Annotated in this window: 57 protein-coding genes (1 of these 57 running past the window's edge); 32 read left to right on the top strand and 25 right to left on the bottom strand. The window is 65.5% G+C overall.

What is annotated here, in order from left to right; all coding sequences use genetic code 11:
- On the top strand, window positions 1–439 hold the 3' portion of the coding sequence (locus tag ACNI3R_RS17830) for an aspartate carbamoyltransferase catalytic subunit (protein WP_426185824.1). The gene continues 512 nt to the left of window position 1, outside the view; the window shows 439 of its 951 coding nt (coding positions 513–951); its start codon lies beyond the left edge, outside the window; it ends in the stop codon at window positions 437–439.
- A complete protein-coding gene (locus ACNI3R_RS17825) occupies window positions 436–1,665 on the top strand; it encodes a dihydroorotase (RefSeq protein ID WP_426185822.1) in 1,230 nt (409 codons plus the stop codon). The genes ACNI3R_RS17830 and ACNI3R_RS17825 overlap by 4 nt, the downstream gene beginning before the upstream one ends.
- On the opposite strand, the gene ACNI3R_RS17820 is transcribed toward ACNI3R_RS17825, so the two are convergent.
- Window positions 1,657–2,760, bottom strand: coding sequence for a tetratricopeptide repeat protein (locus ACNI3R_RS17820; protein ID WP_426185820.1), 1,104 nt, complete (start codon window positions 2,758–2,760; stop codon window positions 1,657–1,659). The two genes, ACNI3R_RS17825 and ACNI3R_RS17820, sit on opposite strands and share 9 nt — an antisense overlap.
- A gap of 173 nt (window positions 2,761–2,933) precedes the next feature.
- On the opposite strand from ACNI3R_RS17820, the gene ACNI3R_RS17815 reads away from it, so the two are divergent.
- Entirely contained in the window at window positions 2,934–4,019 is a 1,086-nt protein-coding gene (locus tag ACNI3R_RS17815; RefSeq protein WP_426185818.1) for an SPOR domain-containing protein, read from the top strand.
- A gap of 10 nt (window positions 4,020–4,029) precedes the next feature.
- Here ACNI3R_RS17815 and serB read toward each other — a convergent pair whose 3' ends face one another.
- The gene (gene serB / locus ACNI3R_RS17810; RefSeq protein ID WP_426185816.1) at window positions 4,030–4,908 is read right to left on the bottom strand and encodes a phosphoserine phosphatase SerB; all 879 of its coding nucleotides are present in this window, start codon (window positions 4,906–4,908) and stop codon (window positions 4,030–4,032) included.
- Between serB and miaA the strand changes: the two genes are divergently transcribed.
- From miaA to ACNI3R_RS17780, 6 genes are all read left to right on the top strand, one after another.
- The gene (gene miaA, locus ACNI3R_RS17805; protein WP_426185814.1) at window positions 4,901–5,848 is read left to right on the top strand and encodes a tRNA (adenosine(37)-N6)-dimethylallyltransferase MiaA; all 948 of its coding nucleotides are present in this window, start codon (window positions 4,901–4,903) and stop codon (window positions 5,846–5,848) included. The genes serB and miaA overlap by 8 nt on opposite strands.
- Window positions 5,849–5,909: 61 nt before the next feature.
- A complete protein-coding gene (locus ACNI3R_RS17800; RefSeq protein WP_426185812.1) occupies window positions 5,910–7,664 on the top strand; it encodes an acetolactate synthase 3 large subunit in 1,755 nt (584 codons plus the stop codon).
- A 33-nt stretch (window positions 7,665–7,697) separates the two neighbouring features.
- A complete protein-coding gene (gene ilvN, locus ACNI3R_RS17795; protein WP_296625023.1) occupies window positions 7,698–8,213 on the top strand; it encodes an acetolactate synthase small subunit in 516 nt (171 codons plus the stop codon).
- Window positions 8,214–8,333: 120 nt separating this feature from the next.
- Window positions 8,334–9,353 (top strand): ketol-acid reductoisomerase, encoded by a 1,020-nt coding sequence (ilvC, locus tag ACNI3R_RS17790; RefSeq protein ID WP_426185810.1) that lies wholly within the window; start codon window positions 8,334–8,336, stop codon window positions 9,351–9,353.
- Between the two features lie 95 nt (window positions 9,354–9,448).
- Entirely contained in the window at window positions 9,449–10,066 is a 618-nt protein-coding gene (locus ACNI3R_RS17785; protein ID WP_426185808.1) for a YceI family protein, read from the top strand.
- A 55-nt stretch (window positions 10,067–10,121) separates the two neighbouring features.
- Window positions 10,122–11,153 (top strand): hypothetical protein, encoded by a 1,032-nt coding sequence (locus ACNI3R_RS17780; protein WP_426185806.1) that lies wholly within the window; start codon window positions 10,122–10,124, stop codon window positions 11,151–11,153.
- Here the strand turns inward: ACNI3R_RS17780 and ACNI3R_RS17775 are convergent.
- Window positions 11,150–11,557: a (deoxy)nucleoside triphosphate pyrophosphohydrolase gene (locus ACNI3R_RS17775; RefSeq protein ID WP_426185804.1), complete on the bottom strand. Its 408-nt coding sequence runs from the start codon at window positions 11,555–11,557 to the stop codon at window positions 11,150–11,152. The genes ACNI3R_RS17780 and ACNI3R_RS17775 overlap by 4 nt on opposite strands.
- 94 nt (window positions 11,558–11,651) lie before the next feature.
- Here ACNI3R_RS17775 and ACNI3R_RS17770 point away from each other — a divergent pair, with 94 nt between their 5' ends.
- Together ACNI3R_RS17770 and ACNI3R_RS17765 are read left to right on the top strand one after the other, a co-directional pair.
- The gene (locus ACNI3R_RS17770; RefSeq protein WP_426185802.1) at window positions 11,652–11,840 is read left to right on the top strand and encodes a Flp family type IVb pilin; all 189 of its coding nucleotides are present in this window, start codon (window positions 11,652–11,654) and stop codon (window positions 11,838–11,840) included.
- A 152-nt stretch (window positions 11,841–11,992) separates the two neighbouring features.
- Complete coding sequence (locus ACNI3R_RS17765; protein ID WP_426185800.1) at window positions 11,993–12,160, top strand: Flp family type IVb pilin; 168 nt, start codon at window positions 11,993–11,995, stop codon at window positions 12,158–12,160.
- A gap of 82 nt (window positions 12,161–12,242) precedes the next feature.
- On the opposite strand, the gene ACNI3R_RS17760 is transcribed toward ACNI3R_RS17765, so the two are convergent.
- On the bottom strand, window positions 12,243–13,691 hold the full coding sequence (locus ACNI3R_RS17760; RefSeq protein WP_426185798.1) for a M48 family metalloprotease: 1,449 nt from the start codon (window positions 13,689–13,691) through the stop codon (window positions 12,243–12,245).
- Window positions 13,692–13,750: 59 nt separating this feature from the next.
- Window positions 13,751–14,692, bottom strand: coding sequence for an acetyl-CoA carboxylase carboxyltransferase subunit alpha (locus ACNI3R_RS17755; protein ID WP_426185796.1), 942 nt, complete (start codon window positions 14,690–14,692; stop codon window positions 13,751–13,753).
- Between the two features lie 190 nt (window positions 14,693–14,882).
- On the opposite strand from ACNI3R_RS17755, the gene ACNI3R_RS17750 reads away from it, so the two are divergent.
- Window positions 14,883–15,338, top strand: coding sequence for an Hsp20 family protein (locus ACNI3R_RS17750; RefSeq protein ID WP_426185794.1), 456 nt, complete (start codon window positions 14,883–14,885; stop codon window positions 15,336–15,338).
- Between the two features lie 365 nt (window positions 15,339–15,703).
- Here ACNI3R_RS17750 and ACNI3R_RS17745 read toward each other — a convergent pair whose 3' ends face one another.
- Window positions 15,704–16,723: an IS110 family RNA-guided transposase gene (locus ACNI3R_RS17745; RefSeq protein ID WP_426185923.1), complete on the bottom strand. Its 1,020-nt coding sequence runs from the start codon at window positions 16,721–16,723 to the stop codon at window positions 15,704–15,706.
- A 248-nt stretch (window positions 16,724–16,971) separates the two neighbouring features.
- Here ACNI3R_RS17745 and ACNI3R_RS17740 point away from each other — a divergent pair, with 248 nt between their 5' ends.
- The 8 genes from ACNI3R_RS17740 to ACNI3R_RS17705 all read left to right on the top strand — a co-directional run bounded on the left by ACNI3R_RS17740 (window position 16,972) and on the right by ACNI3R_RS17705 (window position 25,561).
- Window positions 16,972–17,526, top strand: coding sequence for a F0F1 ATP synthase subunit delta (locus ACNI3R_RS17740; protein ID WP_426185792.1), 555 nt, complete (start codon window positions 16,972–16,974; stop codon window positions 17,524–17,526).
- 2 nt (window positions 17,527–17,528) lie between these two features.
- Complete coding sequence (atpA, locus tag ACNI3R_RS17735; RefSeq protein ID WP_426185790.1) at window positions 17,529–19,058, top strand: F0F1 ATP synthase subunit alpha; 1,530 nt, start codon at window positions 17,529–17,531, stop codon at window positions 19,056–19,058.
- Between the two features lie 56 nt (window positions 19,059–19,114).
- On the top strand, window positions 19,115–19,999 hold the full coding sequence (locus tag ACNI3R_RS17730) for a F0F1 ATP synthase subunit gamma (protein ID WP_426185788.1): 885 nt from the start codon (window positions 19,115–19,117) through the stop codon (window positions 19,997–19,999).
- A gap of 27 nt (window positions 20,000–20,026) precedes the next feature.
- Window positions 20,027–21,478 (top strand): F0F1 ATP synthase subunit beta, encoded by a 1,452-nt coding sequence (gene atpD / locus ACNI3R_RS17725; RefSeq protein WP_426185786.1) that lies wholly within the window; start codon window positions 20,027–20,029, stop codon window positions 21,476–21,478.
- Window positions 21,478–21,666, top strand: a complete 189-nt coding sequence (locus ACNI3R_RS17720) for a glutathione S-transferase (RefSeq protein WP_426185784.1) — start codon at window positions 21,478–21,480, stop codon at window positions 21,664–21,666. The genes atpD and ACNI3R_RS17720 overlap by 1 nt, the downstream gene beginning before the upstream one ends.
- A 3-nt stretch (window positions 21,667–21,669) precedes the next feature.
- The gene (locus ACNI3R_RS17715; protein ID WP_296621243.1) at window positions 21,670–21,933 is read left to right on the top strand and encodes an ATP synthase F1 subunit epsilon; all 264 of its coding nucleotides are present in this window, start codon (window positions 21,670–21,672) and stop codon (window positions 21,931–21,933) included.
- Between the two features lie 194 nt (window positions 21,934–22,127).
- Window positions 22,128–23,915 (top strand): M10 family metallopeptidase C-terminal domain-containing protein, encoded by a 1,788-nt coding sequence (locus ACNI3R_RS17710; RefSeq protein ID WP_426185782.1) that lies wholly within the window; start codon window positions 22,128–22,130, stop codon window positions 23,913–23,915.
- 83 nt (window positions 23,916–23,998) lie between these two features.
- Window positions 23,999–25,561, top strand: a complete 1,563-nt coding sequence (locus ACNI3R_RS17705; protein ID WP_426185780.1) for a CpaF family protein — start codon at window positions 23,999–24,001, stop codon at window positions 25,559–25,561.
- A 4-nt stretch (window positions 25,562–25,565) separates the two neighbouring features.
- On the opposite strand, the gene ACNI3R_RS17700 is transcribed toward ACNI3R_RS17705, so the two are convergent.
- Entirely contained in the window at window positions 25,566–25,766 is a 201-nt protein-coding gene (locus ACNI3R_RS17700) for a hypothetical protein (protein ID WP_426185778.1), read from the bottom strand.
- Between the two features lie 56 nt (window positions 25,767–25,822).
- On the opposite strand from ACNI3R_RS17700, the gene ACNI3R_RS17695 reads away from it, so the two are divergent.
- Entirely contained in the window at window positions 25,823–26,623 is an 801-nt protein-coding gene (locus tag ACNI3R_RS17695) for a class I SAM-dependent methyltransferase (protein ID WP_426185776.1), read from the top strand.
- A 63-nt stretch (window positions 26,624–26,686) separates the two neighbouring features.
- Here ACNI3R_RS17695 and phaR read toward each other — a convergent pair whose 3' ends face one another.
- Window positions 26,687–27,247 carry a polyhydroxyalkanoate synthesis repressor PhaR gene (gene phaR / locus ACNI3R_RS17690; RefSeq protein ID WP_426185774.1) on the bottom strand — a complete coding sequence of 187 codons (561 nt, stop codon included), beginning with the start codon at window positions 27,245–27,247 and terminating at the stop codon, window positions 26,687–26,689.
- A gap of 94 nt (window positions 27,248–27,341) precedes the next feature.
- On the opposite strand from phaR, the gene ACNI3R_RS17685 reads away from it, so the two are divergent.
- From ACNI3R_RS17685 to ACNI3R_RS17675, 3 genes are all read left to right on the top strand, one after another.
- On the top strand, window positions 27,342–28,334 hold the full coding sequence (locus tag ACNI3R_RS17685; RefSeq protein WP_426185772.1) for an alpha/beta fold hydrolase: 993 nt from the start codon (window positions 27,342–27,344) through the stop codon (window positions 28,332–28,334).
- A 90-nt stretch (window positions 28,335–28,424) separates the two neighbouring features.
- Window positions 28,425–29,597, top strand: coding sequence for an acetyl-CoA C-acetyltransferase (locus ACNI3R_RS17680; RefSeq protein ID WP_426185770.1), 1,173 nt, complete (start codon window positions 28,425–28,427; stop codon window positions 29,595–29,597).
- 120 nt (window positions 29,598–29,717) lie between these two features.
- Complete coding sequence (locus ACNI3R_RS17675; RefSeq protein WP_426185768.1) at window positions 29,718–30,107, top strand: PilZ domain-containing protein; 390 nt, start codon at window positions 29,718–29,720, stop codon at window positions 30,105–30,107.
- 19 nt (window positions 30,108–30,126) lie between these two features.
- On the opposite strand, the gene ACNI3R_RS17670 is transcribed toward ACNI3R_RS17675, so the two are convergent.
- Entirely contained in the window at window positions 30,127–30,282 is a 156-nt protein-coding gene (locus ACNI3R_RS17670) for a YdcH family protein (RefSeq protein ID WP_165321771.1), read from the bottom strand.
- A 220-nt stretch (window positions 30,283–30,502) separates the two neighbouring features.
- Between ACNI3R_RS17670 and ACNI3R_RS17665 the strand changes: the two genes are divergently transcribed.
- Complete coding sequence (locus ACNI3R_RS17665; RefSeq protein WP_426185766.1) at window positions 30,503–30,700, top strand: YdcH family protein; 198 nt, start codon at window positions 30,503–30,505, stop codon at window positions 30,698–30,700.
- A gap of 94 nt (window positions 30,701–30,794) precedes the next feature.
- On the opposite strand, the gene dksA is transcribed toward ACNI3R_RS17665, so the two are convergent.
- Window positions 30,795–31,160: an RNA polymerase-binding protein DksA gene (gene dksA / locus ACNI3R_RS17660; RefSeq protein WP_426185764.1), complete on the bottom strand. Its 366-nt coding sequence runs from the start codon at window positions 31,158–31,160 to the stop codon at window positions 30,795–30,797.
- Window positions 31,161–31,411: 251 nt separating this feature from the next.
- A complete protein-coding gene (locus ACNI3R_RS17655) occupies window positions 31,412–31,942 on the bottom strand; it encodes a hypothetical protein (RefSeq protein ID WP_426185762.1) in 531 nt (176 codons plus the stop codon).
- Window positions 31,943–32,191: 249 nt separating this feature from the next.
- Between ACNI3R_RS17655 and serS the strand changes: the two genes are divergently transcribed.
- Both serS and surE read left to right on the top strand, forming a co-directional pair.
- Window positions 32,192–33,469, top strand: a complete 1,278-nt coding sequence (gene serS / locus ACNI3R_RS17650; RefSeq protein ID WP_426185760.1) for a serine--tRNA ligase — start codon at window positions 32,192–32,194, stop codon at window positions 33,467–33,469.
- Complete coding sequence (gene surE / locus ACNI3R_RS17645; RefSeq protein WP_426185758.1) at window positions 33,466–34,230, top strand: 5'/3'-nucleotidase SurE; 765 nt, start codon at window positions 33,466–33,468, stop codon at window positions 34,228–34,230. Before serS ends, surE begins: the two co-directional genes overlap by 4 nt.
- 108 nt (window positions 34,231–34,338) lie before the next feature.
- On the opposite strand, the gene ACNI3R_RS17640 is transcribed toward surE, so the two are convergent.
- The gene (locus ACNI3R_RS17640; RefSeq protein ID WP_426185756.1) at window positions 34,339–34,599 is read right to left on the bottom strand and encodes a hypothetical protein; all 261 of its coding nucleotides are present in this window, start codon (window positions 34,597–34,599) and stop codon (window positions 34,339–34,341) included.
- Between ACNI3R_RS17640 and ACNI3R_RS17635 the strand changes: the two genes are divergently transcribed.
- Complete coding sequence (locus ACNI3R_RS17635; RefSeq protein ID WP_426185754.1) at window positions 34,580–35,455, top strand: peptidoglycan DD-metalloendopeptidase family protein; 876 nt, start codon at window positions 34,580–34,582, stop codon at window positions 35,453–35,455. The genes ACNI3R_RS17640 and ACNI3R_RS17635 overlap by 20 nt on opposite strands.
- Here ACNI3R_RS17635 and ACNI3R_RS17630 read toward each other — a convergent pair.
- Complete coding sequence (locus ACNI3R_RS17630) at window positions 35,434–36,099, bottom strand: YoaK family protein (RefSeq protein WP_426185752.1); 666 nt, start codon at window positions 36,097–36,099, stop codon at window positions 35,434–35,436. The genes ACNI3R_RS17635 and ACNI3R_RS17630 overlap by 22 nt on opposite strands.
- A gap of 83 nt (window positions 36,100–36,182) precedes the next feature.
- Here ACNI3R_RS17630 and rimO point away from each other — a divergent pair, with 83 nt between their 5' ends.
- The gene (gene rimO, locus ACNI3R_RS17625; protein ID WP_426185750.1) at window positions 36,183–37,520 is read left to right on the top strand and encodes a 30S ribosomal protein S12 methylthiotransferase RimO; all 1,338 of its coding nucleotides are present in this window, start codon (window positions 36,183–36,185) and stop codon (window positions 37,518–37,520) included.
- Between the two features lie 18 nt (window positions 37,521–37,538).
- On the opposite strand, the gene paoC is transcribed toward rimO, so the two are convergent.
- The 6 genes from paoC to ACNI3R_RS17595 all read right to left on the bottom strand — a co-directional run bounded on the left by paoC (window position 37,539) and on the right by ACNI3R_RS17595 (window position 45,156).
- Window positions 37,539–39,746 (bottom strand): aldehyde oxidoreductase molybdenum-binding subunit PaoC, encoded by a 2,208-nt coding sequence (gene paoC / locus ACNI3R_RS17620; RefSeq protein WP_426185921.1) that lies wholly within the window; start codon window positions 39,744–39,746, stop codon window positions 37,539–37,541.
- Window positions 39,747–39,748: 2 nt separating this feature from the next.
- Entirely contained in the window at window positions 39,749–40,687 is a 939-nt protein-coding gene (locus ACNI3R_RS17615; RefSeq protein WP_426185748.1) for an FAD binding domain-containing protein, read from the bottom strand.
- Window positions 40,684–41,238 carry a 2Fe-2S iron-sulfur cluster-binding protein gene (locus ACNI3R_RS17610; RefSeq protein ID WP_426185746.1) on the bottom strand — a complete coding sequence of 185 codons (555 nt, stop codon included), beginning with the start codon at window positions 41,236–41,238 and terminating at the stop codon, window positions 40,684–40,686. The genes ACNI3R_RS17615 and ACNI3R_RS17610 overlap by 4 nt, the downstream gene beginning before the upstream one ends.
- A 144-nt stretch (window positions 41,239–41,382) precedes the next feature.
- Window positions 41,383–42,384, bottom strand: coding sequence for an N-acetyl-D-Glu racemase DgcA (dgcA, locus tag ACNI3R_RS17605; RefSeq protein ID WP_426185744.1), 1,002 nt, complete (start codon window positions 42,382–42,384; stop codon window positions 41,383–41,385).
- Window positions 42,381–43,946, bottom strand: coding sequence for a tetratricopeptide repeat protein (locus ACNI3R_RS17600; protein ID WP_426185742.1), 1,566 nt, complete (start codon window positions 43,944–43,946; stop codon window positions 42,381–42,383). Before ACNI3R_RS17600 ends, dgcA begins: the two co-directional genes overlap by 4 nt.
- Entirely contained in the window at window positions 43,936–45,156 is a 1,221-nt protein-coding gene (locus tag ACNI3R_RS17595; protein ID WP_426185740.1) for a polyhydroxyalkanoate depolymerase, read from the bottom strand. The genes ACNI3R_RS17600 and ACNI3R_RS17595 overlap by 11 nt, the downstream gene beginning before the upstream one ends.
- Before the next feature lie 195 nt (window positions 45,157–45,351).
- On the opposite strand from ACNI3R_RS17595, the gene ACNI3R_RS17590 reads away from it, so the two are divergent.
- Window positions 45,352–47,130, top strand: coding sequence for an ABC transporter transmembrane domain-containing protein (locus ACNI3R_RS17590; RefSeq protein ID WP_426185738.1), 1,779 nt, complete (start codon window positions 45,352–45,354; stop codon window positions 47,128–47,130).
- Between the two features lie 69 nt (window positions 47,131–47,199).
- On the opposite strand, the gene mmsB is transcribed toward ACNI3R_RS17590, so the two are convergent.
- The 5 genes from mmsB to ACNI3R_RS17565 form a co-directional block, all read right to left on the bottom strand.
- A complete protein-coding gene (gene mmsB, locus ACNI3R_RS17585; RefSeq protein WP_426185736.1) occupies window positions 47,200–48,090 on the bottom strand; it encodes a 3-hydroxyisobutyrate dehydrogenase in 891 nt (296 codons plus the stop codon).
- A gap of 4 nt (window positions 48,091–48,094) precedes the next feature.
- Window positions 48,095–48,868 (bottom strand): enoyl-CoA hydratase-related protein, encoded by a 774-nt coding sequence (locus tag ACNI3R_RS17580; protein WP_426185734.1) that lies wholly within the window; start codon window positions 48,866–48,868, stop codon window positions 48,095–48,097.
- Between the two features lie 11 nt (window positions 48,869–48,879).
- Window positions 48,880–49,944 carry an enoyl-CoA hydratase/isomerase family protein gene (locus tag ACNI3R_RS17575; protein WP_426185732.1) on the bottom strand — a complete coding sequence of 355 codons (1,065 nt, stop codon included), beginning with the start codon at window positions 49,942–49,944 and terminating at the stop codon, window positions 48,880–48,882.
- The gene (locus ACNI3R_RS17570) at window positions 49,941–51,086 is read right to left on the bottom strand and encodes an acyl-CoA dehydrogenase family protein (RefSeq protein WP_426185730.1); all 1,146 of its coding nucleotides are present in this window, start codon (window positions 51,084–51,086) and stop codon (window positions 49,941–49,943) included. Before ACNI3R_RS17570 ends, ACNI3R_RS17575 begins: the two co-directional genes overlap by 4 nt.
- 144 nt (window positions 51,087–51,230) lie before the next feature.
- Entirely contained in the window at window positions 51,231–52,736 is a 1,506-nt protein-coding gene (locus ACNI3R_RS17565) for a CoA-acylating methylmalonate-semialdehyde dehydrogenase (RefSeq protein ID WP_426185728.1), read from the bottom strand.
- An 85-nt stretch (window positions 52,737–52,821) separates the two neighbouring features.
- Between ACNI3R_RS17565 and ACNI3R_RS17560 the strand changes: the two genes are divergently transcribed.
- Window positions 52,822–53,730 carry a LysR family transcriptional regulator gene (locus ACNI3R_RS17560; RefSeq protein WP_426185726.1) on the top strand — a complete coding sequence of 303 codons (909 nt, stop codon included), beginning with the start codon at window positions 52,822–52,824 and terminating at the stop codon, window positions 53,728–53,730.
- A 76-nt stretch (window positions 53,731–53,806) separates the two neighbouring features.
- On the top strand, window positions 53,807–54,091 hold the full coding sequence (locus tag ACNI3R_RS17555; RefSeq protein WP_426185724.1) for a hypothetical protein: 285 nt from the start codon (window positions 53,807–53,809) through the stop codon (window positions 54,089–54,091).
- Window positions 54,092–54,104: 13 nt separating this feature from the next.
- On the opposite strand, the gene ACNI3R_RS17550 is transcribed toward ACNI3R_RS17555, so the two are convergent.
- Entirely contained in the window at window positions 54,105–54,269 is a 165-nt protein-coding gene (locus ACNI3R_RS17550) for a hypothetical protein (RefSeq protein WP_426185722.1), read from the bottom strand.
- Between the last annotated feature and the right edge of the window lie 120 nt (window positions 54,270–54,389).

Here is a 54,389-nt window from a genome sequence, read left to right as displayed (position 1 = left end):
CGTCGCGCGCTCGAACATTCTCGCACTCACCACCCTGGGCGCCGAAGTCCGCGTCATCGCGCCGCCAACGCTGATGCCTGCCGCGATCGACCGGATGGGCGCGATCCCGTTCAGCGATTTCGATGCTGGGCTCGACGGTGCCGATGTGGTGATGATGCTCCGCCTGCAGAATGAACGGATGGATGGGGCTTATCTGCCGTCTCCGCGCGAGTTCCATGCACTTTACGGCCTCACGCCCGAACGGCTCGAACGCGCCGCGCCCGATGCGCTGGTGATGCACCCCGGTCCGATGAACCGCGGGGTCGAGATCACCAGCAGCGTCGCCGATGACCCGACCCGCTCGGCGATCACCGAGCAGGTCGAGATGGGCGTGGCGGTGCGGATGGCCTGCCTCGACGTCCTGACCCGCAAACGGCGTGGCGTGGAGGGTTGGGCATGACCGGTTCGCTCGCCATCCTCAACGCACGCATCGTCGATCCCGCCGCCGGAACGATCACCAATGGCGGCATCCTCGTCCGCGACCGGCGGATCGCGGCGGTCGGTCTGTTCGAATGCCCCGTCGATGTTCCGCGCATCGACGCGGGCGGCGCGCACGTCGCACCGGGCTTGATAGATCTCGGCGTCTTCGCAATCGACCTCAAGGCCTTTACCGCCGGCGGCATCACGCGCGCCGTGCTGATGCCCGATCAGTCGCCACCGCTCGACCATGCGGCGCTGGTCCAGCGCGCGGCCGCTGCGGGCAAGCCCGACCTGTGGATTCATCCGCTCGCCGCCGCGACCAAGGGGCTGGCGGGTTCCGAAATGGCGGAAATGGGCCTGATGAAGGCGGGCGGCGCCTGCGCCGTGGCCACAGGTCGGCGCTGGATCGCCGATGCGGGCGTCATGTACCGCATCCTGTCCTACGCCCGTGCACTCGACCTGCTCGTGATCAGCCACGCCGAGGATGGCGGCCTGACCGCCGGCGCGGTCGCAACCGAAGGCGAATATGCGACGCGCATGGGCCTGCCCGCCGCTCCCGCCATTGCCGAAGCCATGGCGGTCGCGCGCGACATCATGCTGGCCGAACAGAGCGGCGCGCGGATTCATTTTCGCCAGCTGACGACGAGGCGTGCCTTCGATCTCGTCCGCGATGCAAAGCGCCGCGGCCTGCCGGTCAGCTGCGGGATCAGCCCCGCGCATCTGCTGCTGTCCGACATCGCAGTCGGCGGCTTCCGGACCTTCGCGCGCCTTTCCCCGCCGCTCCGCTCCGAGGATGACCGTCAAGCCGCGCTCGAAGCGCTGTCGGATGGTACCATCGACCTGCTCTGTTCGAGCCACGATCCGCTGGGCCCCGAAGCGAAGCGCCTCCCTTTCGCCGATGCCGATCCCGGCATGTCGGGTGCGGAGACGCTTCTGTCGCTATCGCTGGCGCTGGTTCGGGACGGCCGCATCGGGCTGCCGAGGCTGATCGAGCTGCTGTCGGCAACGCCCGCGCGCCTGCTCGATCTGCCCGGCGGATCGCTGGCGGTGGGGGCCGAGGCCGACCTGATCCTGTTCGATCCCGACAAGCCCTGGCGGATTTCGTCGGATGCGATGGCCTCGCACGCTGGCAACACGCCTTTCGACGGGCTTCCCGTTCAGGGCAAGGTGCTTCGGACGATCAAGGGCGGGGTCGCCCTAGGCTGATCGTTCGGGGCCCGCTTTGCGGGTGCGACGCGGGCTCCCGGAGAGGCTGATCCTCTGCAATCGCCCGCGACCGAGCACAGGCATGGCGTCGGACGCGCAGACCGCTGCGAGCCGCACCGGAAAACGGTTGGCGCGAGTCGACACGGTCATCCCCCGGCGTGATCCGGTGCGATAGAGTGACCGGCCGTCGGTGCGGACCGGAGCAGCGGCCAAAGGCGGGCTCTCCGGATCGGCCTCGCCCGACCGCACACCGCGCATCCGGGGTGGCCCCGTATAGGCAGCGGGACGAACCGGCTCCTGCTGGGGCTCGGGAAGAGCGTCGGCAACCGGCCGGGACGGTGCCACGGCATTGGACGAGGCGAAAGCGGCCGTTTCCGTCGTGCGATCCGCAAGGGCCAGCGCCGGCGGCATCCCCGGATCGGCCTGCGGCAGGACACCGACCAGCGCTCCCAATTGAAATGCGGGCGTTTCGCCAAGCTGGACGATGGTGGCCCAGCGACGCAACCTGTCGGCCATCTGCTCGGGAGGCACGTCCTGAGCGGCGATCGCAGCCGCGCTGGCCCAGTTGCCGGCCAACGCTTCGACGAAGGCGAGATTCTGGCGAAGGCGCGGCGTCGCCCGGTCGTCACGCGCAGCGTCCGACAACAATCCGTGCGCTCTTCCGATATCCCCCGCCAGAGCCAGCGCGAGACCGATGTCCGCTTCTCGTCCCGCCGTTTTCATTGCCGAGAGCCTTGCGAGCGCATCGGCTTTCTTGCCCAGAGCGATCTGCACCAGAACGAGACGCATGTGCGCGCCCGCCGCATCGGGATCGAGCAACAGAGCGTCGTTCAGTGCCTGCTCGGCGGACAGGAAACGACCCGACGCCAGATAGGCCGCGCCGAGAGCCAGACGGGATGGCGCGTGTTGCGGGTTGCTCAGGACGGCGTCCTCGGCGGCGCGAAGCTGCGGGTCGACGCTGGGCAGGCGCTGCGATGCATATGCCGCCGCGGGCGCATCGGCAGCCACCTCCGATAGAGGCACTGCCGCACTCGCCGTGCTCGGCAGCGCCAGTAACATCGCTCCAAACCCAGCCGTTCCTCTCGTCGCCGTCATGCTCCGTCATCCTTGCCCAAGGAAGTCGGCCGGAAGGCTAAAGGGCCCACGCTAAGCTATGGTTAATGCGACGGCGAGCATCGCAAAGCCGACAGCGGGGGCTATCGACAGGCCGGCATCTCGCGCTATCAGCAGCTTGGATGATGCCGACAGGAAATCGGGGGCGGTTGACGATGAAGAGCTTTGTGCTGGGCCTTGCGCTGGTCGGCGTGGCGATGGGTGCTCCGGCCGTTGCCGGCGTCAAGGAAGGCGTGGAAGCCTGGAAGGCGGGAGACTATCCCAAGGCGATCGCCGAATGGCGCGGTCCGGCCGAAGCAGGCGAACCCGATGCGCAGTTCAACCTTGGACAGGCCTATAAGCTCGGCCGCGGCGTACCCGTCGACCAGGCCCAGGCTCTGGCCTGGTATCGCAAGGCTGCCGCGTCCGGACATGAACAGGCGCAGGCCCTGCTTGGGCTGATGCTGTTCCAGAGCGGGCAACGCGAAGAGGCGATGACCTGGCTACGCAAGGCCGCCGACCGGGGCGAAGGCCGTGCGCAATATGTCGTCGGCACCGCCTATTTCAACGGCGACCTGCTGCCGAAAGACTGGGCCCGCGCCTATGCTTTCATGATGCGCGCGAAAGCGGCCGATATCGGCGCTGCGAACCAGAGCCTGATGCAGATGGAACAGGTCATCCCCGACAATCAGAAGCAGGCCGGACTGGCAATCGCGCGCGAACTCGAGCGTACCGCGATGTTGCGGACCAATGACGGCACCGGCCCGGCCGGAACGCCGCTGACGATGCGGACCACGGTCGTACCAGCCCCGGTCGGTCAGGCCAGCGTCCCGCCCTCGGCCCCGCCGCCCGCTCCGACGCCCGCACCCGTGATGGCGCAGGCCGCGCCGTCGACGCCATGGACGGCGCCGAGCGTTGCCGCATCACCGGCCAGCGAGCCCGCCCCCACCCCCGCCAAATCGGTTGCGACGCGTCCTGCCGCTCCGGCCCCGGCTGCCGTCCGTGCGCCACAAGCGGTGGTCGCGGTCGCCGGCGGCGGGTGGAAGATCCAGTTGGGCGCCTTCTCGAGCGCCGATGCAGCGCGCAACGCCTGGACGTCCTTGTCCGCCAAGGCCGGTCTCAAGGCGCTGACGCCGACCTACACGCCGGTGAAGACGCTGACCCGGCTCCAGGCCGGACCACTCGGCTCGCGCGCCGCCGCGCAGCAGGCCTGTGCGGCCGTCAAGGCGACCGGCACCACTTGCTTCGCCGTGGCGCCCTGAGCCTCCGGGTTCAGATCACCCAATCCTTGCGGGCATAACCCTGCGCATAGAGCAGCGCGGTCAGGTCGCAATGATCGACCCGCGCTCCGGCGGCTGCCGCCGTCCTGGGCTTGGCGTGATAGGCGACGCCCAGGCCTGCCGCCTGGATCATCGGGATATCGTTCGCGCCATCGCCCACCGCCAGGCAGGCGTCCGGCGCGATCCCATGCGCCGCCGCTTCAGCGAGCAGCGTCTCCCGCTTGGTCGCAGCCCCCACGATCGGGCGTGCGACGGTGCCCGCGAGCTTGCCATCGACGATCTCCAGCACGTTGGACAGGGCGCGAGTGAAACCGATGTCCGCCGCCACGCGGTCGGCGAACGCGGTGAACCCGCCCGAGACGAGATAACAGTCGGCGCCGTGCGCCCGCATCGTGCGCACGAGCTCGCACGCGCCACCCATCAGCACGACCCGCTCGGCATGGCAGCGATCGATCACCGACGCGTCGAGCCCCTTGAGCAGGGCAACGCGAGCATCGAGCGCCCCCTCGAAGTCAAGTTCTCCCCGCATCGCACGCTCGGTGATCTCGGCGATCTGCGGCTTGATCCCGGCATAGTCGGCCAGTTCGTCGATGCATTCGATCGTGATCATCGTCGAATCCATGTCGGCCACGAGCATCTTCCGCTGTCGCTCGGCCTCGACCTGGACGATGACGTCCACGCTGCCGATCGCGCCTTCCAGAGCGGTGCGAACCGCCGGTGCATCGCCCTGGAACCGGATATCGCAGGCAACGCCCTCATCGAGCCAGAGCTGGCCGGTCGGCGTGGCGCCGGCCGAGCGGATGTGGTCCTCGGCTGCGGAAATATCCCCTGCGGCGAGCCGTTCGGATGCTATCAAGGTGGCGATGAACACAAGCAATTCCCCGTCGACGATTCCGGTCGCGCTTATTGCGGGGCCGACGGCCAGCGGCAAGTCCGCATTGGCGGTACGGCTGGCCGAACTGTCCAACGGCGTCGTGATCAACGCCGATGCCAGCCAGGTCTATGCCGACCTGCGCATCCTGTCTGCGCGCCCCGACGCCGCCGAGGAAGCCCGCGCGCCGCATCGGCTGTTCGGCTATCGCGACGCCGCGACCGCGTGCAGCGCCGCCGACTGGGCCGCCGACGCGCAGGCGGCTATCGATGAGGCCGCATCCGAGGGCCGGCTGCCGATCCTCGTCGGCGGCACCGGGCTCTACCTGCGTACATTGCTGTTCGGCATTGCGCCGGTTCCGGATATCGATCCTGGTGTAAGAGCCGAGGTCCGCGCCCTGCCCGCAGACGAAGCCTATGCCAGCTTGCTGCGTGAGGACCCGGCAATGGGCCATCTACATCCGAACGACAGCAGCCGTATCGCCCGCGCGCTGGAGGTCGTACGGTCGACAGGGACATCCCTGTCGGACTGGCAACGGCGGCTCGAAGGCGGGATCGCCGATCGCGTCTCGATTGCCGCCCGCATCCTCCTGCCGCCGCGCGATTGGCTCCGCGAGCGTTGCGACAGGCGCTTCGAAGCCATGCTGGAACAGGGGGCTATCCAGGAAGTAGAAGCTCTGCTGGCGCGGCAACTTTCATCCGACTTGCCTGCGATGCGGGCGATCGGCGTGCCCGAGATTGCGGACTGGCTGGGAGGCCGGATCGACCGCGAGACGATGGTTGTCCAGGGTCAGGCGGCGACCCGGCAATATGCCAAGCGCCAGTACACCTGGTTCCGCCACCAACCGCCAGCCCACTGGCCCACCGTTCAAACGCAACTCAATAACTCAACGATAGATAAAATAGCAATTAAGTTACACGCAGAGGCGTTGACAGCATAGTTTATTGTCTTTAGGCAGCCCGGCTTCAACCAGCGCGCTGCGGCGCACAAGGGGACGTGACATGACTGCCGAGATGACCGGTGCCGACATATTGCTCCAGGCTCTGACCGACCTGGGCGTGGAGGTCGTGTTCGGCTATCCCGGCGGCGCGGTCCTTCCGATCTACGACGCACTGTTCAAGCAGAAGCGCATTCGCCACATTCTGGTGCGCCATGAGGCGGGCGCGGTGCATGCGGCCGAAGGCTATGCCCGCTCGACCGGCAAGCCCGGCGTGGTGCTCGTGACCTCGGGTCCCGGCGCGACCAACGCCGTCACCGGCATCGCCGACGCGCTGATGGATTCGATCCCGCTGGTGGTGCTGACGGGCCAGGTGGGCACTCCGCTGATCGGCACCGACGCCTTTCAGGAGTGCGACACGGTCGGCATCACCCGCCACTGCACCAAGCATAATTATCTGGTGAAGGATCCGGCCAAGCTCGGCGACGTGATCCACGAAGCTTTCCACATCGCGACCTCGGGCCGCCCCGGCCCGGTCGTGGTCGACCTGCCCAAGGACGTGCAGGTGGCGAGCGCCGCCTATCGCAAGCCGTCGATCCAGGCGCTGCCGCACAAGGGCTATCGCCCGCAGGTGAAGGCCGACACCGCCCTGCTCGAAACAGCCGTCGAGATGCTGGCGGCGGCCGAGCGGCCGATCCTCTACACCGGCGGCGGCATCATCAACGCCGGCCCGCTTGCCAGCCAGGTCCTGCGCGAACTGGCGCGGATCACCGGCGCGCCGGTGACCTCGACTCTGATGGGCCTCGGCGCCTTCCCGGCGTCCAGCCCGCAATGGCTGGGCATGCTCGGCATGCACGGCACCTATGAAGCCAATATGGCGATGAACCGGGCCGACCTGATCCTGTGCCTAGGCGCGCGGTTCGACGACCGGGTGACCGGGCGTCTCGACGCCTTCTCGCCGAACTCCAAGAAGATCCACATCGATATCGACCGTTCGTCGATCAACAAGACGGTCCGTGTCGATCTCGGCATCGTCGGCGATGTGGGTCGGGCGATGGAGGACATGGTCAAGCTGTGGAAGGGACGCCAGCACAGCGCGCAGGACTTGACCGGCTGGTTCGGCCAGATCGACGAGTGGCGCGCACGCAAATGCCTGAAATATCCGGCCTCGACCAAGGAGATCATGCCGCAGCTCGCGATCCGCAAGCTGTGGGAGGCGACCCATGGCCGCAAGCCGATCATCACCACCGAAGTCGGCCAGCACCAGATGTGGGCCGCCCAGCATTTCGATTTCGAGGGGCCGAACAAATGGCTGACCTCGGGCGGGCTCGGCACGATGGGCTATGGTCTGCCCGCGGCGATCGGCGCACAGCTGGGTAATCCCAACGCGCTGGTGATCGATATCGCCGGCGAAGCCTCGATCCAGATGAACATCCAGGAACTGGGCACGGCCACCCAGTATCGTCTGCCGGTCAAGATATTCATCCTCAACAACGAATATATGGGGATGGTCCGCCAGTGGCAGGACCTGACCTATGCCGGGCGCTATTCGGAATCCTACAGCGACGCGCTCCCCGATTTCGTGAAGCTCGCCGAAGCCTATGGCTGGAAGGGCATTCGCATCGAGGACCCGGCCGACCTGGAAAGCGGGATCGCGGCGATGATCGCCTATGACGGCCCGGTGATCGTCGACTGCCGCGTGGCGAAGCTCGCCAATTGCTTCCCGATGATCCCGAGCGGCGCGGCGCACACCGACATGATCCTGGAGGCCGACGAGGTGGTCGGCGAGATGGACGACGAGGCCAAGGCGCTCGTCTGATCCCTGCCCCGCCCCTTCGACAAGAGACCCGATATGCACATCAAGCAGCAAGAGACCGAACGGCATACCCTGTCGGTGACCGTGGACAACGAATCCGGCATCCTCGCCCGGATTGCCGGCCTGTTCTCGGCGCGTGGCTATAATATCGACAGCCTGACGGTGGCGGACATCACCGAGGACGAGAAGATCAGCCGCATCACCATCGTCACCACCGGAACGCCGGAGGTGATCGAACAGGTCGTGGCCCAGCTCGACCGCATGATTCCGGTCCACAAGGTCACCGACCTGACCGCGCTCGGCCCCCATGTCGAGCGTGAGCTGGCGCTGGTGAAGGTGGTCGGCACGGGTGATCAGCGGATAGAGGCGCTTCGCCTCGCCGAGGTCTATCGCGCCCGTGTGGTCGACGCCACGATCTCGAGCTTCATCTTCGAGGTCACCGGCGGGACCGAGAAGATCGACAAATTCCTCGAGCTTATGCGCGAGGTCGGCCTGGTCGAAGTGTCGCGCACCGGTGTTGCGGCGATCGCCCGGGGCAAAGAAGCGCTTTAAGGGCGGCAGGAACAAGCAGGGTCGACGGACGGGCGCCCGCCCGTTACGGGGCCAGTCACATTTTTCAAACAGGCGACCGTCTCCATCCGGATGCCGGGCCGCGTCACAGGGAAGCACATCATGCGCGTCTATTATGATCGTGATGCCGACATCGGCCTCATCAAGAGCAAGAAGGTTGCCATCGTCGGCTATGGCAGCCAGGGCCACGCCCATGCGCAGAATCTGCGCGACTCCGGCGTCGCCGAAGTCGCCATCGCGCTGCGTCCCGGTTCGGCGACCGCGAAGAAGGCCGAAGACGCCGGCTTCAAGGTCCTGTCGAACGCCGATGCCGCCAAGTGGGCCGACATCATCATGGTGCTGGCGCCCGACGAGCATCAGGCCGCGATCTACAATGACGATCTGCGCGACAATATGAAGCCGGGTGCGGCGCTCGCCTTCGCCCACGGCCTGAACGTGCATTTCGGTCTGATCGAGCCGCGCGCCGACATCGACGTGTTCATGATCGCGCCGAAGGGCCCGGGCCACACCGTCCGTTCCGAATATCAGCGCGGCGGCGGCGTTCCCTGCCTGATTGCGATCGCGCAGGATTCGAGCGGCAACGCGCACGACGTCGCGCTGTCCTACGCCTCGGCGATCGGCGGCGGTCGTTCGGGCGTCATCGAGACGACCTTCAAGGAAGAGTGTGAGACCGACCTGTTCGGCGAGCAGGCGGTTCTGTGCGGCGGCCTCAGCCACCTGATCATGGCCGGCTTCGAAACGCTGGTCGAGGCGGGCTATGCCCCCGAAATGGCCTATTTCGAGTGCCTCCACGAGGTGAAGCTGATCGTCGACCTGATGTATGAGGGCGGCATCGCCAACATGCGCTACTCGATCTCGAACACAGCCGAATATGGCGACATCCACACCGGCCCGCGCGTCATCACCTCGGAGACCAAGGCCGAGATGAAGCGCGTCCTCGACGACATCCAGAAGGGCAAGTTCGTCAAGCGCTTCGTCCTCGATAACCGCGCTGGCCAGCCCGAGCTCAAGGCGAGCCGCAAGCTCGTCGCCGAGCATCCGATCGAGAAGGTCGGCGCCGAGCTGCGCGCGATGATGCCCTGGATCGGCAAGAACAAGCTGGTCGACAAGGCCAAGAACTGAGCGATCGATGCCGAAACGGATCGTTTCGGTTTAGGCGATTGTTGAACGGGCGGCAGGCGATAGTCTGTCGCCCGTCGTCGTTTTCGGAGGATTGCATGAAGATCACCGCCTTCGCCCTCGTCATGGGCATCTCGATCGCCGCCGTTCCGCTTGCCGCACAGATGCCGAAAGCGCCTCCGGGCTCGTCCGACGTCCGCCGCGTCACCGCAGGCACCTACACCGTCGATCCGGGCCACAGCCAGGTGACCTTCACGGTCAATCATCTCGGCTTCAGCACCTATCGCGGCCTGTTCGGCTCGCTCACCGGCTCGATGACGATCGATCCCAAGGCCCCGGCGAAAGCCAAGGTCTCGATCGACATCCCGATGTCGGGCATCACCACCACGGTCGAGAAGCTCGACGAACATCTGAAGGCCCCCGACTTCTTCGACGCCGCGAAATATCCGACCGCCCATTTCGAGTCGACCTCGGTCCGCGCGATGGGCAAGACCGCGAAGATCAGCGGCAATCTGACGATCAAGGGCGTCACCAAGCCGGTCGTGCTCGATGCCGTGTTCGTCGGCGCCGGCACGATGATGGGCAAGCGCACGATCGGTTTCGACGCCACGACCACCATCAAGCGCAGCGACTTCGGCGTCAGCTACGGCATCCCCCTGGTACCCGACGCGGTGCCGCTCCAGATCAGCGTCGCCTTCGAGAAGCCCGAGGCCTGACGACTGGACGGGGCGGCTCTGGACAGCCGCCCCGCCCCGTTCCATGCATCGCGCGATGACCAGCGCGCGGAAGAATTGGCTATGGGCGCCGCCGATTGCTGCTGCGCTGCTGCTATCGTCGATTTCGGACGCATATGGCGCAGAACCCGGCCGAAGCGAAGCCGAGGCGGCTGTGGCACCTGCGGACATTCCTCCGAAGGAAGCCGCGCTGGTTCGCGCAGGCAAGGTTTCCGAGGCGCGTCGGCTATATCTTCGCCGAACCGGCAAAGTCCGTAAGATCGACGCCCGCTCCGAGGCCGCCCAGCGCTTTGCGCTGTTCGTCTATCGCGAGAGTCCTGCTCTGTCGGACGAAACTGGCGCGATCATCCTCGACCTGTTGCAGGAGGCGGTGGACGGATTTCGCCTGTCGCTGGGCGTCGATGCGCCGGAAGTCGCCACCGCATTGATGCAACGGGCCGAGGTCGAACGGCTGCTCAACGCAGAGGATCCGGCCGCGTGGACCGACATCGCTTATCAACAGGCCTATCGCATCCGCTATGCCCGTCTCGGCCCGTCCGCTCCGGAAACCCTGGCGGCGCTGATATCGCTTGCCGAAATCCAGGCCCTGCCGTCCCGGGTGGGTGACGACCCCGCTTCGGTAGAGTCCGTAGCGGATGTGCTGAGGCAGGTCATGCTGCTCACGAGAAGTGCGAGCGACGAAGAGGCTCTGGCGCTGCGCCAGGACGCCGAACGGGCGCTCGCCCGCCTGGAATCGCGCTATGGCGGGCAGACGATGCGGGGGCGGCGTCCCCGGATCGCGGCTGCACAAGCGAGTGCCGCCTGCCCGGCCGCCTCGCTTCAGGACTCGATTGTCCTTTCTGGCGAAACAGCTGGCCTGCAGGGAGTGCGAACGCGGTTCCGCAAGGCGGGCCTCGATCTTCAACCGTGCGGCGCTCTGCTGATCTTTCCGCTGGGACCGGGGACCGATCCGACCCCGGTGCTCGGCATATTGTCCGACATTTCTGCAGGCCGCGTGCCCGGCGTGACGATCGGCCTGTCCGGCGCTCCGGTCGAGGCTCCATCGCCTGCGCTACCACCCCGCCCCTAGACCAGGGCCTCGAGCAGGCCGATCAGCGGTCGGTCCGCCGGAGGCATGTCCAGCCCGTGGAGTTGCACCGGCGCGACCCATTTGATCGCCGGCGCCTCGAGCGGCTGCACCATTCCGCGCCATTTCCGGCAGATATAGAGCAGCAGGACGAGATGCTTGTCGCCGAGCGGTTCGCTCGCGAAGCAGGCAGGCGCCAGGCATGCGCGCTCGACGTCGATCGCCAATTCCTCGCGAAGTTCGCGGATCAGCGCCGATTCCGGCGACTCGCCCGGCTCGACCTTTCCGCCCGGAAACTCCCACAATCCGCCCATATTCTTGTCGGCCGGGCGCTGCTGGACAAGGACACGGCCATCGCCGTCGATCAGCGCGGCCGCGACGACGAACAGGGTCTGCACCGGATTCATGACAATTTCCTTAGGGCTTTCTTAAACCGTAGCGCTTACGAAATGAGCAAGCCGGTGCAAAGCGCGGCCGTTCGCCATTTGGTCGAGGATCGATATGAAGCCCGAATCCGCCATTCGCCAGCGTCTGCGCGCTCTTGCCCGCGACGAGCGCGGTGCCAGCGCCGTCGAATATGGCCTGATCCTCGCGCTCGTATTCCTGGCCATCATGGGCGCGGTCGTCGGCCTCGGCAGCTCCGTGCAATCGCGCTGGAACGACATATCGAACAAGGTTTCCGCTACGTAATTTTACATCCGCTACGTAATTTTACGTGAGATCGCGCCTCGCGTTAACCGAATGACAGTAACTCACCCATTACGGTCGCTGTGTTGGCCCCATGGTTGAAGGCCAGCCGGGCCGGGCAAACCACCCGAATTCGGGACTCGGGAGTAAGAGTTATGAAGTTCATTTCGAAGCTGCTGAAGAACAGCAAGGGCGCTACCGCGATCGAATATGGCCTGATCGCCGCGCTCATCGCCGTCGCCGCGATCACCGCGATGACGAGCCTGGGCAATCAGCTGCAGAAGACGTTCTCGAACGTCTCCAACAATATGAAGGCGAGCTGATCGGGCCAGCGCCCAGCTTAGCTGCTGTCCGCGAGGGGCGGCCGGTCTTGCACCGGCTGCCCTTTTGCCGCGCGCTTTCGACTTAGGGCGCGCGAACGATCAGCTTTACGCGATCCCCGGCCTGCAGGCGGCTATCTCGCTCCAGTGAATTGAGCACCAGGAAACGCTCCAGCTGCGCGTCGGAAAACGCCATCTGGCGCGCCAGCGATTCGGCACTGTCGCCTGCCTTCACCCGCACGACCTTGATGCGGTAGCCCTTGGCGGCAGCTGCCTCCGCGGCGGAAAGGCGCCGCATGCTCTCGACCAGCGGCTGGAACGGGCCGATGCCCTGACCCGACCGCGCCATCGTCACGAAATGATAGGCGATGGGACCATTATCCGGGCGATAGGCGAAGACACCGACATCCAGTGGCCCGGCATTGCTGTTGCCGGTCCCGAAAGCGTAGCGAAAGTCGATCCCGTTGGCCTTGCCCGAACGGATTCCCCCATAGCGCATGTTTGGTTGAAGGGCGGCGAACACCTGACCGACATAGCCGTCGAGGCCGTTCTGGCCGAGCTTGGCGCCGGAGAAGGTCGCCTGCCCGCCAGAGCCGGTGATCGTCACCGCCGCATCGCCATTGTTGAGCGTGTAGCCACTGGGCACGGTGAACGCTAGCCGCTGGGTCGGGAGCCGGAACTCGCGGCCCTCGGTATAGCCCTTGGCCGGGTCTTCACCCCAGGCGAGCCCGTCGACCGCATCGAGCAGCGCATCGCGATTCCGGTTGCCACGACCGGCCTTGCCGGTGGCGTCGGCCTTGGATGCCGCCCGGCGGACGCGGTCCTCAGAATTGGGGTGGGTGCTTGCCCAGGTCGGAAGAGAGTTCTTCTGTCCGGTCAGGCGCGCTTCCAGCGATTGCTGGTCTCCCAGAATCGCAAGCATGTCCGACGAGGCCAGCGGGTCATAACCTGCGCTGGCGAGATAGCGCACGCCCAGATCGTCGGCCTGATATTCCTGCGTCCGGGAAAAGCCCTTGGTGATCAGGTCGGCGCCGACCCCGGCTCCGCGACCGATCAGGCTGCCGACGCCCGAATTGCCTGCCACCGCCCCGACGATTCCCGCCAGCACCGACGTTATTGTCGCGGTCTGCTGTCGTTTGGCGGAATGACGGGCAGCGACATGGCCGACCTCGTGGCCCAGCACCGACGCCAGTTCGGCTTCGTCGTTCATCAACGCAAGAAGGCCGCGCGTAACGTAAACATAGCCGCCGGGGATTGCGAAGGCGTTGTTCACGGGCGAATCGAGCAGCGTGACGGTGAAGTCACGCTCCGAGTTGGACAGACCCGACTGGACCGCGATCTTCTTGCCGACGCGTGACACATAGTCCGCCGCCGGTCCCTTCATCGCGCCACCGAACTCCTGAACGAGTTGCGGATGCGCCTCTGCGCCCGTCTTCCGGTCGCTCTCCGAAATCGACGGTGCCTGGGCCAGTGCTGGTGCAGCGGCAAAGGGAACAGCCAGCGCGACGCAGGCTGGGATCAGAAATCTGGTCATGCGTGCCCTCCTCTGCACCGCATAAAGCCCGCGTCGCGGAACGGTTCCGTTACGAGCGGTCAGCCGATCGCGAGAAACTTATCCCGACGGGCCGCTCGCAGCGTCGCCGGTTTCTTGCCGCTCAGCTTGTCGAGTTCGTCGCCGATCGCCTCGCCGAGTGCGGCGATCGCAGCCGCCGGGTCGCGATGCGCGCCGCCCACGGGTTCGGGAACGATGCGGTCGACGACGCCCAGCTTTTGCAGGTCGGCGGCGGTCATCTTCATCGCTTCGGCTGCGTCGGCGGCCTTGTCGCCGGTGCGCCACAGGATCGACGCGCAGCCTTCGGGCGAGATCACCGAATAGACGGCATGTTCGAACATCAGCACGCGGTTGGCGGCGGCGACGGCAATGGCACCGCCCGACCCGCCCTCGCCGACGATCGCCGCGACCATCGGGACGCCGAGCGCGAGACACGCCTCGGTCGAGCGGGCGATCGCTTCCGCTTGCCCGCGCTCTTCCGCCTGCACGCCCGGGAAGGCACCCGATGTGTCGACCAGCGAGACGACCGGCAGGCCGAAGCGGTCGGCCAACTCCATCAGCCGGATGGCCTTGCGATAGCCCTCGGGCTTGGCCATGCCGAAATTGTGGCGGATGCGCGAGGCCGTGTCGTCGCCCTTCTCATGGCCGATCACCATGACCTTGCGATCGCCGATGCGGCCGAGGCCGCCGATGATCGCCTGGTCGTCGGCAAAAGCGCGATCCCCGGCCAGCGGCACGAAATCGCTGACGAACCCCGCGACATAATGTCTGAAATGCGGGCGTTCCGCGTGGCGCGCGACCTGCGTCTTCTGCCAGGGCGACAGCTTCGCATAGGTGTCGCGCAAAAGCTTTTCGGACTTGGCCGCGAGCTTTGCGACCTCGCTGTCTATGTCGAGCGACCCCGCATGCGCGGTCGACCGGAGTTCGGAGATCCGCGCCTCAAGCTCGGCGATCGGCTTTTCGAATTCGAGATAGGCTACCATGGGCCCCGGTTAGGCGGACCTGCGGCCCCAGTCAACGAACGCGCCTCCTATGCCGATCGAGAGTACCCCTTGAAGGTCCGGGACACCCTCCTATCTCGATGCTGTCGGCCGTCGCCATCCGGGGCGGATCGACAGCCCGGCGGGTCTCCCGCGGGCACAGGTCAATCGCTTTGATGAGGACATGGACCATATGCGTACTCTTGATTTTGCCCCCCTCCTCCGTTCGTCGATCGGTTTCGAGAATCTCAACCGCCTCGTCGACTTCGCGCGCGGCGACGGCGACAGCTATCCGCCCTACAATATCGAGAAGACCGGCGACGGCGCCTACCGCATCCAGATGGCGCTGGCGGGCTTCACGCGCGAGGAAATCGACGTCACCGTCCAGGACAATATGCTGATCATCATCGGCCGCGCCGCCGAGCCGACCGAAGAAGGTCAGCGCGAGTTCCTGCATCGCGGAATCGCCAAGCGTGCCTTCGAACGCCGCTTCCAGCTCGCCGACACGATCAAGGTGACGGGTGCAGGCTATGAGAATGGCCTGCTCAACGTCGAACTGGTCCGCGAGATTCCGGAGCACAAGAAGCCGCGCCGCATCGCCATCGATGGTGTCGAGCCGGCGGCCGTGATCGACGCGAAGGCGGCCTGAACGCTTCAGCGCAAAACGGAAGAGGAAAGCCGGGCCGCGAGGTCCGGCTTTCCGATTCGGAACCACATGCGGACGAACAGCAGCGCCCATCGCGGGATCGGAAGAGGGCCTCGTTCACGTCATGTCTGGACGGCGCTCCTCGTCAAGGGTTTTGATGCGTTGTTGTGTTGAACGGGTGCGGTCATATCTTCGGCCTGTTGGATGCGGTGGTTGCCGCTGGCCCTGATGATTGTCCGCTGCCGGCGGCGTGCCTCTATCACCGTATCGCGCTCGTAGCGCTGACGCTGCACCGGGCTGTGCCGCCTTGTTGTCCGCTTGTCACATCACCGCATGGGCACCCTGAACGAGCTGGAAGAATGGTGGCCTCAGGCTCCGGCGTATCGCGTCTGGCGTGAGAGCTGGGCGAAGGCGATCCGTGCCAACTTGTTGGCTATGGCGACCGCAACGAGCTTGAACGCCTTGGTCGCGAGCAGCTTCCTGGCCCACATCCGTAGGGGATCTTCATGCCGGGCATGGTGATGGAGAACGGCATGTGCGCCGACGACCAGCAGTTTCCTGAGATAGGCGTTGCCCATCTTTGTGATCCGGCCGAGCCGTTCCTTGCCGCCCGAGGATCGCTGGCGCGGGACCAGCCCGAGAAAGGCAGCAAACTCGCGTGGACCTGAGAACTGGCGCACGCCATCGGGGCCCAGCGTGGCGACGAACGCATCGGCGGTAAGGGGTCCGATACCGGGAATGGACATCAACAGCCGGGCATCCGCGCTGCCACGCGCGGCTTCGAGGATCGCCTTGTCGGCTTCGGCGATGGCGGCATCCAGATGGCCGAGTTGCTCCACCAGAGGCACAAGCGCCTGAGCCACACAGGTCGGCACCTCGTCGTGGCCAGCCGCGACGAGCGCTGCAAGCGCGCGTGCGTTGCAGGCTCCTTGCGCGGCGATGACCCCGGCCTCGGCCAGATGGCCGCGCAGCGCGTTGAGCAATTGGGTCCGCTGGGCGACGATCAGTTCGCGTACCTTGTGGCGCATCAGCACCGCCTGGTTCTCGACCGAACGGACGGCCACGAAGCGCATCGACGGTCGCGTCACTGCCTCGCAGATCGCTTCCGCATCGGCGGCATCGTTCTTCTGGCGCCGCACGTAGGGCTTCACATAGGCAGGCGGCATCAGTTTCACGTCATGCCCCAGCGAAATCAGCGCACGCCCCCAATGATGGGCCGAGCCGCATGCCTCCATACCCACCCGGCAAGGCGGCAGACGCCGGAAAAAGTCCGCCACCTCGCGTCGCCTGAGCGAACGGTTCAGCACTACCCGGCCCTCGGCATCGACGCAGTGAACCTGGAAGACATGCTTGGCCAAATCGAGGCCGACGACCGTGACAGTCGACAAATCGCTTGATAGCTTGCTCATGTGGATGGTGCTCCATGGTGGACCTTCGACAGTCACACTGTGGAGAATGTCGCTATGCGACTCAAACCTCCCTCAGAGCGCCGTCCACACCATCACCGTAACTTAAGCCCCTTCCTGCCTTGCATAGTGGGGGCACCCCTGCTAACCGCGCCGCAACCCATGGGGGGACGCTTCCGGCGGCCCCTTTTTTCGCATGGGCCGAACCAACTATGGGGGATTGAAAGCGCGTGGAGAATTCCGGCGGTATTCAGGCTAGCCTCAGCGGACGTTATGCGACTGCGCTGTTCGATCTGGCGCGTGACGAGAAGGCGATCGATGCGGTCTCCGCGAGCCTTCAGACGCTGAAGGGCGCTCTCGCCGATTCGGAGGATTTCCGTCGGCTGACGACCAGCCCGCTCGTGTCGCGCGCGGAAGCGCTGAAGGCAGTCGCAGCGACGGCGGAGGCCCTCGGGCTCGATCCCTTGACGACGAAGTTCCTGGGCGTGCTTGCGCAGAACCGGCGCCTCGGGCAGACCGCCCAGGTCATCCGTTCCTTCAACCAGCTGGCGGCAGCCCATCGCGGCGAGGTGACCGCCGAGGTGACCTCCGCACGTGCTTTGACCGCAACGCAGGTCAAGGCGCTCAAGGCCAAGCTCAAGACCCAGCTCGCCCGCGACGTCGCGGTCGAACTCTCCGTTGACCCGTCGATCCTCGGCGGCCTGATCGTCAAGGTCGGCTCGCGCCAGATCGACGGTTCGATCCGCTCCAAACTGAACTCCCTCGCGATTGCGATGAAAGGCTGAACATGGATATCCGCGCCGCAGAAATCTCGAAGGTCATCCGCGACCAGATCGCCAGCTTCGGCACCGAAGCGCAGGTCTCCGAAGTCGGCCAGGTGCTGTCGGTCGGTGACGGTATCGCCCGCATCCACGGCCTCGACAATGTCCAGGCCGGTGAGATGGTCGAGTTCGCCAATGGCATCAAGGGCATGGCCCTCAACCTCGAAGCCGACAATGTCGGCGTCGTGATCTTCGGGTCCGACAGCCAGATCCGCGAAGGCGATGTCGTCAAGCGGACCGGCACCATCGTCGACGTTCCGGTCGGCAAGGGTCTGCTCGGTCGCGTGGTCGATGGCCTCGGCAACCCGATCGACGGCAAGGGCCCGATCGTTTCCGATCAGCGCAGCCGCGTCGAAGTCAAGGCGCCGGGCATCATCCCGCGCAAGTCGGTGCACGAGCCCGTGCAGACCGGCATCAAGGCGCTCGACGCGCTCGTTCCCGTCGGCCGTGGCCAGCGCGAACTGATCATCGGCGACCGCCAGACCGGCAAGTCGGCCGTCGCGATCGACACCTTCATCAACCAGAAGGAAGCGAACAAGGGCGACGACGAGAGCAAGAAGCTCTATTGCATCTACGTCGCCGTCGGCCAGAAGCGCTCGACCGTTGCCCAGCTCGTCCGCACGCTGGAAGAGAATGGCGCGATGGAATATTCGATCGTCGTCGCCGCGACCGCGTCTGACCCCGCCCCGCTCCAGTATCTGGCGCCCTATACCGGCGTCGCCATGGGCGAATATTTCCGCGACAACGGCATGCACGCCCTGATCGTCTATGACGATCTGTCGAAGCAGGCTGTCGCCTATCGTCAGATGTCGCTGCTGCTGCGCCGCCCGCCAGGCCGCGAAGCCTATCCGGGCGACGTGTTCTATCTCCACAGCCGCCTGCTCGAGCGCGCCGCGAAGCTCAACGACGCCAATGGCAATGGTTCGCTGACGGCGCTGCCGATCATCGAAACCCAGGCGGGCGACGTGTCGGCCTACATCCCCACCAACGTGATCTCGATCACCGACGGTCAGATCTTCCTTGAGACCGACCTGTTCAACGCCGGTATCCGTCCGGCCATCAACGTCGGTCTGTCGGTCAGCCGCGTCGGTTCGGCCGCCCAGACCAAGGCGATGAAGAAGGTCGCCGGCTCGATCAAGCTCGAGCTCGCCCAGTATCGCGAGATGGCGGCCTTCGCGCAGTTCGGCTCGGACCTCGACGCTTCGACCCAGCGGCTTCTCAACCGCGGTGCGCGCCTGACCGAGTTGCTCAAGCAGCCGCAGTTCAACCCGCTGCCCTTCGAAGAGCAGGTCGTGTCGATCTTCGCCGGCGTGAACGGCTATATCGATGCCTTCCCGACCGCCTCGGTCGTCCGCTTCGAAGCAGCTTTGCTTTCCGAGATGCGCTCGAAGCATGCCGACATTCTGGCCGACATCCGCACCTCCAAGGATCTGTCGGACGAGACCAAGGGCAAGCTCAAGGCTGCGCTCGAAGCTTTCGTGAAGACCTTCGCCTAAACGCTTGGGGCGCTGGAGACATCCGGCGCCGCATATCGAAGAAAGACGGACAGTAAATGCCCAGTCTGAAGAGCCTGAAGGTCCGCATCACCTCGGTGAAGTCGACCCAGAAGATAACCAAGGCGATGAAGATGGTCGCTGCCGCCAAGCTGCGCCGTGCGCAGCAGGCGGCCGAGGCCGGGCGCCCCTATGCCGAACGGCTCAACGCCGTGATGGCGAGCCTTGCCTCGAAGGTGACGATCGGCCCGCAGAGCCCCAAGCTCCTGGCGGGAACCGGCAGCGATCAGGTTCACCTGCTCGTCGTCGCGACCTCCGAGCGCGGCCTTGCGGGTGCGTTCAACACCAACATCGTTCGCGCGGCCCGCAAGACCGCCGAGAGCCTGCTCGCGCAGGGCAAGACGGTGAAGTTCTATCTGATCGGCAAAAAGGGGCGCGCTGTGATCGCCCGCCTCTATCCGGGCAAGATCGTTCATCAGGTCGACCAGAGCCATATCAAGAATGTCGCCTTCGACGACGCCCGTCAGGTCGCCGACGAGCTGATCGCGCGTTACAATGCCGGCGAGTTCGACGTGGCGCATCTGTTCTTCGCCAAGTTCCAGTCGGCGCTGGTCCAGGAGCCGACCGAGCTCCAGATCATCCCTGTTCCGCTCGCCGCTGACACAGGCGCTGCGGCGACCGGCGCGTCGGCGGCCGTCGAATATGAGCCCGACGAGGAAGCCATCCTCACGGAGCTGCTGCCGCGCAACGTCGCGATCCAGCTGTTCCGCGCGATGCTCGAAAACGCCGCGTCCGAGCAAGGAAGCCGCATGACCGCGATGGACAATGCGACCCGCAACGCCGGCGACATGATCAACCGTCTGACGATCCAGTACAACCGGACCCGCCAGGCCGCGATCACCACCGAACTCGTCGAAATCATCTCGGGCGCCGAAGCGCTCTAACGAACCAGGCCAGCAAGGAAACCCAACATGGCTACCACCACCAACAATGTCGGGCGCATCAGCCAGGTCATCGGCGCCGTCGTCGACGTGACCTTCGATGGCGGCACCCTCCCCGCGATCCTGAACGCGCTCGAGACGAAGAACGGCGACAACCGCCTTGTTCTCGAAGTCGCGCAGCATCTGGGCGAAAACACCGTCCGCACGATCGCGATGGACGCCACCGAGGGCCTGACCCGCGGCCAGGCCGTGACCGACACCGGCTCGCAGATCCGCGTTCCGGTCGGCCCGAAGACGCTCGGCCGCATCCTCAACGTGGTCGGTGAGCCGATCGACGAGCGCGGCCCGGTCGACACCGACCTGAGCGCCCCGATCCACGCCGAGGCCCCGCTGTTCGTCGACCAGTCGACCGAGACCAGCATTCTGGTCACCGGCATCAAGGTCATCGACCTGCTCGCGCCTTATTCCAAGGGCGGCAAGATCGGCCTGTTCGGCGGCGCCGGCGTGGGCAAGACCGTGCTCATTCAGGAGCTGATCAACAACATCGCCAAGGGCCATGGCGGCACCTCGGTATTCGCCGGCGTCGGCGAGCGTACCCGTGAGGGTAACGATCTCTATCACGAGTTCCTCGACGCAGGCGTCATCGCTAAGGATGCTGACGGCAACCCGACCCCCGAGGGTTCGAAGGTCGCTCTGGTGTTCGGCCAGATGAACGAGCCGCCGGGCGCCCGTGCCCGCGTCGCTCTGTCGGGCCTGACGATCGCCGAATATTTCCGCGACGTCGAAGGCCAGGACGTGCTGTTCTTCGTCGACAACATCTTCCGCTTCACCCAGGCGGGTTCGGAAGTGTCGGCGCTGCTCGGCCGCATTCCTTCGGCCGTGGGCTATCAGCCGACCCTGTCGACCGACATGGGCGCGCTGCAGGAGCGCATCACGTCGACCAACAAGGGCTCGATCACCTCGGTGCAGGCGATCTACGTTCCCGCGGACGATCTTACCGATCCGGCGCCGGCCACGTCCTTCGCCCACCTCGACGCCACGACCGTTCTGTCGCGCGCCATCTCCGAGCTGGGCATCTACCCGGCCGTGGACCCGCTCGACTCGACCAGCCGCGTGCTCGAGCCGCGCGTCGTCGGTCAGGAACATTATGAGACCGCCCGCGCCGTCCAGGAGACGCTGCAGAAGTACAAGTCGCTGCAGGACATCATCGCGATCCTCGGCATGGACGAGCTGTCGGAAGAGGATAAGCTGACCGTCCAGCGCGCCCGCAAGATCCAGCGCTTCCTGTCGCAGCCCTTCCACGTCGCCGAAGTCTTCACCGGCATCTCGGGCAAGTTCGTGTCGATCGAGGACACGGTGAAGTCGTTCAAGGCCGTCGTCGACGGCGAATATGACCACCTCCCCGAGGCTGCCTTCTACATGGTCGGCGGCATCGACGAAGCGGTCGAGAAGGCCAAGAAGCTGGCCGCCGAAGCGGCCTGATGGAAGACCGGCCGCGCCTCGAGGACGCGGTCAACGAACTCTGCCCCTGGTCGGGAAAACCGATCGCGGCGGATTCGCTGACCCGCTATCGCGGCGCGGTCGTCGGCTTCTGTAACCCGGGTTGCCGGGACAAGTTCGAAAAAGCCGCGACGGCCTTCGACCTTGCCCTGCAAGCCAGACAGGATTGATCGATGGCAGATCTGCATTTCGAACTCGTCACCCCGGAGAAGCTGCTCCGTTCGGAAGACGTCCATATGGTCGTGGTCCCGGGCGCCGAGGGCGACTTTGGCGTGCTTGCCGGGCATGCCCCGTTCATGTCGACGGTCCGGACGGGCGAACTGGCAATCTATTCGGGCCCGAATACGATCGCAGCGCGCATTCACGTCGAAGGCGGTTTCGCCGAAGTGAATGAAAAGGGTCTGACGGTTCTGGCCGAAAAGGCCAGCGAAGCCTGAGGCCAGTCTTCATAGTGATTTTAGAGACCCGGCGCCGCCTGGCGACCGGGTCTTTTTTTGGCCAGCGCATCGTCCTTTCGACAGGAAAATGCGACGAACAGCGGAACTTTTCGCCATATGGCACAGCGCCGCAATATGCCGTTCAACCAAATCGCGATACAGAAAGTAGATAGAGCGAACAGGGCGACGGATTTATGGCGACCATCGACGCGGCACAGGAAAGCCAGCTCACCTATCTGACCGGGATCGATGCGAACGGTCTGCTGGCTGCGCAGAGCTTCTGGACATGGAACAACGACAGTCCGGCGACATATTCGTCCAGCCCCAATTATACTGCGAAATTCGGCCCCGGCACGGCCGGCACCGGTGCGACGATCAGCTATGGCTTCGATACGGCCTCCAACTGGTCGACGGTCGAGCAGCAAGCATTCACGCAAACTGCGGCTCTGTGGTCAGCGGTCGCCAATATCCGCTTCGTTGCGGCCTCACCGGGCACGGCCGACATCCTGATCACTCGCGGCAATGACGGATCGGCATCGGGCGGCCAGAGCAGCTTCATTCCGGGGGCAACCGGCACCTCGCGGGTCGGTCGCGCGACCGATGGCGAGATCACGATCGATACATCCACCGCCGGTTTCGGCCCGCTTGGCGCCGCTTTCTCCGAATATGGCGGCTACCCTTACACCACCCTGATCCATGAATGGGGCCATGTCCTGGGCCTGGGCCATGGCGGTGCCTATGACGAGGGCGCGGGCGTCGCGGAGACGGCCTACACCGCCTATGACAACCGCGCCTGGACAATCATGTCCTATCTCGATCCCGACAGCTCCTTTCGCTGGGGAACCTCGCGTTCGAGCAACGGCCTCAACTACGGCAACGATCCCACGACCCCGATGATGCTCGACATTCTCGCGATCCAGCGGATGTACGGGGTCGCGGTCGATACGCCACTGTCGGGTGGGCAGACCTATGGCTTCAACAGCAATATCGGGGGCGACATCGGGAAGTTCTATGACTTCACGCAGAATAGCCGGCCGGTCGTGACGCTGTGGAACAAGGGGACGGGCAACGCACTCGATCTGTCCGGCTTCAGCCAGGCCTCGACCGTGGATCTTCACGCAGGCAGTTTCAGCAGCGTCGCCGGCCTCTCGAAGAATCTCGCCATCGCTTATGACACGCGGATCGACGCGCTGACGCTGGGCAGTGGCAACGACGTCGCTACCGCCAATGACAATGGCAATGTCATCATGGGCGGCCTCGGCACCGACTCGATCACCGGTGGCAACAGCAATGACCATCTCTACGGCGCAGCCGCCACCGCCCTCGCCGGGGATGGAGCGGATACCCTCAACGGTGGCGCCGGAAGCGATTATCTGCAGGGCAATGCCGGTGACGATTCGCTCAACGGCCAGGACGGGTCGGACCGGATCTTCGGCGGTCAGGGTAATGACCGTATCGAAGGCGGCAATGGCAACGATACCGTCAACGGCAATCTCGGCAATGACAGTATCGTGGGCGGTGCCGGAAACGATTCGCTGCGCGGCGGCCAGGGCAATGACAGCCTGAGCGGTGCCACCGGCGACGATATCCTGCAGGGCGACCTCGGCAGCGACACGCTGGCCGGCGGTGCCGGCATAGACCGGTTGACCGGCGGCAATGACGCCGATCTCTTCGTGTTCGTCGATGCCGACGCGACCCTCGTCGGATCCGCGACAGACAGCATCACCGACTTCGTCCGCGGTGTCGATCATATCCGGTTGGGCTTCGTCCCCACCGCCGTGACCGCACTGACTGCCACCGTCTCCCTCGAAGCTGCCCTCGCATCCGCGCTGCAGTCGCTTGCGGTAAGCGGATCGACGGCGGTCGCGACCATCTCCGTGGGCAGCGATCTCTACCTCTTCTATGACGCCGGACCGCTGACCGCACTGGAGGCGATTCGTCTCGAAGGAACCAGCGGCCTCTCGCTCTCGGACTTTGGCTAACCGCAGACGCCTGAAAATTAACCGATTCTGAGGAGTTTTCGCCCTATCTCCCTGACGGGTTGATCGGCCGTGAGGCAGGGTGAATGAGTGCGTTCGGCAAAAGAGGCGCAATGACGCACGGGGCTAAGCCGGCCTTTGGCGTGGCGCGTCCGATGCACGGCGACGCGCCACCGTCCGGCCTTTCCGGCGGTCTGCAATTCCCGCCAATCGATACGGCTTTCCCAGGAGCGGGGAGCGATCCCTTCGCCGGACTCCCCGGCTTCGACGATCCGATCGCCGCCAGTGCGGACGAAGCCACAGGCAGCCGCCAGATCGACGCCATGGCCCGTCTCGCCATTCGCGAGGCGGCGTCGGGCGACGCCGGGCGCTCGCGGGTAGAAGGCTTCGAGGCGTCGATTCACAAGATCAAGGAGCAGGTGCTTCCCCGCCTGCTCGAGCGCGTCGATCCCGAGGCGGCGGCCTCGCTCAGCAAGGACGAACTCGCCGAGGAGTTCCGCCCGATCATCGGCGAGGTGCTTGCAGAGCTTCGCATCACGCTCAACAGGCGCGAGCAGTTCGCGCTCGAAAAAGTGCTGATCGACGAGTTGCTCGGTCTGGGGCCGCTCGAAGAGTTGCTCAGCGACCCGCTGATCACCGACATCATGGTCAACGGACCCGACCAGACCTATGTCGAGCGCAAGGGCAAGCTCGAACTCGCCAAGGTCAACTTCCGCGACGAGGAGCATCTGTTCCAGATTGCCCAGCGCATCGTGTCCAAGGTCGGCCGCCGGGTCGACCAGACCACCCCGCTGGCCGACGCGCGCCTGACCGACGGCAGCCGCGTCAACGTCATCGTACCGCCCCTCTCCCTGCGCGGCACCGCGATTTCGATCCGCAAATTCTCGTCGAAGCCCATCACGCTCGACATGATGGCGCGCAGCGGCTCGATGAGCGAGCGGATGGCGACCATGCTCAAGATCGCCGGCGCGAGCCGCTTCAACGTGGTAATCTCGGGCGGCACCGGTTCGGGCAAGACGACGATGCTCAACGCCCTGTCGAAGATGATCGACCCGGGCGAACGGGTGATCACGATCGAGGACGCGGCCGAACTCCGCCTGCAACAGCCGCACTGGCTGCCGCTGGAAACGCGCCCCGCCAATCTCGAAGGCCAGGGCGCGATCTCGATCCGCGACCTCGTCGTCAACGCGCTGCGCATGCGCCCCGATCGCATCATCCTGGGCGAAATTCGCGGCCCCGAATGTTTCGACATGCTTGCGGCCATGAACACCGGTCATGACGGATCGATGTGTACGCTCCACTCCAATAGCCCGCGCGAGGCGCTGGCGCGTATGGAGAATATGGTGATGATGTCGGACATCAAGGTCCCGAAGGAAGCCATCTCCAAGCAGATCGCGGACTCGGTCGACCTGATCGTCCAGGTAAAGCGCCTGCGCGACGGCTCGCGCCGCGTCACCAGCATCACGGAAGTGCTGGGCATGGAAGGTCCGGTGATCATCACCCAGGAGCTCTTCAAGTTCGAATATCATGCCGAAGACACCGAAGGTAAGATCATCGGCGAGTTCGTCCCGACCGGCCTGCGCCCCTATACGATCGAGAAGGCGCGCCAGTTCGGCTTTGATCAGGCGCTGCTGGAATCCTGCCTCTGAAGCGTCATTCGCCGCGCAACCACCAGGCCGCGAACACCGCCGCCAGCAACAACGACAGCACCGCAATCAGCGACCAGGGCATCCAGGCGATTCGCCCGCGCTCGCGATTCACCTCCCTCCGGCGATGATTTCGCCAGTCCGCCGCGATGGATAGCACTGCCAGCGCGGCGAAGCACAATGTCGGCCATGCGTAATCCGATTGCACCTTGTTGAGGCTCCGTCATGATGGATCGTCAAATCCATATCGGGAGTATGATGCCCATGCGCTACTCGCTTCTTGTCGCCCTCGGCCTTTCGCTCGCGGCACCGTCCCTGGCTCTCGCCGCTCCCACCCCTTCGCCGGAATTGGCCAAGGCGTTGTCCGACAGCCGTCGCAGCGAGACGAATCGCGCGCGCGACGCCTATCGCCACCCAGCGGAAACACTGGCCTTCTTCGAGGTCGCACCGGGCCAGACCGTGGTCGAATTCTATCCCGGCGGTGGCTGGTATACCGAGATCCTCGCCCCGATGCTCAAGGGCAATGGCCGCTATGTCGCGGTGCCCCCGGCATCCGAACGCGGTCTCAACGCCGCCAAGGCAATGTTCGAGCGCAACAAGGACTGGTTCGGTACCGTCGAGATCGCACCGTTCAGCCCGACCGAGCCGTCGACCTTCCCGGCTGGCACGGCGGATCGTGTGCTCACCTTTCGCAACGTCCACAATCTGATCATGGCGGGCGATGCTACGGCAGCCAAAGCCTTTGCCGACTTCTATGCCGCGCTGAAGCCCGGCGGCATATTGGGGGTCGTCGACCACCGGCTCCCCGAGGAGATGGATTCGGCAAAAGAGAAGGAGAGCGGCTATCTCAAGCGCTCGACCATCATTCGCCTGGCCACGGCAGCCGGGTTCAAGCTTGCAGGCGAATCGCCGGTGAACGCCAATCCCAAGGACACGCATGACTGGCCGAAGGGGGTGTGGACGCTGCCGCCGACCTACAGCCTCGGCGATGTCGACCGGGCAAAATATCAGGCGATCGGCGAGAGCGATCGTCTGACTCTGAAATTCGTCAAACCCGCCAAATGACGGGAGGAGCCGTCGCCGGATCACCGGCGGCGGCTATCGCTGCATGGCTCTGCCCTGTCGCGCTTATTTCAGCTTGTTGATCTGTTCCTGCATGGCGGCAAGCTGCGCCTTCAGCGCTTCGACCTCGTTGCGCGGCGGGGTTTCGGCGGCCGGCTCTTCCTTGGCGGCTGCGCCGGCACGCGGCGGCTTGAAAGCACTTGCGGCAGCTTCGAGCATGTCCATGTTGCGCTTCGCGATCTCCGCGAAGGGGCCGCCCGCAAACGCGCCTTCCATGGCCTGACGGAATTGCGTCTGGTTGCGGCGGAAAGCATCCATCGACGCTTCCAGATATTGCGGCACCATCGACTGCATCGAATCGCCGTAAAGCGAGATCAGCTGCCGAAGGAAGCTGACCGGCAGCATCGTCTGCCCGCGATTCTCTTCCTCCATGATGATCTGCGTGAGGACATTATGGGTGATGTCCTCTTCCGACTTGGCGTCGATCACCTTGAAGTCGCGGCCCTCGCGCGTCATCGTCGCGAGATGGTCGAGCGTGATGTAACTCGAAGTTTCGGTGTTGTAGAGCCGACGATTGGCGTATTTCTTGATGATGACCGTGCCCGAGCCGTCCGATGATTTCGCCATGATACCCCGCCTGCCCAACAGTTCTGGCGAGAGCATAGCACCAAATCTTTCCGCGCCGCAACACAGGCCGCGCCCCCTGCCCCTGTTCCTTGACATGCTGCGCAGCGAAACCGGCGCCGACCCGAGCCGGATGAAGGCTGCCCTTGCGGGATTGCGCAGCTACCAGTCCGCTCCGCGCACGCCGCGTGAGCCGGCGCTCTCGACCGTCGAACAGATCGGCCGCGTCCGGATTCACGGCTATGCCGAAGCCGGACGGCCGGTGCTGTTCGTACCGTCGCTGATCAACGGCTGCGAGATCCTTGATCTCAGTATCGAAAATTCGATGATGCGCGGACTTGCAGCAAACGGCCTGCAGCCCTTTCTGCTCGACTGGGGCACACCCGGCCCGGAAGAAGCCGATCTCGACATCGGTGGCCATGTCGAACGCTATCTGCTGCCGACGCTTGATCTGCTCGGGCCCGACACCGTGCTTGCCGGCTATTGCCTCGGCGGGACGATGAGCATCGCAGCCGCCGCACTGACCGCCCCCCATGCGCTTCTGCTGATCGCAGCACCCTGGGATTTTTCCGGTTTTTCTTCGCAGACGCGAAACGATCTGTTGCAACTGTGGGAGGGCGCAGCATCGGCAGCGGAACAGCTGGGCCTCCTTCCTGCGGAAATCCTCCAGCAGATTTTCTGGCGGATCGACCCGGTAAGGACGATTGCGAAGTTCGAGCAATTCTCCACCAAGGATCCGGCAAGCGCCGAAGGCCGGAATTATGTCGCCGTCGAGGATTGGGCCAATGACGGCCCCCCGATGACCTTTGCGGCGGGCCGCCAGCTCATGACGTCCCTCATGGTCGAGAATTGCAGCGGACGAGGCGACTGGACCGTGGCCGGACAGACGATCACGCCGGACAGCCTGCGCATGCCTGTGCTGAACATCGTATCGACGATCGACCGGATCACCCCTGAGGCAACCGCCCTGTCTCATGGTGAGCGCCTCTCGCTCGCTGAGGGCCATGTCGGCATGGTCGTGGGTCGCAAAGCGCCGGGATCACTGTGGCACCATATCGCCCTATGGGTTTCGCAGCTGCAAAACTCCTGATAGTCGACTGACGATCATAATCCCGCGTGAGTCGATCATATCGGGCCTGTAGAGCCCTTCGCACGCGCGGCAGACAGCAGGAGCTCGACCATGACCGATATCGTGATAACCGGGGCCAAGCGGACCCCCGTCGGCAGCTTCCTCGGCTCTTTCGCGGCGACGCCCGCACATGAGCTGGGCCGGATCGCGATCGAAGCTGCGCTGGCGCAGGCCGGGGTCGCCGCCACCGATGTCGACGAAGTCGTGTTCGGTCAGGTGTTGACGACGGGCCAGGGCCAGAATCCCGCCCGGCAGGCCGCCATCAACGCCGGCATCCCCAAGGAGGCGACTGCTTTCGGCATCAACCAGGTGTGCGGCTCCGGCCTGCGCGCGGTCGCCCTCGCGGCGCAGTCGATCCGCTGCGGCGATGCCAAGATTGTCGTCGCGGGCGGCCAGGAGAATATGTCGCTCTCGCCCCATGCCCAGCACATGCGCAACGGCGCGAAGATGGGCAACGCTACCCTCGTCGACACGATGATCGTCGATGGCCTGACCGACGTCTTCAACGGCTATCATATGGGGATCACGGCAGAAAATCTGGCCGAGAAATATCAGATCGGCCGTGAGGAGCAGGACAGCTTCGCGGTGGCCAGCCAGAACAAGGCCGAAGCCGCGCGCGCCGCGGGCCGCTTCACCGACGAAATCGTGCCGGTGACGGTCAAGACCCGCAAGGGCGAGACCGTCGTCGACCAGGACGAATATATCCGCGCAGGCGCGACGCTCGATGCGATGGCCAGCCTGAAGCCGGCCTTCAAGAAGGACGGCACGGTCACGGCCGCCAATGCCAGCGGGATCAACGACGGCGCCGCTGCGCTCGTTCTGATGACCGCAGACGAGGCAGCGAAGCGCGGCGCGCCGGTGCTCGGCAAGATCGCCAGCTGGGCCACCTGCGGGGTCGATCCCTCGATCATGGGCATCGGCCCGGCTCCGGCGAGCACGCTGGCGCTGCAGAAGGCGGGCTGGTCGATCGGCGACCTCGACCTGATCGAAGCGAACGAAGCCTTTGCCGCGCAGGCGCTGGCGGTCGGCAAGGAGCTCGGCTGGAACCCGGACATCGTCAACGTCAATGGCGGCGCTATCGCGATCGGCCATCCGATCGGCGCATCGGGCGCGCGCGTCCTCACCACGCTGCTCTACGAGATGGCGAAGCGCGATGCGCGCAAGGGCCTGGTGACTCTGTGCATCGGCGGCGGCATGGGCATCGCCATGTGCATCGAGCGCTGACGACAGCCGCCTGACCTGGGGATCGGCGGGCGCCAAACCGGTTGCCCGCCGCCCATCATTTACCCCTCCTCAACCTCTGTGCGCTTTAATCGACCCAACTGGCAGTTTTGAGGATCGATCATGGGCGACATGGCCGGGGAAACCCCCGCACCGGCGGGCAAGCGCACGCGCAAGCGCGACAGCCTGTTGCTGATGGCGTCGATGCGGGCGGCCGGCGACTATGCGCGCCAGACCCAGCCCATTCGGATCCGCAACCTCTCCCCTACCGGGCTGATGGCAGACTCCGAGCTCGACTATGATCAGGGCGCGATCGTCGAAGTCGAGATTCGGGGCGTGGGAACCGTCGGCGGCGAGATCGTGTGGGTTCGGGAAGGCCGGATGGGGATCACGTTCAACGCGGTGATCGACCCGAAACTGGCCCGGCGGCAGGTCGTCAACGGCAGCGACGAAAATTTGCGCAAGCTCGTCGACCTTGGCCGCGTCCGCAGGCCTGGATTGAGGATCGACTGACCCTCAATCCTCCTGCGCATCAAAGGCGGGCGAGAGCCTCTTTGATCTTCAGTTTCTGCTTCTTCAGTTCGTTGATCAGCATCATGTCGGGAGAAGGCCGGCGGCTTTCCGCCGCGATCCTGGCCTCGATGCCTGCATGCTTCGCCAACATGGCGGACGAATGGGTAGTCGACATAGACAGCGTCTCCTTTCACCTCGTCTTGGGCCGACCAATAAATCACGATTCGCCAAGGCTGTCTTGGTTAAAAATTTCGCTTTACCCGAGACTTCACTACGGCCTGGCGTAAGCTGCGGGAAAAGCACGACAAGCCGTTCTTGAGTCACTCGGCCTTGAGCCGGGACATGTTTCGCCGCTAGAATTCCCGCAGTGAATTGCCGTTGCGGAGCGAGTCGTCTTGGACAGTGAACTGATCGAACGCCGCATCCACATATTGCGCCAGGAGCATGGCGACCTCGAAGCGGCGATAATCGCGCTGCAAGCCGCGCCGGCCATCGACCAGTTGCAGATAGCCCGAATCAAGAAACGCAAGCTGCGGATCAAGGACGAGATCAGCCAACTCGAGGATATGCTGATCCCCGACATCATCGCCTGATGCGCGATCGCTGAAGGAAGCGGCGCAGTCCTGAAATGTCATGGCCGTCGTGAGCGCATCACCGCGCCGCACGACAGACACAAAAAAGAGGACCTCAGTCCTCCCTGCTGACCTTCTCGTTCCGCTCGTGGCGCTCCTGCGCCTCAACGGTCATGGTCGCGATCGGGCGAGCCTCGAGCCGGCCCAGCGAAATCGGTTCGCCGGTGACCTCGCAATAGCCATATTCGCCATCCTCGATCCGACGCAGCGCAGCGTCGATCTTGGAGATGAGCTTGCGCTGGCGATCACGGGTGCGCAGTTCGATCGACCAGTCGGTCTCGCTCGACGCGCGATCGGTCAGGTCCGGCTCGCGCAGCGAATCGATCTGCAGCTGTTGGAGGGTGCCCGCCGATTCCTTGAGGATCGAATCCTTCCAGGCGAGCAATTTCGCCTTGAAATAGGCGAGATGCCTTTCGTTCATGAAAGGCTCGTCAGGCGATGGCCTGTAGTCGTCGTCCAGATCCACAGAAGACACGTTTACTGGTTCCCGACAATCGAAACGCGTTGCAGCGACGACGCCATAAGACTCTCCGCTGTTCCCCTTGGGCGCGCCGGACTCGGCCGTTTTCTGCCATATCCCCGACGTGTGCGGGGCTATAGACAGGGCAACGCCCGCGCACAAGCCGGGAGGCCGTACGCGGGCGCAGATTTTTTGTCGCTGTCGAACCCGGTTTATCCGGCAGGCGGCGTGGTCGCCTTGACGGCCGCCTCGAGCTGGGCCTGGGTCATGCCGATGACGGGGCCGTTCGGGCCCTGCGCCAGCGAGGCCTTGGGCAGCTTGGCCTTGGCATTCGGCGTGGCGATCGTCACCATGTCGCCCTCGATCGCCTCGATCGTGCCGACGGCACCGCCGCTCGCGTCGCTCACTGCAATGCCGGGAACCAAAGAGGCGAGGAACTGCTCCTTCTGCTCGGCCGAGGCGCCCTTCGCCGCCGCCTCGAGTTCGGCCTTCGTCATCCCCAGCAAAAGACCCTTGTCGCTCTGTGCGAAGGATGAGGTCGGCACGCTCGCTTTCACGACGCCGGTGTCGATCACAGCGACATCGCCATTCACCGACGCGATGGTCCCGACGGCTCCGCCCTTGGCGTCCATGACGGCCGCGCCCTGGGTCACGTTAACGGTGGCAGCCGCAGTGGCCTGGGTTGCAGCCGGCGCCTGCGCAAAGGCCGCACCGCTGGTCGCCATCAGAAGGGTGGTAGCCAAAAATGCTGTTCGCAAGGTCACGTTCACACTCCTTTTCCTGAACATAATCAAAGCGGTCGCAGGATTGACTCCCGATGGACGCAGGTCGTTCCACCCGGTTTCGGCGAAACGACAGCTGCGCGGGCCGAAACGAAATGCGTGTCGCCATTTCGCGCATCGGCCACGCCCCCATCACCGGGTGCGGGCAAAGCCGGTGTAACAGTCGTCTCGCATGTTGCGCGGCCCATCCAACATGGCCATAGGGCGAGCATGCACGACATACGCCTCATCCGGGACGATCCCGCAGCTTTCGACGCAGCTCTGGTCCGACGCGGGGGCGCTGCCGCATCCGACGCCCTGCTGGCGCTGGACGAGCGCCGCCGGGCCATCGCGACCGAGTTGCAGACTGCCCAGACCCGCCGCAACGAAGCGTCGAAGGCGATCGGCCAGGCCAAGGCGCAGAAGGACGAAGCGACGGCCTCCCACCTGATGGCCGAGGTTGCAGTTCTCAAGGAGCGCATGCCCGCGCTGGAAGCCGAGGGCGCGGAGATCGACGCGCAGCTGACTTCTGCGCTCGCAGCCCTGCCCAACCTTGCCGCCGACGACGTGCCCGATGGAGCCGGTGAACAGGACAATGTCGAGCAGCACAGGTGGGGCGACATCCCAGTTTTCGCATTCGATGCGAAGGAGCATGCCGACTTCGCCGGGCCGCTCGGGCTCGATTTCGAAAGCGCAGCCGCCATATCCGGCGCCCGCTTCGCGGTTCTCAAGGGGGGCATCGCCCGCCTGCAGCGCGCACTGGGCGCGTTCATGCTCGATCGCCAGACCGAGGCGGGCTTCACCGAGGTCGTCCCGCCGCTGCTCGTTCGCGACGACGCGATGTTCGGAACTGGTCAATTGCCGAAATTCGCCGAGGATCTGTTTCGGACGACCGATGGCCGCTGGCTGATCCCTACCGCTGAGGTCAGCCTTACCAATCTGGTGCGCGAGCAGATCCTGGGCGAGGCCGTCCTGCCGATGAAGCTGACCGCGCTGACGCAATGTTTCCGGTCGGAGGCGGGTGCCGCCGGTCGCGATACGCGAGGCTTGATCCGTCAGCACCAGTTCGAAAAGGTCGAACTGGTCGCGATCACGACGCCTGAGCAATCCGAGGTCGTTCACGAGGAAATGACCCGCGCCGCCGAGGCGATCCTCGAGGCGCTCGCGCTTCCCTATCGGCGGGTGTTGCTGTGTACGGGCGACATGGGCTTCTCGGCTCGCAAGACCTATGATCTCGAGGTCTGGCTACCCGGTCAGGCACGCTATCGCGAGATCAGCAGCATCTCCAACTGCGGCGAGTTCCAGGCCCGCCGCATGAACGCACGCTTCCGCCCCGCCGGGGAGAGCAAGGGCACACGCTTCGTCCACACGCTCAACGGCTCCGGGCTGGCCGTGGGTCGCACGCTCGTCGCGGTGCTGGAAAATTACCAGCAGGCCGACGGGTCGGTTCGTATCCCAGAGGCGCTCCTGCCCTATATGGGGGGCATCACCGAGCTTCGCCCCGCATGAAGATCCTGCTGACCAATGACGACGGTGTCGGCGCGCCGGGGATCGCGGTGCTCGAACGTATCGCCCGCACCCTGTCCGACGACGTCACCATCGTGGCGCCGCTCAGCGAAAAGTCGGGCGCGGGTCGCTCGCTGACACTGACCCGCCCCCTCCGCCTGCGCCAGTTGGGCGAACGGCGCTATGCGGTATCGGGCACGCCGACCGACGCGGTCATGATGGCGCTGGCGCATGTGATGAAGGATGGCCCGCCCGACCTGATCCTGTCCGGCGTCAATCGCGGCGCCAATCTGGGCGAGGATGTCAGCTATTCGGGCACCGTCTCCGCCGCCATGGAAGGCGCGCTCGCCGGGATCCGCTCGATCGCGCTGAGCCAGGTCTATGCGAAGTCCGGGGCCGGAGCGAATGTCAGCTTTGCCGCAGCCGAAGCCTGGGGTGAGCGTGTCCTGCGCCCGCTGCTCGATGGCCCATGGTCGCCGCGCAGCCTGGTCAATATCAACTTTCCGGCCCGCGATCCGGATCAGGTGCTGGGCGTCCGCGTCGTGCCGCAGGGCTTGCGCGACTATGGCGCGACCGAAATCCTGCAGCGGACCGACCCGCGCGGTTTCGACTATTATTGGCTGAAGCTGGCCGGCATGCCGCATACGCCGGCGCACGACACCGATCTCGAAGCGGCTGCCGACGGGTGGGTAACGGTCACGCCGCTCCATTGCGACATGACCAACCGGGCGGCGCTATCCGACCTCGCTGCCCTTTATCGCTGACGGCCGCCTGTCCGTAACGGACGGACCGGCTCCAACCGTGGGCAGACAGGTCGAGAGCCGGGGTGAAATGCCCGCAGCGGGCTGCTAACAGGACGATATGGTTCAGCATCACCGCCGCCCCGCCGCCTTCGCCGTGACAGCGCTGCTGCTGACGACCGCCTGTATTCCCTCTCCCGATCGAGCTGACGTACGCAGCGCAGCGCCGCCGCCACGCGCGCAGCGCAGCGCAACGGCGACGTCGCCAACGCCGCCGAGGCAGATCGCCCCGACGCCGGTTCCGGGACCGCCGCCGCCACCCGTCTCGGAAAATGTGCCACCCTCGCCGCCCCCGGCATGGCAGGTACGGACCGTGACACCATCCGCCGTCAATGTCCCTTCGTCGGTCTATGTGGTGCGAAGCGGCGACACGCTGCGCGGCATTTCCGAAAAGACGCGCGCAGCTTCGGAGGCCATCGCCCGGGTCAACGACATCCCGCCCCCCTTCAAGATACTCGTCGGCCAGAAGCTGAAGATTCCCGGCGGCCGCTATCACCGGGTCGGCAAGGGCGAGACCGGCATCGCGATCGCCCGCGCTTATGGCGTCGACTGGCTGAAAATCGCCCAGAGCAACCAGCTCGAAGAACCCTATGTGCTGCGCGAAGGCCAGCGGCTGCTCGTTCCCAGCGAGGTCGAAGTCGCGCGCATGTCGCCCGACGAACGCGCCGCCGCCTTTCGCGTCGACATCGAGGATATCATCTCCGGTTCGGAGCCTGCCGTGGCAACGCGCGAGCAGCCCAAGCCGCCGGTCACGACCCCGCGCACCGTCGCCCCCACCGTGGCCGTGGCCGAACCGAAAAGCTTCGCGGGCCGCTTCGACTGGCCGGTCAAGGGCAAGATCCTGCGCGGTTTCGGCAAGATCGGCAGCGGCCAGACCAATGACGGGGTCAACATCGCTGCCGAACGGGGAAGCCCCATCGCCGCAGCGGCGGACGGCGTGGTCGCCTATGTCGGGCAGGACATTCCCGCTTATGGTACGCTCGTGCTGCTGCGCCATGGCGACGGCTGGATAAGCGCCTATGGCTACGCCGACAGCATCACGGTGACACGCGGCCAGAAGGTGGTGCGGGGGCAGACGATCGCCCGGAGCGGGGCCAGCCCCTATAGCGCCGAGCCGCAACTCCATTTCGAAATTCGCAACGGGCTGAAGCCCGTCAACCCCTTAAGCTATTTGCCCTCGCGCGGCTGATCCCTGCCAGTTAGTTGCAGCCAGGCGCCCCAGAGCGACAGCAGCCCCGCCACCCCTGCGGCAACCCACAGCGCGCCAGCCCCGAGCCGCGCATAGGCCAAAGCTCCCACGACTGCCCCCACGACAAGACCAGACCAGAGCAGCAGGAAGGGGCACCAGGCCCAGCGGTCTCCGCCACGCAACGCGTCGCCCAGCCGTTGCCCGAGGCGAACCAGCGCCCCGGTCATATAGGTTACCCCGATCGTCACGTCGCCGTCGCGCTGGAACACGTTGTTCACGACGCCCATCGCCAGGGCCAGCGGCACCAGCATGGCGAGGGCGCCTCCCCCGTTCGTTTCGATCAGGGCCGAGCAGGCGACGATCAGCGATACAAGCAACAGAATCGCCCCCTTGCGCCGGCCCGGCCAGCGACTTCCGACGAGACTGCCGAATATGACACCCAGGACGAAGCTGCCGATCAGGACGGCCGCCAGCGCCGCGACCGGCCCTGCGGCGACGAGATCGACGCCGAGACGCGTCGAATTGCCGCTCATGAAGGAGACGAACAGGCCCCCGCTCCGCAGAAAACCGATCGCATCGATGAAGCCGGCCAGCGCCGACAGCACCACCGCAAGAGCCCATGCCGATATGCCATAGTGCATCATCCCATCATCTAAGCATCGTCGATGGGGAAGCCGTCAACCGCCTCTCGCCTTTCGCGCTGAAAAGGCTTATGTGCGCGCCACTCATGGCAATCGAAATCCCCTCCCCGCCGAAGATCGGCATGGTCTCGCTCGGCTGTCCCAAGAATCTGGTCGACAGCGAGCGCATCCTCACCAAGCTCCGCTCGGAAGGCTATGGCCTGTCGCCGGACTATGCCGGCGCCGATGTCGTGCTGGTCAACACCTGCGGCTTCCTCGACAGCGCCAAGGAGGAAAGCCTTGAGGCGATCGGCGAGGCCATTGCCGAAAATGGCCGCGTGATCGTCACCGGCTGCATGGGCGATGAAGCCGATGCGATCCGCGCCCGCTTTCCCAACGTGCTCGCGATCTCGGGCGCACACCAATATGAGTCGGTCGTCGGCGCAGTGCATGAAGCGGCGCCGATGCCGCCTTCGCCCTATGTCGATCTGGTGCCGGAATCGGGGCTCAAGCTCACCCCACGCCATTACAGCTATCTGAAGATCTCCGAGGGCTGCAACCATCGCTGCAGCTTCTGCATCATCCCGTCGATCCGCGGCGATCTGGTCAGCCGGCGTCCCGACGCGATCCTGCGCGAGGCCGAAAAGCTGATCGCGGCGGGCACGCGCGAATTGCTGGTGATCAGCCAGGACACCTCCGCTTACGGCCTGGACCTGCGCCATGCCAGCTACCCGCTGAAGGGCGGCGGCGAGGTCCGCGCGCATATGACCGATCTGGCCCGCGAACTGGGTCGTCTGGGCGCCTGGGTGCGGCTGCACTATGTCTATCCCTATCCGCATGTGGATCAGGTCATCCCGCTGATGGCGGAAGGGCTGCTGCTCCCCTATCTCGACATCCCCTTCCAGCATGCCAGCCCGAGCGTGCTGCGCGCAATGAAGCGGCCGGCGAACGACGCGAAGGTGCTCGAACGACTGGCGGCGTGGCGATCGATCTGCCCTGACATCGCGGTCCGCTCGACCTTCGTGGTGGGCTTTCCCGGCGAGACCGAGGAAGACTTCCAATATCTGCTCGACTGGCTCGACGAGGCGCAGCTCGACCGCGTCGGCGCCTTCCGCTTCGAACCGGTCGCCGGCGCGACCGCCAACGATCTGCCGGGCGCTGTTCCCGAAGCGGTCAAGGAAGAGCGCTACGCCCGCATCATGGAAAAGTGCGCCGCCATCTCGGCTGCGAAGCTCGAAGCCAAGGTCGGCCGCACGCTCGACGTGATCATCGACCTGGTCGACGAAGAAGGCGGCGCAACTGGTCGCTCGAAAGCCGATGCGCCCGAGATCGACGGTGAGGTCCATCTTCGCGACGCCGGTCATCTTCTCCCGGGCGATGTGGTCCGGGTCGAGATCGAGGAAGCCGACGACCACGACCTGTACGGGGTGCCGCTTCCGGCCTGATGCCGCTGCCGCGCCCGGTCAGGGCAGCGGCAGGCGGTCGATCAGCTTGTCGAGCGTCAGCGGATAGTCGCGAAGCCTGATCCCGGTCGCGTTGTAGACCGCGTTGGCGATAGCCGCCCCAGCGCCGCAGATGCCGAGTTCGCCGACCCCCTTCGCCTTCATCGGCGAGGATTTGTCGTCCAGTTCGGGCAGGAAGAACACGTCCTGATCGGGGATGTCGGCATGGACCGGCACATGATAGTCGACCAGGTCGCGCGTGACGAAATAGCCGAAGCGCGGATCGACGACGAGTTCCTCCATCAGCGCCGCCCCAGCGCCCATCGTCATCGAACCGATGACCTGGCTACGCGCCGATTTCGGATTGAGGATGCGCCCCGCCGCGAAGGCACCCGCCTGACGCCGGATGCGGATCTCGCCAGTATAGAGATCGACCCCGACCTCGCAGAAATGGGCGCCGAAGGTGGCCTGGGCGTAGCGCTTCGACAATGATCCGAAGTCGATGCCGTCGGTCACTGCGATGCCCTCCGGCCCGGCTGCCTCGCCTAGCGCGATGCGGCGATTCCCGGACAGGACATGCCCATCGACGAAGTCGACGTCGGCATCGTTGAACCCAGCCCTCTGAGCGATCTCGCGCCTGAGGGACAGACAGGCGGCATAGACGCCCGCCGTGGCGCTGTTCGCGCCCCATTGGCCGCCAGACCCCGCCGACTTCGGAAAAGTGCTGTCGCCCAGCCGCACGTCCACATCGGCGATGTCGACACCCAGCATCTCGGCGGCGGTCTGCGCGATGATCGTGTAGCTGCCGGTGCCGATGTCGGTCATGTCGGTCTCGACCCAGACACGGCCGCCGCTCTCGATCCCGACGCGAGCCTTGGAGGACGTGACGAGGTTACCGCGAAAGGCGGCGGCCATCCCCATGCCGATCAGCCACTGGCCCTCGCGCCGGCTCGCAGGCTTATCCGGCCGATTGGCCCAGCCGAAGCGCTCGGCCCCGGCGCGCAGACATTCGACGAAGGGACGGCTCGAAAAGGGACGCTCCGGTCCCTTCTCCGGATCATATTGGACGTCGTTGCGGATGCGCAGTTCGACGGGATCAAGGCCAACCTTCTCCGCCAGTTCGTCCATCGCGACTTCCAGCGCGAGCATGCCGGCGGCTTCGCCCGGCGCGCGCATCGCATTGCCTTCGGGCAGGTTCAGTTCGGTCAGATAATGCGCGACCAGCCGGTTCGCGCCGCGATAGAGCAAGCGGGTCTGGATACCCGCGCTCTCGGTGCCGCCGCCGGGCTGGTTGCCCGACCAGCTTTCATGGCCGATCGCGACGATCCGTCCGTCGGGATCGGCACCCAGCCTTATGCGCTGCACCGTCGCGGGGCGGTGGGTGGTATTGTTGGCGATCTGTGGGCGGGCGAGAGCGACCTTCACCGGGCGACCGATATGCCGCGCTGCAATGGCGGCCAGCACCGCATCGGCGCGGACCCACAGCTTCGATCCGAACCCGCCACCGACATAAGGTGAAAGGACTCGGACCTTGTCCTTGGCGATGCCGAGCGTGACCGCCATGTCGTCGACCGCCTCGGCGATCATCTGGTTCGAGGTCCAGAGGGTCAGCGCATCGCCGTCCCAGCGCGCCGTCGATGCGTGCGGCTCCAGCATCTGGTGGCTCTGGTCAGGCGTCGTGTAGCGCTCGTCCAGCTGCACGGCAGCCGCCGCGAACCCTGTCTCGAAATCACCCGTGCGGGTGAGGCCGGGACCGCCGAAGCCGCGCGGCGCCTGCCTGGCATTCGGGATGGCCTCTTCAAGATCGTAGCGCCCATCCTCCGCGACATAGTCGATCTTGAGCAGGGCTGCGGCATGGCGCGCCTGTTCGAACCGCTCGGCGACGATCAGCGCCACTGCCTGGTCATAATGCTCGATCTCCGGCCCGCCGAGCAGGCGAACCGCATGCGAGCGCGACTGGCCCAGTTGTCCAGCATTGGCCGCGTGGATCACGGCGATGACACCGGCCGCGGCTGCGGCCTCGCGCGTGTCGATCGACTGGATGCGCCCCTTGGCGATGGTCGACCCGACCACCCAGCCATAAGCGGCGTCAGGTGCGACATCGTGCCGCTCATAGGCGTAAGGCGCGGTGCCGCTGACCTTGAGCGGCCCTTCGACCCGGTCGAGCGGCCGGCCCACGACGCGCTCGCGATCGATCGGGTTGGTGCCGGCAGGCGTGTCGAATTTCAGGCTCATGCCGAGGCCTCCGTCATGACTGCCGAGAGAGTCCGTCGCAGCAGGGCGAGCTTGAAGCGGTTCTGTTCGGTCGGCCGGGCACCCGCCGTCAGCGCGTCGGCGAGGGCATCGACCCCACCCTTTTCCGCGCCCTCGACCCGCCACGGCTTGGCGGCGACCCCGCCCACGGCGACGCGCCTTTCACCCTCACTGACGATCGCGGCGACCGAGACCAGCGCGAAGGCATAGGATGCCCGGTCGCGCACCTTGCGATAGATATGCCGACCGGGAACCGGGGGCGGCAGAATCACCGCCGTGATCAGTTCGCCCGGATCGAGCACGGTCTCGACCTGCGGCGTCTCTCCCGGCAATGTGTGAAAGTCCCCCATGCCGATCGTGCGCGTCGCACCATCGGCCTTGATCGTCTCGATCCGCGCATCGAGCACGCGCAAACCGACCGCCATGTCGGACGGATGGGTTGCGATGCACTGATCGCTGCTCCCGAGGACGGCCAGGCCCCGGCTCATGCCGCCGATCGCCGAGCAGCCCGAACCGGGCTCGCGCTTGTTGCAGGGTTTGCTGACGTCGTAGAAATAGGGACAGCGGGTCCGCTGGAGCAAATTGCCCGCCGTCGTCGCCTTGTTGCGCAACTGCCCGGAGGCGCCAGCCAGCAGCGCCCGCGACAGGACTGCATAGTCCGCTCGCACGCGCCGGTGCGCCGCCAGATCGGTGTTGCGGACGAGAGCGCCGATGCGCAGGCCACCTTCATCGGTTTCATCTATCCGGTCGAGCCCGGTGCGGTTGATGTCGATCAGATGCGCCGGCTTCTCGACCCGCGCCTTCATCAGATCGAGCAAATTGGTGCCGCCCGCGACGAAACGCGCACCGGGATGCTCTGCGGCCAGGCGCGCCGCATCGGCCGCGTCGCTGGCGCGATGATAGGTGAAGGGGGTCATGCCGCCGTCTCCCCGGCCACCTGACGGATCGCTGCGATGATATTCGGATAAGCCGCGCAGCGACAGATATTGCCGCTCATCCGCTCGCGCAGTTCGTCGTCGGACAGGCGGACGTCCAGCAGGTCGGCAGTGACATGGCTCGGTATGCCCCGCTCGATCTCGTCCAGCACCGCGACCGCCGAGCAGATCTGGCCGGGCGTGCAATAGCCGCACTGATAGCCGTCCTGCTCTACGAAGGCCCGCTGCATCGGGTGGAGCGCCTCGGGCGTGCCCAGCCCTTCGATCGTCACGACCTCGTCGCCGTCATGCATGACGGCCAGCGACAGGCAACTGTTGATCCGGCGACCATCGACGATCACCGTGCAAGCGCCGCACTGGCCATGGTCGCAGCCCTTCTTGGTCCCCGTCAGCCGCAGATGCTCGCGCAGCAGATCGAGCAAAGTGGTCCGGGGATCGAGCGCAACTTCATGCTGTTCCCCATTGACCTTGAGCGTGACCGCCACGACAGACTCTGCGGCCGCCGCGGCGCCCGTCGCCAGTTGCTGCGTCATTGCTCACTCCTTGTCCGGAAACATCGTCGGTCGGCATTGCGTCGCCCCACGCTCACCCAACGCCACTGCACGCAACAGGTTTCATTTCGTCGGCGTGCAAGGTCAGCATAGCCTTTGGGGCAGGCTCGATCCTTAACTACCGGATCAGCCCCAGAGGACGGGCTGCGCCGGATGCGCGATCCCGCGGTCGAAAGCGATCGGGCAGTCCCGGTCGGCGCCGAGCAGCAGCGGGCCGTCAAGGTCGACCCAGCGCGCCTGCTGCGCGACGATCATGGCAGGCGCGACCGCGAGCGAGGTGCACAACATGCACCCCACCATGAGGTCGAGTCCCTCCGCACGCGCGGCTTCGGCCAAGCGCAGCGCCTCGGTGAGGCCACCAGCCTTATCCAGCTTGATGTTGACGGCGTCATAGCGCCCGACGCAACGCGCGATATCCGCACTGTCCTGGCAGCTTTCGTCGGCGCAGAGCGGGATTGGCGAGGCGATGCCGTCGAGCAGATGATCGAGACCGGCCTTGACCGGCTGTTCGATCAGTTCGACCCCGAACGGCAGCAGCGCCGCCGCTTCCGCCGCCACATCGCGGCCGGTCCAGCTCTCATTGGCATCGACGATGATGCGCGCATCAGGGGCCCCGCGCCGGACGGCCGCCACGCGATCGAGATCGCCCTCCCCCGCCAGCTTGAGCTTGAGCAATGGGTAGGTCGGCGCTGCGGCCCGAGCATCCAGCTCCATCTTCGCAGGCTCGCCCAGCGATATCGTGAAGGCGGTGGTCAGGGGAATGATCGCGTCGAGACCGGCCAAGGCCCAGGCCGGCTGTCCGCTGCGCTTCGCCTGCGCGTCCCACAGCGCGCAGTCCAGAGCGTTGCGAGCGGCACCGCGCGGCATGAGGTGAAGCAGATCCGACCGCGTCATCCCGTCTTGCAGCTGGGCAGCCATCGCCATGACCTGGTCGAGCACAGACTGGGGCGTCTCTGCGTGATAATAGATAGCGGTCCCCTCGCCCCGGCCCACGCAGCTGCCGTCATCCAGCTCGACCGTCACCACATCGACATGGGTCTTGGCGCCGCGCGCGATGATGAAGCTCCCCGCCACCGGCCAGGTCTCGATCCGTGCGGACAGGCGCGCCGCGATCCGCAGGTCGCTCATGTCAGCGAGGAAGGGTCGCTCACCCGGCGTCGGGGTATCGGCTGGGCCTCGGGCGAGGGCCAATAGGCCTTGGGCAATATCCGCCCGCGCTTCTCGAACGCCGCCTTGACGTCGGGACGGGCCAGCAAACCAGCCCACAGATCGCGCAACCGCGACTTGGGAGCCGCCCACAGCGCGCCGGTCGGTTGAAACTGGACGATCAGTTCACCTGAGACATTATCGTCAGCCAGCCCCTTCAGTGCGATCTGCGCAGCCTCGGCATCGCGCTTGACGCACAGCAGTGCCTCGACCGCCGCCGCATGGTTCTGCCAGGCGAGCGACTTGAGACGTTCGATCGCCGGCGCCGCCTCCGCCGCCCGGCCGAGCGCACCAAGCGCACAAACCTCACTGCGATCGATCCACCGCATGGCGAAATCGTTGAGCACGCCCTTGCCCTTGGTCTGGATCGCCCGCGCGATGACCAGGGCCTGGGCCGGCCTGCCGATCTCGTCGAGATATTCGGCATAGGTGATCAGGGCCGGTGCTGCTTCGGGTGTCTTGACCAGATCGAGCGTCAGCAGCGTCGAGAGGAAGTCGGCGGCCTGCGCATCGCGGCCAGCGAGCGCCAGAGCGCGAGCGCGCAGCATGGCGACCTGTATCTCTTCCTCGCTCATCCCATTGGCGATCTCGGCACGGCCGGTAAGATCCACCGCGTCCGCAGCCCTACCAAGCAGCAGCAGAGCATTGGCCGCATCGCGCAGCGCGGCGTCCGAAGCCTGCATGTCGCCATAATTGGCGAGCTTCTCCTGCGCATATTGATCGACCGCCGTCTTCCCGGCCGGGCCGAGCCGGCGCTCGATCGACGGCCAGAGTGCAGCATAGCTGCGGTCGATCAGCAAGGACGACAGACTTTCGGGATCGTCGATATGGTCGAGCAACCTATCCGCCTCGTCGATACGGTTCGTCCTGACGAGCGCGGTCACAGCCTCTCTGGCCAGCCCATTTCCCAGCTCGGGCATGTCTGCGGGGGACCAGTTGGCTTGGGCAAGCGCAATCACCGCCCCGTCGCGCACCGCCCTGGCTTCAGCCGAGCGATCGGCGGAGAGCTGGCGGATGATCTCACGGACCCCGCTGCCCGACAGGACATCGAACGAAGCCGGCGCCTCACGGGCCAGACGGGACAGCTGCTCGGCGGCATCGCGAAAGCGATTTTCTCCGGCCGCGACGATGACGCCATAAGCGATCACCAGACCGTCGCGGGGGCTGGACGCAGCCAGTTCCTTCTGGAGGATGCTCAATTCGAGAAAGCGACCTTCGCGGCCGAGGCAGATCAGCCGCATCCGCGACGCGGTATCGCGTTCCGCTCCGGTCAGGCTGGCTGCTACCGGATCGAGCGCCGCCAGCACGCCTTTGCAATCTTCGCGGGAGGCCGCCTCCTGGGCAGTAGCGATCGCCGCTCTGGCTTCAGCCTTGGGGACCGCGCTTATCGCCGTCGAAAGGACCGGCGAAACCCCGAACCCCGCCGCAATGAAAGCGACCGTCGCGCAGAAGTGGCCGAAGCGCAACCCGCGCCTATCGCGCATTCGCGGCGATCCAGGCGTCGACGACCGGCGCGATCTTCTCGCGCCAGCGGCGGCCGTTGAAGATGCCGTAATGGCCGACCTTCTCGGCAAGCAGATACTGCTTCTTCTCGTCCGGCAGCGCGGTCGCAAGGCTCAACGCCGCCTTGGTCTGGCCGATCCCAGAAATATCGTCGCGTTCGCCCTCGATCGCGAGCAGGCCGATATCCTTGATCGCCGCCGGATCGACCAGCTTGCCGCGATGCATGAACTGGCCCTTGGGCAACAGATGGCGCTGGAAGACCTGATCGATCGTCTGAAGATAGAATTCCTCGGTCATGTCGCAGACCGAGCGATATTCGTCGTAGAAGGCCTTGGTGGCGTCGGCGCTTTCCTCATCTCCATCGACGAGATGCTTGAACATGCTCCAGTGGCTGACGAGGTGGTTACCGAGATTCATCGCCATGAAGCCGGTCAGCTGCAGGAAGCCCGGATAGACCCGCCGCCCCACACCCGGATAGTAGACCGGCACGGTGTGGATGACATTCTGCTCGAACCAGGCCAGCGGCCGCTGCGTCGCGACGGTGTTGACGGCGGTCGGCGCCTCGCGCGTGTCGATCGGACCACCCATCATCGTGAGCGACGCCGGACGGCACGGGTTTTCGTCCGCTGCCATGATGGCAACCGCAGCATAAGCCGGCACCGATGGCTGACACACCGCCAGCATATGCGTACCGGGCCCCAGCTTCTCGAGAAACTCGACCAGATAGTCGACATAATCGTCGAGATCGAAGCTGCCCTCGCTGACGGGCACGAGCCGCGCATCGCGCCAATCGGTGATATACACGTCATGGCGCGGCAGCATCCGCTCGACCGTACCGCGCAGCAGCGTGGCATAGTGGCCGGACATCGGCGCCACGATCAACAGCTTCGGTTGCCCGGTCACGCCGCGGCGACGGAAACGCTTGAGCTGCCCGAAGGGCTTGCGGAGGATGATCTCCTCGGTCACCGCGACGATCTTGCCGTCGACCTCGACCTCGGTGAAGCCGAAGTCGGGCTTTCCACGCGACGCGGACGCATGGGCGAACACATCGAGGCCCGACGCCATCATCGGCGCCATATTGCTGTAGGACATCGGGTTGAGCGGGTTCTGCAGCCATTGTGCGCTGATATTGGCCCATGTGCTGGCGGCCGACATCAGCGTCCGCTGAAACTCATAGGCGTCATACAGCATTCAAATCTCCGCGTTCGTGCACAAAGCGTCTCGCAACCCGAAACCCAATACCGCAGCGCAGTATCCCGTGTCATGATCATTTAGGTTTAGCAGGGCGGGATTGCCATAAGCTTTCCATCCTGCATCGCCGCGATGACGATCCGCGACACCTATGGCCGATTGAGCCAGACAGCGCAGCTTGCTAGGGCCGCTTCCATGGCAAGACGTGACGAGCTCCCCCCGAAGTCCCAACGCAAGCTGGGCGAACTGGCTATGATCTGGCGTTTCGCCACCCGCTATCCCGGTCGGATCGCGGCGGCGCTGACGGCACTGGTCGTCGCGGCCTCGGCCACGCTGGCCATTCCCGGCGGTTTCCGGTTGGTCATCGACAAGGGATTCATCGCCTCGGGCGGCGACGTCGGGCCCTATTTCCAGGGGCTGATGGGGATCGTCATGGTCCTCGCGCTGGCGACCGCGACCCGCTTCTATTTCGTCTCCTGGCTCGGCGAGCGCGTCGTCGCCGACATCCGGACCGGGGTTCAGGCCAATCTCCTGCGGCTCGCGCCTGCCTATTTCGAAGAGAATCGCCCTTCCGAAATCGCCTCGCGCCTGACCGCAGACACGGCCATCATCGAACAGGTGGTCGGCACCACCATCTCGGTCGCGCTGCGCAACATCTTCCTCGCGATCGGTGGAATCCTCTACCTCTTCGCCCTGGCGCCGAAGCTCGCCGGCCTGCTGATGCTCGGCATCCCGCTGGTCATCCTGCCGATCGTGTTCATGGGCCGCCGCCTCCGGCGCCTGTCGCAGACATCGCAGGACCGGATCGCCGACGTCGGCGCCACCGTGTCCGAAACGCTGCGTTCGATGAAGATCGTCCAGGGATTCGGGCAGGAACGGCGTGAGGCCGAACGCTTCGGCGAGGTCGTCGAACAGGGCTTTGCCACCGCCCGGCGCCGCATCACCGTCCGCTCGGTGATGACCGCCATCATCATCGGCCTGATCTTCGGATCGATCACCCTCGTCATGTGGCAGGGCGCGATCGACGTCGCCAGCGGCCGCCTGTCGGGCGGCTCGATCGCGGCCTTCATCATGACCGGCGGCATCGTCGCCGGCTCTTTCGGCGCGCTTGCCGAAGTCTATGGCGACATTCTCCGCGCAGCCGGTGCCGCCTCCCGGCTCTCGGAACTGCTGACCGCCGAACCCGAGATCAGGGCTCCTGCTCATCCTGTCGCCCTGCCCGCGCCGGCGATCGGCCGCCTCGCCTTCGATCATGTGGTCTTCCGCTATCCGACGCGGCCCGAGGTGAAGGCGCTCGACGATGTCAGCTTCTCGGTCGAGCCGGGCGAGATGGTGGCCGTCGTCGGCCCCTCGGGAGCCGGCAAGTCGACAATATTGCAGCTCGCCCAGCGCTTCTACGATCCCGAAGGGGGCGCGATCCGGCTCGACGGGGTGGCGCTGCCCGATGCCGATCCGGCCGAGATCCGTCGGCGCCTCGCGGTCGTGCCGCAGGAAACCGTGATCTTCGGCGCGTCGGCGCGCGACAATCTGCGCTATGGCCGCTGGGATGCGGACGATGCCGCGATCTGGGCTGCAGCCGAGGCCGCCAATGCGGCCGGCTTCCTGCGCGACCTGCCGCAGGGGCTCGACACCTTTCTCGGCGAGGCCGGGGCGAGACTGTCGGGCGGCCAGCGGCAGCGCCTCGCCATCGCGCGCGCGTTGCTGCGCGATGCTCCGCTTCTCCTCCTCGACGAAGCAACTTCAGCGCTCGACGCCGAATCCGAAAAGCTGGTGCAGGATGCGCTCGACCGGCTGATGGAAGGGCGCACGACGATCGTCATCGCACACCGCCTGGCCACCGTACGCGCGGCGGACCGGATTCTGGTCATGGATCAGGGCCGCATCGTCGAGGAAGGCGATCATGCCAGCCTCAGCGCGCAGGATGGCCTCTACGCCCGCCTCGCCCGCCTGCAATTCAGCGAAGCGCACGCCTGAGGACAAAGAAAAAGGGCCACGCCAAAATGCCCGTCGCGGCCCTTGTTCCTGCCTTGATCGGGCAAACTCTCAGGCCTTGAAACTGCCGTCGAGCATCTTGATGATCGCCGAAAAGTCCTTGCCGGCGCCGCCGAGATTGGCGAAGGCCTGATAGAGGCTCTCGGCGCTGCTTCCCATCGGTACGCTCGCACCCACGCTCTGGGCGGCCTCGACCGCCAGCTTGAGGTCCTTGAGCATCAGCGCCGACGCAAAGCCGCCGTCATAATTGTTGTCGGCCGGAGTCTGCGGACCGACCCCCGGAACCGGGCAATAGCTCGTCATCGACCAGCTCTGGCCACTCGCCTTGGACGAGATGTCGAAGAAGGTCTGGAGGTCGAGACCCAGCTTCTGCGCGAGCGCGAAGGCTTCGCAGGTGGCGACCATCGTCGAACCGAGGATCATGTTGTTGACGATCTTCGCCGCCTGGCCCGAGCCGGGACCGCCGGCATGGATCACCGCCTTGCCCATCAGCGCGAGGACCGGCTCCGCCCGCGCAAAATGCTCGGCGCTGCCGCCGACCATGAAGGTCAGCGTCCCGCCATTGGCGGCAGCAATGCCGCCCGAGACGGGCGCGTCGACAAAAGCGAGCCCCTTGGCCGTGGCGGCCGCCGCGACCGCGCGGGCGCTGCCCACATCGATCGTCGAGCAATCCATCAGCAGCGCCGAAGCAGGCACCGCCGCGAATATCTCGTTCTCGTAGACCGAACGGACATGCTGGCCGGCCGGCAACATCGTCACGACATAGTCCGCACCCGCAACCGCCTCGGCCGCCGAAGCGACCGGCAGGCAGCCTGCGGCCTTGGCGCGGTCGAGCGCGTCCTGCGACAGGTCGAACGCCCTGACGTCATGCCCCTTCTTGGCAAGGTTGGCGGCCATGCCGCCGCCCATATTGCCGAGCCCGATGAAACCGACCGTCGCCATATGCTTATTTTCCCGTCCAGTTGCCCGGGCGCTTCTCGACGAAGGCGGTCATCCCTTCCGCCTTGTCGTCGGTCGCGCACAGACCGTTGAAGATCCGCCGTTCGAACAGCAGGCCCATGGCGAGCCCGGTTTCGAAGGCGGCGTTGACCATTTCCTTGTTCGCGATGGCGGCCAGCGGCGGCATGCCGGCGATCACCTGCGCCATTTTCAGCGCCTCATCCATCAGCTCGGCCAGCGGCACGACCTTGCTCACGAGGCCACCACGCTCGGCTTCGGCCGCGTCCATCATGCGCCCGGTCAGGCACATGTCCATCGCCTTGGACTTGCCGACGGCGCGGGTCAGCCGCTGCGACCCGCCCATGCCCGGCGCGACGCCCAGCTTGATCTCGGGCTGGCCGAACTTGGCGTTGTCGGCCGCGATCATGATGTCGGCCATCATCGCCAGCTCACAGCCGCCGCCCAGCGCGAAGCCCGACACCGCCGCGATCCACGGCTTGCGGGTCGCGGTGACGCGCTCGAAGCCGGCGAAGAAATTCTCCGCATACATCTCGGAGAAGCCCTTGGGCTGCATCTGCTTGATGTCGGCGCCCGCCGCGAACGCCTTTTCGCTCCCGGTCAGGATCGCGCAGCGCTGCGCGGGATCGGCATCATATTTGCCGAAGGCGTCGATCAGGTCGGCGAGCACCTGGGTGTTCAGCGCGTTGAGCGCCTCCGGCCGGTTGAGGCGGATAATCGTCACCGGCCCCTGGGTTTCGACGAGGATGGTTTCGTAGGACATGCGGAATCCTTTCAGGCTTGGGGCAGAGGCGACCATGCCTCGGCCGTCGGAAGCGGCGCGAAGACGGCATCGACGGTCTCGTCGGTGACGCCCTCGGCAGTGGCCGGGTTCCAGCGCGGCGCATTGTCCTTGTCAACGATCAAGGCGCGAACGCCTTCGACAAAATCGGGATGGCGGATGATGTGCGCGCCCACCGCATATTCCATCGCCATCTCATCGGCGAAGTCGTCGATGCGTGCGGCCTCGGCCAGCAGGCGCAGCACGACCTTGCAGGACAGCGGCGACTTTCCCGACAGCGTCTTGAGCGTGGCCTGTGCCCAGTCCGAGCCGTCTGCCGTCAGGGCAGCGAGGATGTCCTCATAGCGATCCGAAGCGAACAGCCGGTCGATCTCGGCCCGATGGTCGAGGATCGGCGCCTCGGGGACCGTGGTCACCGCGCTGCGAAGCGCCGCATCGATCGCCTTCGGATTGGCGAGGATCGCTGCCTTGAGCGCCTCGACGCCCTCGGAGGCGACATGATGCGTACCCAGCGACAGCGCGAGGCATTCGGCGCCGTTCAGGCGGGCGCCGGTCAAACCGACATATTGGCCCATGCGCCCCGGCATGCGCGACAGATAGCGACCACCGCCGACATCGGTGAACAGGCCGATGCCCGTCTCCGGCATGGCATAGACCGTCCGGTCGGTGACGACGCGAATCGCGCAAGGCTGCGAGATGCCGACGCCCCCGCCCATGGTGATCCCATCCATGAAGGCGATCGTTGGTTTGGCATAGGTGAAGAGCAGATGGTTGAGGCGATATTCCTCATGGAAGAAGGCGCGCGCCGCGACCCCGTCGACCGCTGCGCTCTCCGCGATCAGGCGAATGTCCCCGCCCGCGCAGAAGCCTCGCCCTTCGGCATGGTCGATCATCACCAGATCGATGGCATCGTCATCCGCCCAGGCGACCAGCGCCTCGATCATCGCAGTGCAGATGCCGTGCGTCAGCGCATGGATCGCCTTGGGACGGTTCAGGCGGATGCGGCCCGCCCGGCCTTCGACGAAGGTGAAGACCTCCGGGGGCGCGGTTTCGGTCATTGGCGCAGAAGCTCCCGGCTGGTGATGAGGCGCATGATCTCGTTGGTGCCCTCGAGGATGCGATGCACGCGCAGGTCGCGCCAGAAGCGCTCGATCGGATAGTCTTGCAGATAGCCATAGCCGCCGTGCAGTTGTAGCGCGCGATCGACCACGGCCGAGCCGGTGTCGGTCGCGAAGCGCTTGGCCATCGCAGCAAAATGCGTCTTGTCGGGTGCGTTGGCGGTGACCTTGGCGGCTGCCACGTAGAGCAGCATGCGGGCCGCCTGAAGCTCGGTCTCCATGTCGGCCAGAGTGAACTGAACCGTCTGGAAATCGGCGATCGCCTGGCCGAACTGTTTGCGCTCCTTGGTGTAGCGGATCGCCTCATCGAGCGAGCGCTGCGCACCGCCCAGCGAGCAGGCGCCGATGTTGAGACGCCCGCCGTCGAGGCCCATCATCGCGATGCGGAAGCCCTCGCCCTCGGCACCCAGGCGGTTGCCCACGGGAACGCGCACGCCGTCGAAATTGACCTGCGCGGTCGGCTGCGAATGCCAGCCCAGCTTCTTTTCCTGCGCGCCGAAGCTGACGCCCGGCATGTCCTTGTCGATCACCAGGCAGGAAATGCCCTTGGGTCCGTCAGCACCGGTGCGAACCATGACGACATAGACCTCGTTCTCGCCGCCGCCCGAAATGAACGCCTTCGAGCCAGAGACGACATAATGATCGCCATCGAGCACGGCGCGCGTCTTCAGCGCGGCAGCGTCCGAGCCGGAACCCGGTTCGGTGAGACAGTAGGACGCGATCCGTTCGCAACCGATCAGGTCGGGCAGATAGCTCGCCTTCAGTTCGGCCGAACCGAAGCGGTCGATCATCCACGCAGCCATATTGTGGATCGAGATGAACGCCGAGGTGGAGGGACAGCCATAGGCCATCGCTTCCATGATCAGCGCCGCCTCGAGCCGGCCGAGGCCGATGCCGCCCGACTCCTCGGAGACATAGATGCCGCCGAAGCCGAGGGCGGCGGCGGCCTGGATCGTCTCGCGCGGGAAGATGTGCTTCTCGTCCCATTCGGCGGCGAACGGCGTGATCGCGTCGGCGGTGAACTTCTGCGCCATGTCCTGGATGGCGCGCTGGTCTTCCGTCAGGTCGAACTGGTCGGTCATGTCGGGCCCTTGTCAGTCCTCCCCACCGCCGGGAGGGGAACCGCCAAGGGCGGCAGAGGGGCGGCTGCGAGCAACGGCTCTGCGCGCTTCCCCTCCACCATGCTCCGCATGGTTCCCCTCCCCGTTTCGGGGAGGAATGTTAGCTTACCCCATGGTCGGGATGACGAAGGCGCTATCACCGGCGCCGCCATCGGGCCAGCGCTGGGTAACGGTCTTCACCTTTGTGAAGAACTTGATGCCTTCCATGCCATGCTGGTTGGTGTCGCCGAACGCCGAGCGCTTCCAGCCGCCGAAGGTGTGATAGGCGACCGGCACCGGGATCGGCACGTTGATGCCGACCATGCCGACATTGACGCGCGCCGCGAACTCGCGGGCGGCATGGCCGTTGCGGGTGAAGATGGCGACGCCGTTGCCATATTGGTGCTCGCTCGGCAGGGCCAGCGCTTCTTCGAAATTCTTGGCGCGGACGATCTGGAGGACCGGGCCGAAAATCTCTTCCTGATAGCTCTGCATGCTCGGCTTGACGTGGTCGAACAGCGTCGGGCCGACGAAGAAGCCCTTCTCATGGCCCTGGAGCGTGAAGCCGCGGCCGTCGACGACCAACTCGGCGCCCTCGTCGACACCCATCTGGATGTAGCTCTCGATCTTCGCCTTGTGCGCGGCGGTCACCACCGGACCATAATGGGCGTCCTTGTCGGTCGAAACGCCGACGCGAAGCGCCTCGATCGCGGGGATCAGCTTGGCGCGCAGGCGCTCGGCGGTGTCGTCACCGACGGGCACCACCACCGGAAGCGCCATGCAACGCTCGCCGGCCGAACCGAAGGCCGCACCGGCCAGATCGTTGACGACCTGGTCGAGATCGGCGTCGGGCATGACGATGCCATGGTTCTTCGCACCGCCCATCGCCTGGACGCGCTTGCCGGCTGCGACGCCGCGCTGATAGACATAATGCGCGATGTCGGACGAACCGACGAAGCTGACCGCCTTGACCTCGGGATGATCGAGGATCGCGTCGACCATCGCCTTGTCGCCCTGAACGACCTGCAGGATGCCGTCGGGCAGGCCCGCTTCCTTCATCAGCTCGGCCAGACGAACCGGGACCGACGGGTCACGCTCGGACGGCTTGAGGATGAAAGCGTTGCCGACCGCGATCGCAATGCCGAACATCCACATCGGGATCATCGCCGGGAAGTTGAACGGCGTGATGCCAGCGACGATGCCGAGCGGCTGGCGCATCGAATAGACGTCGATGCCGGGGCCGGCGCCGATGGTGAACTCACCCTTCAGAACATGCGGGATGCCGCAGGCGAACTCGATGACTTCCAGACCGCGCTGGATGTCGCCCTTGGCGTCGGCGATGACCTTGCCATGTTCGGACGACAGGAGGTGCGCCAGCTCCTCCATGTTCTTCTCGATCAGTTCCTTGAACTTGAACATGACGCGCGCGCGGCGCTGGGGGTTGGTCGAGGCCCAGGCCGGCTGCGCCGCCTGTGCCAGCGCAACCGCCTTTTCGAGGTCGGCCGCACTGCCGAGCCCGACGCGCGCCTGCACGGCACCGCTGTTGGGATCGAAAATGTCGCTGTAGCGCTCCGCCGGGCTGCTCGAGCCATCGGCGAAGAAATGGGAAACCTCACGCAATTGGGTCGCCATGATCATCTCTCCTGAAACTGGCGCCGTCTCTCTGCCTCCTCGGCCCCATAGGCAAGCCCTTGCCGTGCAGCACAGAGCTGCATAAATGCAGGCCATGCGCTGGGACGACCTTCAATTTTTCCTGTCACTCGCACGAACGGGGCTGCTGTCGGCCGCCGCGCGCCAGCTCGATGTCGACGCCACCACCGTCGGGCGCCGGATCCGACGCCTCGAGGTCGAGCTGGGCGAACAGACGCTGTTCGTGCAGGGGCGCGAGGGCCACATGCTGACCGAGGCCGGCCGGCGCCTGCTTGCCCGTGTCGAAGCGATGGAACGCGAGGCAGAGGCGATTTCCGAGGGCGAGGTCGCGACCGGCGCACGCGAACTGCGTGGGCGCCTGCGGATCAGCGCGTCGGAGGGTTTCGGCACCTGGCTGATCGCGCACCATCTCGGCGACTTCGCCGAACGCCACCCGCAATTGACGATCGATCTCGCCGCGAACAGCGGCTTTCTCGATCCTTCACGGCGCGAGGCCGATGTCGCCATCCTGCTGGCCCGCCCGCAACGCGGTCCGCTGGTGACCAAGAAGCTCACCGATTATCGCCTGCGCTTCTACGCCAACCGGGACTATGTCGCGCAGCACGGCGCCATCGACGACACGTCCGACCTCGGCGGGCACCGGATGATCGGCTATGTGCCCGACCTGCTCTACTCTCCCGAACTCAACTATCTCGAAGATATATCGCCCCGGATCGAAGCCCGGCTGCGCTCCTCGTCGATCAACGCACAATATCGGATGCTGGCGGCCGGATCGGGCGTAGGCGTGCTGCCCTGCTTCATCGGCGACCGCGATCCGCTGCTGCAGCGCGTGCTGCCCTCGGTAGCGATCACCCGCTCCTTCTGGCTGGTGACCCACCAGGACAGCCGGCGCCTCCCACGCACGGCACTGTTCGTGGAATGGCTGTCGGCGATGGTTCAGTCGCAACGATCGAAGCTCCTCGGCGAGGCCGCCTGATCCTGCGCGGGATCGAAATCCCAAACCGCTCGTTGCAGCAGAACGGGCACAGGGCCCGCTGTACAAGGAGCCTGAGATGATCCGCATGACCATGCTCGCACTTGGTGCGGCCACTGCCGTCCTGACCCTGCCCGCTTTTGCGCAGTCGTCAAACAATCCCACTGGCGAGACGACCCAAGCTCAGGCTGCCGCGCCTCTGCCCGCCGACACACTGCCGGACAGCAACGCGCAGCGAGCCGAAGGCGCAGCCCCGCAGAGCAGTCTGAAGTCCGCCGTCCGTAAGAGCCGGTCGAGCGTAGCCACCTCGATGGTCACCACCGGCCCCACCGAAGGTGCCGCGCGACCCGATCCCGGCAGCTGAGCAGCCAACCCCGTCAGGGCGCAGCCTCGACATCGGCGCTCGAGTCTCCGCCCGAGCGGTTGGCCATCGAGAAGGCGATCAGCACGGCACCGATCACGGCAATCAATATGGCCGCTATCCACAGACCGCGCTTGATGTGGCGGCGGTGACGACGCCGTACCGATTTTGGCCGTGACATGATGAGCCTCCCCATTGGCTGTGGGGAGGACCATAGGGCCTAATCCTGTGCTCCGCCATCATGGTTAAGGGACTGGAAAGCCGATTTGTTTCGGCACCGACCCGTTTCGACACAGTCAGA

Source organism: Rhizorhabdus antheiae (assembly GCF_049889055.1).
Taxonomy (GTDB): Bacteria; Pseudomonadota; Alphaproteobacteria; order Sphingomonadales; family Sphingomonadaceae; genus Rhizorhabdus.
Note: the sequence above shows the minus strand (reverse complement) of the source record. Positions and strands in the feature narration are given on the sequence as shown.

What these genes read in the sequence shown, in the direction of transcription:
- ACNI3R_RS17825 (WP_426185822.1), top strand. Translation starts at nt 436, where the DNA reads ATGACCGGTTCGCTCGCCATCCTCAACGCACGCATCGTCGATCCCGCC.
- ACNI3R_RS17820 (WP_426185820.1), bottom strand. Translation starts at nt 2,760, where the DNA reads ATGACGGCGACGAGAGGAACGGCTGGGTTTGGAGCGATGTTACTGGCG.
- ACNI3R_RS17815 (WP_426185818.1), top strand. Translation starts at nt 2,934, where the DNA reads ATGAAGAGCTTTGTGCTGGGCCTTGCGCTGGTCGGCGTGGCGATGGGT.
- miaA (WP_426185814.1), top strand. Translation starts at nt 4,901, where the DNA reads ATGAACACAAGCAATTCCCCGTCGACGATTCCGGTCGCGCTTATTGCG.
- ACNI3R_RS17800 (WP_426185812.1), top strand. Translation starts at nt 5,910, where the DNA reads ATGACTGCCGAGATGACCGGTGCCGACATATTGCTCCAGGCTCTGACC.
- ilvN (WP_296625023.1), top strand. Translation starts at nt 7,698, where the DNA reads ATGCACATCAAGCAGCAAGAGACCGAACGGCATACCCTGTCGGTGACC.
- ilvC (WP_426185810.1), top strand. Translation starts at nt 8,334, where the DNA reads ATGCGCGTCTATTATGATCGTGATGCCGACATCGGCCTCATCAAGAGC.
- ACNI3R_RS17785 (WP_426185808.1), top strand. Translation starts at nt 9,449, where the DNA reads ATGAAGATCACCGCCTTCGCCCTCGTCATGGGCATCTCGATCGCCGCC.
- ACNI3R_RS17780 (WP_426185806.1), top strand. Translation starts at nt 10,122, where the DNA reads ATGACCAGCGCGCGGAAGAATTGGCTATGGGCGCCGCCGATTGCTGCT.
- ACNI3R_RS17775 (WP_426185804.1), bottom strand. Translation starts at nt 11,557, where the DNA reads ATGAATCCGGTGCAGACCCTGTTCGTCGTCGCGGCCGCGCTGATCGAC.
- ACNI3R_RS17770 (WP_426185802.1), top strand. Translation starts at nt 11,652, where the DNA reads ATGAAGCCCGAATCCGCCATTCGCCAGCGTCTGCGCGCTCTTGCCCGC.
- ACNI3R_RS17765 (WP_426185800.1), top strand. Translation starts at nt 11,993, where the DNA reads ATGAAGTTCATTTCGAAGCTGCTGAAGAACAGCAAGGGCGCTACCGCG.
- ACNI3R_RS17760 (WP_426185798.1), bottom strand. Translation starts at nt 13,691, where the DNA reads ATGACCAGATTTCTGATCCCAGCCTGCGTCGCGCTGGCTGTTCCCTTT.
- ACNI3R_RS17755 (WP_426185796.1), bottom strand. Translation starts at nt 14,692, where the DNA reads ATGGTAGCCTATCTCGAATTCGAAAAGCCGATCGCCGAGCTTGAGGCG.
- ACNI3R_RS17750 (WP_426185794.1), top strand. Translation starts at nt 14,883, where the DNA reads ATGCGTACTCTTGATTTTGCCCCCCTCCTCCGTTCGTCGATCGGTTTC.
- atpA (WP_426185790.1), top strand. Translation starts at nt 17,529, where the DNA reads ATGGATATCCGCGCCGCAGAAATCTCGAAGGTCATCCGCGACCAGATC.
- ACNI3R_RS17730 (WP_426185788.1), top strand. Translation starts at nt 19,115, where the DNA reads ATGCCCAGTCTGAAGAGCCTGAAGGTCCGCATCACCTCGGTGAAGTCG.
- atpD (WP_426185786.1), top strand. Translation starts at nt 20,027, where the DNA reads ATGGCTACCACCACCAACAATGTCGGGCGCATCAGCCAGGTCATCGGC.
- ACNI3R_RS17720 (WP_426185784.1), top strand. Translation starts at nt 21,478, where the DNA reads ATGGAAGACCGGCCGCGCCTCGAGGACGCGGTCAACGAACTCTGCCCC.
- ACNI3R_RS17715 (WP_296621243.1), top strand. Translation starts at nt 21,670, where the DNA reads ATGGCAGATCTGCATTTCGAACTCGTCACCCCGGAGAAGCTGCTCCGT.
- ACNI3R_RS17710 (WP_426185782.1), top strand. Translation starts at nt 22,128, where the DNA reads ATGGCGACCATCGACGCGGCACAGGAAAGCCAGCTCACCTATCTGACC.
- ACNI3R_RS17705 (WP_426185780.1), top strand. Translation starts at nt 23,999, where the DNA reads ATGAGTGCGTTCGGCAAAAGAGGCGCAATGACGCACGGGGCTAAGCCG.
- ACNI3R_RS17695 (WP_426185776.1), top strand. Translation starts at nt 25,823, where the DNA reads ATGCGCTACTCGCTTCTTGTCGCCCTCGGCCTTTCGCTCGCGGCACCG.
- phaR (WP_426185774.1), bottom strand. Translation starts at nt 27,247, where the DNA reads ATGGCGAAATCATCGGACGGCTCGGGCACGGTCATCATCAAGAAATAC.
- ACNI3R_RS17685 (WP_426185772.1), top strand. Translation starts at nt 27,342, where the DNA reads ATGCTGCGCAGCGAAACCGGCGCCGACCCGAGCCGGATGAAGGCTGCC.
- ACNI3R_RS17680 (WP_426185770.1), top strand. Translation starts at nt 28,425, where the DNA reads ATGACCGATATCGTGATAACCGGGGCCAAGCGGACCCCCGTCGGCAGC.
- ACNI3R_RS17675 (WP_426185768.1), top strand. Translation starts at nt 29,718, where the DNA reads ATGGGCGACATGGCCGGGGAAACCCCCGCACCGGCGGGCAAGCGCACG.
- ACNI3R_RS17670 (WP_165321771.1), bottom strand. Translation starts at nt 30,282, where the DNA reads ATGTCGACTACCCATTCGTCCGCCATGTTGGCGAAGCATGCAGGCATC.
- dksA (WP_426185764.1), bottom strand. Translation starts at nt 31,160, where the DNA reads ATGAACGAAAGGCATCTCGCCTATTTCAAGGCGAAATTGCTCGCCTGG.
- serS (WP_426185760.1), top strand. Translation starts at nt 32,192, where the DNA reads ATGCACGACATACGCCTCATCCGGGACGATCCCGCAGCTTTCGACGCA.
- surE (WP_426185758.1), top strand. Translation starts at nt 33,466, where the DNA reads ATGAAGATCCTGCTGACCAATGACGACGGTGTCGGCGCGCCGGGGATC.
- ACNI3R_RS17630 (WP_426185752.1), bottom strand. Translation starts at nt 36,099, where the DNA reads ATGATGCACTATGGCATATCGGCATGGGCTCTTGCGGTGGTGCTGTCG.
- rimO (WP_426185750.1), top strand. Translation starts at nt 36,183, where the DNA reads ATGGCAATCGAAATCCCCTCCCCGCCGAAGATCGGCATGGTCTCGCTC.
- ACNI3R_RS17615 (WP_426185748.1), bottom strand. Translation starts at nt 40,687, where the DNA reads ATGACCCCCTTCACCTATCATCGCGCCAGCGACGCGGCCGATGCGGCG.
- ACNI3R_RS17610 (WP_426185746.1), bottom strand. Translation starts at nt 41,238, where the DNA reads ATGACGCAGCAACTGGCGACGGGCGCCGCGGCGGCCGCAGAGTCTGTC.
- dgcA (WP_426185744.1), bottom strand. Translation starts at nt 42,384, where the DNA reads ATGAGCGACCTGCGGATCGCGGCGCGCCTGTCCGCACGGATCGAGACC.
- ACNI3R_RS17600 (WP_426185742.1), bottom strand. Translation starts at nt 43,946, where the DNA reads ATGCGCGATAGGCGCGGGTTGCGCTTCGGCCACTTCTGCGCGACGGTC.
- ACNI3R_RS17595 (WP_426185740.1), bottom strand. Translation starts at nt 45,156, where the DNA reads ATGCTGTATGACGCCTATGAGTTTCAGCGGACGCTGATGTCGGCCGCC.
- ACNI3R_RS17590 (WP_426185738.1), top strand. Translation starts at nt 45,352, where the DNA reads ATGGCAAGACGTGACGAGCTCCCCCCGAAGTCCCAACGCAAGCTGGGC.
- mmsB (WP_426185736.1), bottom strand. Translation starts at nt 48,090, where the DNA reads ATGGCGACGGTCGGTTTCATCGGGCTCGGCAATATGGGCGGCGGCATG.
- ACNI3R_RS17580 (WP_426185734.1), bottom strand. Translation starts at nt 48,868, where the DNA reads ATGTCCTACGAAACCATCCTCGTCGAAACCCAGGGGCCGGTGACGATT.
- ACNI3R_RS17575 (WP_426185732.1), bottom strand. Translation starts at nt 49,944, where the DNA reads ATGACCGAAACCGCGCCCCCGGAGGTCTTCACCTTCGTCGAAGGCCGG.
- ACNI3R_RS17570 (WP_426185730.1), bottom strand. Translation starts at nt 51,086, where the DNA reads ATGACCGACCAGTTCGACCTGACGGAAGACCAGCGCGCCATCCAGGAC.
- ACNI3R_RS17565 (WP_426185728.1), bottom strand. Translation starts at nt 52,736, where the DNA reads ATGGCGACCCAATTGCGTGAGGTTTCCCATTTCTTCGCCGATGGCTCG.
- ACNI3R_RS17560 (WP_426185726.1), top strand. Translation starts at nt 52,822, where the DNA reads ATGCAGGCCATGCGCTGGGACGACCTTCAATTTTTCCTGTCACTCGCA.
- ACNI3R_RS17555 (WP_426185724.1), top strand. Translation starts at nt 53,807, where the DNA reads ATGATCCGCATGACCATGCTCGCACTTGGTGCGGCCACTGCCGTCCTG.
- ACNI3R_RS17550 (WP_426185722.1), bottom strand. Translation starts at nt 54,269, where the DNA reads ATGTCACGGCCAAAATCGGTACGGCGTCGTCACCGCCGCCACATCAAG.